General features: G+C 70.2%; 48 protein-coding genes and 1 pseudogene (2 of these 49 running past the window's edge). 22 read left to right on the top strand and 27 right to left on the bottom strand.

Features of this window, described 5'->3' with window-relative positions:
• A protein-coding gene (locus tag PBV52_RS30975) for a chitinase (protein ID WP_274242802.1) crosses the window boundary here: on the top strand, nt 1-1,073 show its 3' portion. It extends 607 nt beyond the left edge of the window; only the last 1,073 of its 1,680 coding nucleotides appear in the window; the start codon falls outside the window, past its left edge; it ends in the stop codon at nt 1,071-1,073.
• A gap of 6 nt (nt 1,074-1,079) precedes the next feature.
• On the opposite strand, the gene PBV52_RS30970 is transcribed toward PBV52_RS30975, so the two are convergent.
• Nucleotides 1,080-1,514 carry a hypothetical protein gene (locus PBV52_RS30970; protein WP_274242801.1) on the bottom strand — a complete coding sequence of 145 codons (435 nt, stop codon included), beginning with the start codon at nt 1,512-1,514 and terminating at the stop codon, nt 1,080-1,082.
• A gap of 129 nt (nt 1,515-1,643) precedes the next feature.
• Here PBV52_RS30970 and PBV52_RS30965 point away from each other — a divergent pair, with 129 nt between their 5' ends.
• Nucleotides 1,644-2,159, top strand: coding sequence for a SigE family RNA polymerase sigma factor (locus tag PBV52_RS30965; RefSeq protein ID WP_274242800.1), 516 nt, complete (start codon nt 1,644-1,646; stop codon nt 2,157-2,159).
• 51 nt (nt 2,160-2,210) lie between these two features.
• Nucleotides 2,211-3,467 carry a hypothetical protein gene (locus tag PBV52_RS30960; RefSeq protein ID WP_274242799.1) on the top strand — a complete coding sequence of 419 codons (1,257 nt, stop codon included), beginning with the start codon at nt 2,211-2,213 and terminating at the stop codon, nt 3,465-3,467.
• Between the two features lie 3 nt (nt 3,468-3,470).
• On the opposite strand, the gene PBV52_RS30955 is transcribed toward PBV52_RS30960, so the two are convergent.
• The 4 genes from PBV52_RS30955 to PBV52_RS30940 all read right to left on the bottom strand — a co-directional run bounded on the left by PBV52_RS30955 (nt 3,471) and on the right by PBV52_RS30940 (nt 8,858).
• A complete protein-coding gene (locus PBV52_RS30955) occupies nt 3,471-4,790 on the bottom strand; it encodes an Nramp family divalent metal transporter (RefSeq protein ID WP_274242798.1) in 1,320 nt (439 codons plus the stop codon).
• An 88-nt stretch (nt 4,791-4,878) separates the two neighbouring features.
• Nucleotides 4,879-5,361, bottom strand: coding sequence for an ATP-binding protein (locus PBV52_RS30950; protein ID WP_274242797.1), 483 nt, complete (start codon nt 5,359-5,361; stop codon nt 4,879-4,881).
• Nucleotides 5,362-5,436: 75 nt separating this feature from the next.
• Nucleotides 5,437-6,351, bottom strand: a complete 915-nt coding sequence (locus tag PBV52_RS30945; protein ID WP_274242796.1) for an MEDS domain-containing protein — start codon at nt 6,349-6,351, stop codon at nt 5,437-5,439.
• A 110-nt stretch (nt 6,352-6,461) separates the two neighbouring features.
• Complete coding sequence (locus PBV52_RS30940; RefSeq protein ID WP_274242795.1) at nt 6,462-8,858, bottom strand: LuxR C-terminal-related transcriptional regulator; 2,397 nt, start codon at nt 8,856-8,858, stop codon at nt 6,462-6,464.
• Between the two features lie 433 nt (nt 8,859-9,291).
• Between PBV52_RS30940 and PBV52_RS30935 the strand changes: the two genes are divergently transcribed.
• Complete coding sequence (locus tag PBV52_RS30935) at nt 9,292-10,644, top strand: M14 family metallopeptidase (protein ID WP_274242794.1); 1,353 nt, start codon at nt 9,292-9,294, stop codon at nt 10,642-10,644.
• A 48-nt stretch (nt 10,645-10,692) separates the two neighbouring features.
• Here PBV52_RS30935 and PBV52_RS30930 read toward each other — a convergent pair whose 3' ends face one another.
• From PBV52_RS30930 to PBV52_RS30910, 6 genes are all read right to left on the bottom strand, one after another.
• Complete coding sequence (locus PBV52_RS30930) at nt 10,693-11,334, bottom strand: hypothetical protein (protein WP_274242793.1); 642 nt, start codon at nt 11,332-11,334, stop codon at nt 10,693-10,695.
• 54 nt (nt 11,335-11,388) lie between these two features.
• Nucleotides 11,389-11,583, bottom strand: a complete 195-nt coding sequence (locus tag PBV52_RS51855; protein ID WP_275947423.1) for a hypothetical protein — start codon at nt 11,581-11,583, stop codon at nt 11,389-11,391.
• 72 nt (nt 11,584-11,655) lie between these two features.
• Nucleotides 11,656-13,143, bottom strand: coding sequence for a GntP family permease (locus PBV52_RS30925; RefSeq protein WP_274242792.1), 1,488 nt, complete (start codon nt 13,141-13,143; stop codon nt 11,656-11,658).
• 129 nt (nt 13,144-13,272) lie between these two features.
• The gene (locus PBV52_RS30920) at nt 13,273-13,683 is read right to left on the bottom strand and encodes a RidA family protein (protein ID WP_274242791.1); all 411 of its coding nucleotides are present in this window, start codon (nt 13,681-13,683) and stop codon (nt 13,273-13,275) included.
• A complete protein-coding gene (locus tag PBV52_RS30915) occupies nt 13,680-14,441 on the bottom strand; it encodes an IclR family transcriptional regulator (protein ID WP_274242790.1) in 762 nt (253 codons plus the stop codon). Before PBV52_RS30915 ends, PBV52_RS30920 begins: the two co-directional genes overlap by 4 nt.
• Nucleotides 14,438-15,649, bottom strand: coding sequence for a PfkB family carbohydrate kinase (locus PBV52_RS30910; RefSeq protein WP_373922034.1), 1,212 nt, complete (start codon nt 15,647-15,649; stop codon nt 14,438-14,440). The genes PBV52_RS30915 and PBV52_RS30910 overlap by 4 nt, the downstream gene beginning before the upstream one ends.
• A gap of 198 nt (nt 15,650-15,847) precedes the next feature.
• On the opposite strand from PBV52_RS30910, the gene PBV52_RS30905 reads away from it, so the two are divergent.
• Nucleotides 15,848-17,128, top strand: coding sequence for an amino acid deaminase (locus PBV52_RS30905; protein WP_274242788.1), 1,281 nt, complete (start codon nt 15,848-15,850; stop codon nt 17,126-17,128).
• Nucleotides 17,129-17,149: 21 nt separating this feature from the next.
• Complete coding sequence (locus tag PBV52_RS30900) at nt 17,150-18,775, top strand: amidohydrolase family protein (RefSeq protein WP_274242787.1); 1,626 nt, start codon at nt 17,150-17,152, stop codon at nt 18,773-18,775.
• Nucleotides 18,776-18,818: 43 nt separating this feature from the next.
• On the opposite strand, the gene PBV52_RS30895 is transcribed toward PBV52_RS30900, so the two are convergent.
• Nucleotides 18,819-19,754, bottom strand: coding sequence for a serine protease (locus tag PBV52_RS30895; RefSeq protein ID WP_274242786.1), 936 nt, complete (start codon nt 19,752-19,754; stop codon nt 18,819-18,821).
• 342 nt (nt 19,755-20,096) lie between these two features.
• Entirely contained in the window at nt 20,097-20,819 is a 723-nt protein-coding gene (locus PBV52_RS30890) for a hypothetical protein (protein WP_274242785.1), read from the bottom strand.
• A 126-nt stretch (nt 20,820-20,945) separates the two neighbouring features.
• Here PBV52_RS30890 and PBV52_RS30885 point away from each other — a divergent pair, with 126 nt between their 5' ends.
• The 6 genes from PBV52_RS30885 (at nt 20,946) to PBV52_RS30860 (ending at nt 27,396) form a co-directional block, all read left to right on the top strand.
• A complete protein-coding gene (locus tag PBV52_RS30885) occupies nt 20,946-22,157 on the top strand; it encodes a pyridoxal phosphate-dependent aminotransferase (protein ID WP_274242784.1) in 1,212 nt (403 codons plus the stop codon).
• Nucleotides 22,158-22,260: 103 nt separating this feature from the next.
• Nucleotides 22,261-22,683 (top strand): hypothetical protein, encoded by a 423-nt coding sequence (locus PBV52_RS30880; RefSeq protein ID WP_274242783.1) that lies wholly within the window; start codon nt 22,261-22,263, stop codon nt 22,681-22,683.
• A 292-nt stretch (nt 22,684-22,975) separates the two neighbouring features.
• Complete coding sequence (locus PBV52_RS30875) at nt 22,976-24,040, top strand: substrate-binding domain-containing protein (protein WP_274242781.1); 1,065 nt, start codon at nt 22,976-22,978, stop codon at nt 24,038-24,040.
• Entirely contained in the window at nt 24,037-25,227 is a 1,191-nt protein-coding gene (locus PBV52_RS30870) for a toxic anion resistance protein (protein ID WP_274242780.1), read from the top strand. Before PBV52_RS30875 ends, PBV52_RS30870 begins: the two co-directional genes overlap by 4 nt.
• Nucleotides 25,224-26,771: a VWA domain-containing protein gene (locus PBV52_RS30865; RefSeq protein ID WP_274242779.1), complete on the top strand. Its 1,548-nt coding sequence runs from the start codon at nt 25,224-25,226 to the stop codon at nt 26,769-26,771. Before PBV52_RS30870 ends, PBV52_RS30865 begins: the two co-directional genes overlap by 4 nt.
• Nucleotides 26,758-27,396 carry a hypothetical protein gene (locus tag PBV52_RS30860; RefSeq protein WP_274242778.1) on the top strand — a complete coding sequence of 213 codons (639 nt, stop codon included), beginning with the start codon at nt 26,758-26,760 and terminating at the stop codon, nt 27,394-27,396. The genes PBV52_RS30865 and PBV52_RS30860 overlap by 14 nt, the downstream gene beginning before the upstream one ends.
• Here the strand turns inward: PBV52_RS30860 and PBV52_RS30855 are convergent.
• Both PBV52_RS30855 and PBV52_RS30850 read right to left on the bottom strand, forming a co-directional pair.
• Nucleotides 27,386-27,712: a hypothetical protein gene (locus PBV52_RS30855; protein ID WP_274242777.1), complete on the bottom strand. Its 327-nt coding sequence runs from the start codon at nt 27,710-27,712 to the stop codon at nt 27,386-27,388. The two genes, PBV52_RS30860 and PBV52_RS30855, sit on opposite strands and share 11 nt — an antisense overlap.
• A gap of 251 nt (nt 27,713-27,963) precedes the next feature.
• Nucleotides 27,964-29,787: a phosphoenolpyruvate carboxykinase (GTP) gene (locus PBV52_RS30850; protein WP_274242775.1), complete on the bottom strand. Its 1,824-nt coding sequence runs from the start codon at nt 29,785-29,787 to the stop codon at nt 27,964-27,966.
• A gap of 342 nt (nt 29,788-30,129) precedes the next feature.
• On the opposite strand from PBV52_RS30850, the gene PBV52_RS30845 reads away from it, so the two are divergent.
• The 4 genes from PBV52_RS30845 (at nt 30,130) to PBV52_RS30830 (ending at nt 33,930) form a co-directional block, all read left to right on the top strand.
• Nucleotides 30,130-30,876 carry a hemolysin III family protein gene (locus tag PBV52_RS30845; protein ID WP_274242774.1) on the top strand — a complete coding sequence of 249 codons (747 nt, stop codon included), beginning with the start codon at nt 30,130-30,132 and terminating at the stop codon, nt 30,874-30,876.
• A 115-nt stretch (nt 30,877-30,991) separates the two neighbouring features.
• A complete protein-coding gene (locus tag PBV52_RS30840; RefSeq protein ID WP_274242772.1) occupies nt 30,992-32,533 on the top strand; it encodes a DHA2 family efflux MFS transporter permease subunit in 1,542 nt (513 codons plus the stop codon).
• Nucleotides 32,530-33,168: a TetR/AcrR family transcriptional regulator gene (locus PBV52_RS30835; RefSeq protein WP_274242770.1), complete on the top strand. Its 639-nt coding sequence runs from the start codon at nt 32,530-32,532 to the stop codon at nt 33,166-33,168. The genes PBV52_RS30840 and PBV52_RS30835 overlap by 4 nt, the downstream gene beginning before the upstream one ends.
• A gap of 33 nt (nt 33,169-33,201) precedes the next feature.
• The gene (locus tag PBV52_RS30830) at nt 33,202-33,930 is read left to right on the top strand and encodes a Mut7-C RNAse domain-containing protein (RefSeq protein ID WP_274242769.1); all 729 of its coding nucleotides are present in this window, start codon (nt 33,202-33,204) and stop codon (nt 33,928-33,930) included.
• A 2-nt stretch (nt 33,931-33,932) separates the two neighbouring features.
• Here the strand turns inward: PBV52_RS30830 and PBV52_RS30825 are convergent, their stop codons facing one another.
• From PBV52_RS30825 to PBV52_RS30805, 5 genes are all read right to left on the bottom strand, one after another.
• Complete coding sequence (locus PBV52_RS30825) at nt 33,933-36,335, bottom strand: galactose oxidase early set domain-containing protein (protein ID WP_274242767.1); 2,403 nt, start codon at nt 36,333-36,335, stop codon at nt 33,933-33,935.
• A complete protein-coding gene (locus PBV52_RS30820) occupies nt 36,332-37,522 on the bottom strand; it encodes a glycosyltransferase family 2 protein (protein ID WP_274242766.1) in 1,191 nt (396 codons plus the stop codon). The genes PBV52_RS30825 and PBV52_RS30820 overlap by 4 nt, the downstream gene beginning before the upstream one ends.
• Nucleotides 37,519-39,168: a glycosyltransferase family 39 protein gene (locus PBV52_RS30815; RefSeq protein WP_274242765.1), complete on the bottom strand. Its 1,650-nt coding sequence runs from the start codon at nt 39,166-39,168 to the stop codon at nt 37,519-37,521. The genes PBV52_RS30820 and PBV52_RS30815 overlap by 4 nt, the downstream gene beginning before the upstream one ends.
• On the bottom strand, nt 39,165-40,442 hold the full coding sequence (locus tag PBV52_RS30810) for a glycosyltransferase (protein ID WP_274242764.1): 1,278 nt from the start codon (nt 40,440-40,442) through the stop codon (nt 39,165-39,167). Before PBV52_RS30810 ends, PBV52_RS30815 begins: the two co-directional genes overlap by 4 nt.
• Nucleotides 40,443-40,633: 191 nt before the next feature.
• A complete protein-coding gene (locus tag PBV52_RS30805) occupies nt 40,634-42,667 on the bottom strand; it encodes a thioredoxin domain-containing protein (RefSeq protein WP_274242763.1) in 2,034 nt (677 codons plus the stop codon).
• 193 nt (nt 42,668-42,860) lie between these two features.
• On the opposite strand from PBV52_RS30805, the pseudogene PBV52_RS30800 reads away from it, so the two are divergent.
• The 3 genes and pseudogenes from PBV52_RS30800 to PBV52_RS30790 all read left to right on the top strand — a co-directional run.
• Nucleotides 42,861-42,932, top strand: a pseudogene (locus PBV52_RS30800) (helix-turn-helix domain-containing protein); the annotation flags it as partial.
• A 362-nt stretch (nt 42,933-43,294) separates the two neighbouring features.
• Nucleotides 43,295-44,017, top strand: coding sequence for a transposase (locus PBV52_RS30795; protein WP_306801495.1), 723 nt, complete (start codon nt 43,295-43,297; stop codon nt 44,015-44,017).
• A 116-nt stretch (nt 44,018-44,133) separates the two neighbouring features.
• Nucleotides 44,134-47,334 (top strand): tetratricopeptide repeat protein, encoded by a 3,201-nt coding sequence (locus PBV52_RS30790; RefSeq protein WP_274242762.1) that lies wholly within the window; start codon nt 44,134-44,136, stop codon nt 47,332-47,334.
• Between the two features lie 396 nt (nt 47,335-47,730).
• On the opposite strand, the gene PBV52_RS30785 is transcribed toward PBV52_RS30790, so the two are convergent.
• Both PBV52_RS30785 and mca read right to left on the bottom strand, forming a co-directional pair.
• Nucleotides 47,731-48,003: a hypothetical protein gene (locus tag PBV52_RS30785; protein ID WP_274242760.1), complete on the bottom strand. Its 273-nt coding sequence runs from the start codon at nt 48,001-48,003 to the stop codon at nt 47,731-47,733.
• A complete protein-coding gene (gene mca / locus PBV52_RS30780) occupies nt 47,996-48,856 on the bottom strand; it encodes a mycothiol conjugate amidase Mca (protein ID WP_274249710.1) in 861 nt (286 codons plus the stop codon). Before mca ends, PBV52_RS30785 begins: the two co-directional genes overlap by 8 nt.
• 167 nt (nt 48,857-49,023) lie before the next feature.
• Here mca and PBV52_RS30775 point away from each other — a divergent pair, with 167 nt between their 5' ends.
• Both PBV52_RS30775 and greA read left to right on the top strand, forming a co-directional pair.
• Complete coding sequence (locus PBV52_RS30775; RefSeq protein ID WP_274242759.1) at nt 49,024-49,422, top strand: DUF4307 domain-containing protein; 399 nt, start codon at nt 49,024-49,026, stop codon at nt 49,420-49,422.
• 243 nt (nt 49,423-49,665) lie between these two features.
• Nucleotides 49,666-50,166 carry a transcription elongation factor GreA gene (greA, locus tag PBV52_RS30770; protein WP_274242757.1) on the top strand — a complete coding sequence of 167 codons (501 nt, stop codon included), beginning with the start codon at nt 49,666-49,668 and terminating at the stop codon, nt 50,164-50,166.
• A gap of 237 nt (nt 50,167-50,403) precedes the next feature.
• Here greA and PBV52_RS30765 read toward each other — a convergent pair whose 3' ends face one another.
• Nucleotides 50,404-51,219: an alpha/beta hydrolase gene (locus tag PBV52_RS30765; RefSeq protein ID WP_373921928.1), complete on the bottom strand. Its 816-nt coding sequence runs from the start codon at nt 51,217-51,219 to the stop codon at nt 50,404-50,406.
• A gap of 354 nt (nt 51,220-51,573) precedes the next feature.
• On the opposite strand from PBV52_RS30765, the gene PBV52_RS30760 reads away from it, so the two are divergent.
• Complete coding sequence (locus PBV52_RS30760; RefSeq protein ID WP_274242753.1) at nt 51,574-53,670, top strand: NACHT domain-containing NTPase; 2,097 nt, start codon at nt 51,574-51,576, stop codon at nt 53,668-53,670.
• 22 nt (nt 53,671-53,692) lie between these two features.
• Here PBV52_RS30760 and PBV52_RS30755 read toward each other — a convergent pair whose 3' ends face one another.
• The 4 genes from PBV52_RS30755 to PBV52_RS30740 form a co-directional block, all read right to left on the bottom strand.
• Entirely contained in the window at nt 53,693-54,775 is a 1,083-nt protein-coding gene (locus PBV52_RS30755; RefSeq protein ID WP_274242751.1) for a hypothetical protein, read from the bottom strand.
• A gap of 298 nt (nt 54,776-55,073) precedes the next feature.
• Nucleotides 55,074-55,367: a hypothetical protein gene (locus PBV52_RS30750; RefSeq protein WP_274242750.1), complete on the bottom strand. Its 294-nt coding sequence runs from the start codon at nt 55,365-55,367 to the stop codon at nt 55,074-55,076.
• A 208-nt stretch (nt 55,368-55,575) separates the two neighbouring features.
• Nucleotides 55,576-56,382 carry an ABC transporter permease gene (locus PBV52_RS30745; RefSeq protein WP_274242749.1) on the bottom strand — a complete coding sequence of 269 codons (807 nt, stop codon included), beginning with the start codon at nt 56,380-56,382 and terminating at the stop codon, nt 55,576-55,578.
• Between the two features lie 19 nt (nt 56,383-56,401).
• Nucleotides 56,402-57,308: the 3' portion of an ATP-binding cassette domain-containing protein gene (locus PBV52_RS30740; RefSeq protein ID WP_274242748.1), read on the bottom strand. 71 nt of this gene lie beyond the right edge of the window; the window shows 907 of its 978 coding nt (coding positions 72-978); its start codon lies off the right edge, out of view — the gene reads right to left on this strand; the stop codon is at nt 56,402-56,404.

The following is a 57,308-nucleotide window of genomic DNA, read 5'->3' as shown; positions in this document are numbered from 1 at the left end:
CCGGCTACCACGTCTACCGCGACGGCACGAAGGTGACCGCGGTGACCGGCACCTCGGCGACCGTGACCGGGCTCGCGGCCTCGACGTCGTACTCCTTCCAGGTCACGGCGGCCAACGCGGCCGGTGAGTCGCCCAAGTCGGCGGCGGTGACGGGCACGACGAACACGCCGACCGGCCCCGGCCCCGCCCTCCCGAAGCACGCGGTGACCGGGTACTGGCAGAACTTCAACAACGGGGCGACGGTGCAGAAGCTCGCCGACGTCCAGTCCCCGTACGACATCATCGCCGTCGCCTTCGCGGACGCGACCTCGACGCCGGGCGCGGTGACCTTCAACCTGGACTCGGCCGGGCTCGGCGGCTACACCGTCGACCAGTTCAAGGCCGACATCCGGGCGAAGCAGTCCGCCGGGAAGAAGGTCATCGTCTCGGTCGGCGGTGAGCGCGGCACGGTGGCGGTGAACGACGCGGCGTCGGCCACGAACTTCGCGGACTCGGTGTACTCGCTCATGCAGACGTACGGCTTCGACGGCGTCGACATCGACCTGGAGAACGGCCTCAACGCCACCTACATGACGCAGGCACTGCGCTCGCTCTCGGCGAAGGCCGGCTCGTCGCTGATCATCACGATGGCGCCGCAGACCATCGACATGCAGTCGACGTCGAACTCCTACTTCCAGACCGCGCTGAACATCAAGGACATCCTCACGGTCGTCAACATGCAGTACTACAACAGCGGTTCGATGCTGGGCTGCGACGGCAAGGCCTACAGCCAGGGCTCGGTGGACTTCCTGACCGCCCTGGCCTGCGTCCAGCTGGAGGGCGGCCTGGCCCCGTCCCAGGTGGGCCTCGGTCTGCCGGCCTCGACGCGGGCGGCGGGCAGTGGGTACGTGTCGCCGTCGACCGTGAACAACGCCCTGGACTGCCTGACGAAGGGCACGAACTGCGGCTCGTTCAAGCCGTCGCGGACGTACCCCGACCTGCGGGGCGCGATGACCTGGTCGACGAACTGGGACGCGACCGCGGGCAACGCGTGGTCGGGCGCCGTCGGCCCGCATGTGCACGGGCTGCCGTAGCGGCCCTCACCCCGTGGGCCGGTAATGGCCGAGCACCCAGGCCAGCTGCGGGAACCACTCCTGCAGCCGCGTCCGGGGCTTGGCCTCCACCACGCACTCGTAGAACCTGCCGTCCACGTGGACCACGGCGACCATCAGGGCCTTGCCGTCCGGGCTCGCCTTGTAGTGGACGCTGCGGACCTCCGGCCAGTGGAACTCGATGGTGAGGCCGTACATCTCGAAGGCGACGCCGGACGCGTCGACGACGACCGCGTTGCGTTTGTCGATCGCCAGGAACTCCGGGCCGGCCGGAGCGGGAGCCGGCTGCGGCGGGGCCGGGGCGTAGGGAGGCTGTGCGGGGCCGTACGGAGGCTGCACAGGCGGGTACGAGGGCTGCGCGGGCGCGAACTGCGGTGGGGGCGGGCCGAAGCCGGGGCCGGGTGGTGGGGGCTGCTCGGTCATCCGTCGGGTCCTCGGTCCTCGTACTCGCTGGAACTGATTCGGGCTTGCGGTGAAACATTCTCCCTGCCCCGCCGCATCAGTGAAGTGAGGACCTCACCGGCAGCCGGCGCACAGCAACAGGGGGAACGCATGAGACAGGCCCGCGCGGACGAGTACGCGGAGTTCGCGGTGGCCAGGGCCGGGCATCTGTACCGGTCGGCCTGTCTGCTGACCGCCGGGGACACCCACCTCGCCGAGGACCTCGTCCAGGAGGCCCTGGGCCGGATCTACGTCAGCTGGGGGCGGGTGTCCCGGGCGGACAACCCGGCCGGGTACGCGCAGACCGTCCTCACTCGCACCTTCCTCGCCCATCAGAGGCGGCGCAGCAGCACCGAGCGGGCCACGGACGCGATTCCCGACCGGGCGGCGGCCGACGGCGGACACGGGGACCTGTCGCTGCGGCTGACCCTGCTCCAGGCGCTCGCCCGGCTGCCCGCCAAGGACCGGGCGGTGGTGGTCCTGCGGTACTGGGAGGACCGGTCCGTCGAGGAGACCGCCGACGCGCTGAACGCGACTTCCGCGGCGGTACGGACGCGGTGCACCCGGGCGCTCGGGCGGTTGCGCGAGCTGCTGGGCGAGGACCTCGGCGAGTACGCGGCTCACTGACCCCCCGGCCTCATCTCCTACGACCTCAATCCTGAGAAACGGTGGTTTGTCATGCCCGTTGAGCACGACGAGGAACGATTCGAAGGGCAGCTCAGTCATGCCCTGCACGACATCGGCGGCGGATTCGACGCCGACCGGGCCGCGCTCGCCGCCGCCGGTCAGGTCCGGGGGCGGCGGCTGCGGCTCAGGCGGCGGGCCGCCGTGGTGGGCGGCGCGGCCGGGATCACGCTGGTCGCAGTGGGCGCGACGCTGCTGGTGCCCTGGGGCGGCGCGCCCGCCCCGCTGCCGTCCACTTCCAGCGTGGCCGGGCAGCCGTCCGGCACGCCGTCCCCCCTTCCCCTGACGAGCCGCGAACTCATCGCGACACTCGAAGAGCTGCTCCCCGAAGGAAAGGTCAGCGAGCAGCGGGCACGGGGCACCGAGGACTCGGTGCTGTCGCCGTACGTCCACCTCGTCTACGACGACGGCAAGGGCCCCGGGGCCATCGGCGTCAGCCTCGACCGGGTCGAGCCGGGCAGCGACCAGGCCCGCGAGACGACCGACTGCCCGGACAAGGCGCTGGTCCCGCACGACAGTTGCGTCTCCACCAGGCTGGCCGACGGCTCGCTGCTCAAGCTGTTCCAGGGCTACGAGTATCCCGACCGGCGCGTCGACACCAAGATGTGGTCGGCCGACCTGATCACGCCCAGCGGACAGCACGTCTCCGTCAACGAGTGGAACGCCGCCGCCGAGAAGGACGCGCCCATCAGCAGAGGCGAACCACCCCTGTCCACCGCCCAGTTGAAGGAGCTGGTGACGGCCCAGGTGTGGCGCAAGTACGTCGAATTCATTCCCGAAGACACCGAGAAGCCCACAGCGTCGGCCACGTCGAGTGCCCCCGCCGAGCCGACGGTCGACTCGATCCTGGACACCCTCGGGCCGCTGCTCCCCGAGGACGTCGAGGTCGTCGAGAAGGGCAGCGACTACTCCTACCTCGTCCTCGACGACGGCAAGGGCAGGAGCTACGTCCAGATCGACGTCCAGCACGGCATGGACGACGTCGCCGACCAGCTCTTCGGAGAGGGCTCCGAGACCCTGCCCGACGGCACGAAGGTCGTCTCCCGTGAGAGTGGCGGCGACAAGGGCGTCGAAGGCGCCGTGATGTGGACCGTCGACACCCTCCGTGCGGGTACGGACGGCTTCCGTGTCGTCGTCAGTGCCTTCAACGCCGGCACCCAGCACGACGCCCCGACCCGCGAGACCCCCGCCCTGACCATGAAGCAGCTCCGGGAGATCGCCCTCAGCCCGAAGTGGGACCAGTACCGCTAGCCGTCAGAAGAACTCCGACCACGGCTGGTCCCAGATCTGCTTCACGCACAGCACCAGGAACAGCAGGCCCGCGATCGCCAGCATGGCGTTGCTCAGCAGACCGTTGCGCCACTGGCGCGGTGTGCGGGAGGAGTTGAGGAGCCAGATCAGGGTGCCGGCGAGGAACGGCAGGAAAGCCGCGCCCAGGACGCCGTAGATGATGATCAGGCGGAAGGGCTGGCCCTGGAAGAGCAGGACGATGGGCGGGAAGGTCAGCCAGAGCAGGTAGGCGCGGAAGGGCCAGGAGCGCTCCCGCGCGCCCGAGGCGACCTCCTCGCCCTTCAGCTCCTCGCGGGTGCGGTAGCGGGCCACGAAGTCCGCGAACATCAGGCTCACGCCGTGCCAGACGCCGATGAGGGAGGTGAAGGAGGTGGCGAAGAAGCCGATCAGGAAGAACTTCGCCGTCGCCGTGCCGTACTTGTCCTCCAGAATGTCGCTCAGCTGGATCAGTCCCTTGTCGCCGCTCGCGATGGCGACGTTCGCGGAGTGCAGCAGCTCGGCGCCGACGAAGAGCATCGCGATCACGAAGATGCCGGTGGTGGCGTAGGCGACGCGGTTGTCCAGCCGCATGACCTTCATCCAGCCGGTGTCGGTCCAGCCCTTGGCGTTGACCCAATAGCCGTACGCGGCAAGGGTGATGGTGCCGCCCACGCCGCCGATCAGACCGAGGGTGTTGAGGATCGAGTCCTTCTCGTCGGGCAGGACGGGCAGCAGGCCCGCGAAGGCGTCCGGGAGGTTGGGCGTGACGCGGATCGCCAGGTACACCGTCACCACGAACATGACGCCGACCAGGACCGTCATGACCTTCTCGAAGACGGCGTACTTGTTGAACCAGACGAAGACCAGGCCGACCAGCCCGCAGGCGATGGCCCACCATTCGAGGTCCATGACGTCCGGGAACAGTGCCTGCAGCGGGAGCGCGCTCGACGACATCGCCGCCGCGCCGTAGACGAAGCCCCAGACCACGACGTAGATCGCGAAGAAGTAGGTGGTCCAACGGCCCAGGCTCGCCCAGCCGTCGAAGAGGGTGCGGCCGGTGGACAGGTGCCAGCGGCCCGCCGCCTCGGCGAGGGAGATCTTGACCAGGCAGCCGATGACGGCGGCCCAGAGCAGGGTGTAGCCGAAGTTGCTGCCCGCGATGAGGGTGGCGACGAGGTCGCCGGCGCCGACACCGGTCGCGGCGACGACGATGCCGGGACCGATGTACCGCCAACTGGACTTGCGGGGCCGGGAGTCCGCCTCGCCGGCCTGTGATGCCGCTGTGTTTCCCGTGGTGTCCGCCATGAGGGTCAAGAAAGCTCAAAGGCGGCGGTCGGACAAGAGGGCGTGCGCGATCTCCACCCGATGTGCTCACGGGTGTTTGGGGCGGGCACTACGGCTGTCGCCGACCACAGCCGTCGCACCCGCACGTCGCGAGCTCGAACCACACCGTCTTGCCCGACCCGTCCTGGTGGCAGCCCCAGCGCCGGGCCAGCGCATCCACCAGGAACATCCCCCGGCCGCTTTCCGAGGCGCCCGCGTCCAGCACCGTCGGAACGCGCCGGCCGCCGTCCCGGACCTCGCAGCGCAGGATGCCGTGCGCGGCGAAGAGGGTGAGCCGGAAGCGGCTCGCGGAGTGCAGCAGGGCGTTGGTGGCCAGCTCGCTCACCAGCAGCTCGGCCACGTCCGCCAGGTCCTCCAGGTCCGCGAGCCCCCATCCCTCCAGCTCTCGGCGGACCTCCGCGCGGGCCTCACGGACCGCGGAGGGACGGGGGTCGTACTCGACGCTCAGATGACCGGCTCCTATGGGCGGTTGGGGATACGAAGCGTACTGAGGTCCGGGATCCGGGAAGCGCGCCCCGTCGAGGTGCAGCATGGGTCCAGGGTGGCGGGCACGGGGGTGCGGCGCACGGGGAGGAATACCTGATTCCATACCTGCGCCGGGGCCCCGCTACCCGTACTGCAGCCGTACGCTCGCCCCCTCCCGGTCGTCCCGCACGTCGACGTACGCGCACACCTGCCGGGCGAACCACAGCCCCTGTCCCGGTTCCAGTTCGGCGCTCGGTGGCGGTACGAAGCCCGCCAGCGGGTCGTCGACGCGGCGAGCGGTACGCAGTTCGCAGACGCAGTCCGGAGCCTCACCCCACAGCACGGCGCCGTCGAGCGGGCCGAGGACGGCGGCCGCCTCGGTGACGGCCGTGGCGAACAACTCCGCGTCCGCGGCGGCCAGTCCCCTCGCGCTCGCCCAGCCGCGTACGGCGTCGGAGGTGAGGGCCGGGCCGGTCAGGCGCTCGGCGTCGGCGTCGGGCGGCGGCAGCGGTACGGCGTCGAGTTCGGCGGCGAGCCGGACCGGGTCCTCGTACACGCCGGTGCCGGGGTGCGCGCGGCGGGCGGCGGCGACGATCGCGGGGCCCGTGACACGGGAGTCGTAGGCGCACAGGGCCGTCGTCGCGAGCGGGGCGAAGAGGAGGTTGGCGAGAGCCTCGTAGCGGATCCACTCGGCGGTCTCACGCGGCGAGCGGCCCGCGCGGCCGCCCCAGACGGGTTCCATGAGCAGATGGATACGGCCGCCGGGGCCGGCGTGCGCGGCGAGGTATCCGGCGCCCTGGGCGACCGCGTTGGCGGCCGAGCCGGTGTACCACTCGGTGTGCGGGACGAGGCCGATGCTCTTGGCGTCGGGGCCGAGGGCGTCGCGCAGGAGGTCCAGGTTGCCGGGGGCGGCGATGGCCACGGGCGGGGGTTCGCCGGGGGCGGCGAGGGCTTCGGTGAGGAAGGGGAGGGCGGCGGCGAGGAACTCGTCGTCGGCCTCGAAGACGGTCATGCGGTGGTCGAATCCGGGCTGGGCCGGGGCGGGTTGAGTGGTCACGGGTCCGGGCTCCCTCTTGAGTGCAGTGGGTGGGGTCGGGTGGATTGGGTGGTTTGGGTCGATGCGGTGGGTGCGAGTCGACGGTGGGGACGGCTCGGTGACCGGACGGCTCAGGGCTGCGCCGCCATCCAGGCCGCGATCTGGCTGCGGTTGCTGAAGCCGAGCTTGCCGAGGATGCGTTCGACATGGCCTTCGGCGGTGCGGCGGGCGATGACCAGGCGGTCGGCGATCTGCTGGTTGGCGAGTCCCTGGGCGACGAGTTCGGCGACCTCGGTCTCGCGGCGGGTGAGGCGGGCGCCGGCGGCCGGGTGGGGGGACCGGGTCCGGCCGTTCGGTCTCCGTCCGGCCGCGGGCCGTGGGGACGGTCTGCCGTCGTGGAGGGCGTACTCGACGGTCTCCGCCAGGTCGAGTCCGGCGCCGCGTTCGTACGCCCGCTGGAAGTCGGGGCGGCCCAGGGCCTCGCTCGCCCGGGTCTCGCTGTCGTGGCGGGCCGAGTTCAGGGCCGCCGATCCCCAGCGGTCGCGGTCGATGCCGGCCCAGGTGCGGTCGGCGCCCCCGAGCAGGACGGCCGCCCGCTCGGGGGCGCCCGCCCGGGTGCCGATGTGGGCCAGGAGGTCGAGGGTGAGGGCGATGCCGATGACGTCGTGGACGGCGAGTTTGAGGCGCAGGGCGTGACGGGCGTGCTCCTCGGCCCGGCGCCAGTCGCACTGCACGGCGTGGGCGAGGGCGAGCATCCGCAGGACGTACGAGTGCACCCACTCCTCACCGTGCCGTTCGCACATCCGGCGCACCCCCTCGCAGACCTCGACCGCGCGCTCGGCCTCGCCCAGGAACCCCAGGGCGCAGGCGAGTTCGACCTGGTCGAGGCCGTGCAGGGAGCGGTGCTGGCCGGGGACGGGGCCGCGGGCGACGCTGGCCTCGAAGTGCTTCAGCGCGGTCGGCAGGTCGTCCATGAAGAGGGTGATGACGCCGATGACGTACTCGGCGTGGGCGGCCTCCGCCTCGTCGTCCAGGTCACGGGCCAGGGCGTGCGCGTCCCGGGCGCCGGCGAGGCCTGCGGCGAGGTCATGGGTGGCGGCGGCGAGGAGGCCGGCGATCCACAGGCCGCGGGCTCGTTCCCGGGTCGGCTCCGGGTTGGCGGCCAGGGCGCGGTCGAGCCAGTAGCGGCCCTCGCGGGGGGCTCCGCAGGCGTGCCAGTAGAACCACAGGGTGCCGGCGAGGCGCAGTCCGGCGAGGCGTTCGCCCGGGGTGGCGAGGCTGAAGTCGAGTGCGGTGCGGAGGTTGTCCTGGTCGGCGCGCAGGCGGGCGACGATGTCGCGCTGGCCCGGTCCGAACCAGGCGCTCTCGCAGGCGGCGGCGCGCCGCAGCATCCAGTCGCGCTGGCGGCGCCGGGCCGCGGACTCCTCACCGGGCAGCCGGCGCAGGCGGTCCAGGCCGTAGTGGCGGAGGGTGTCGAGGAGGCGGTAGCGGATGCCGTCGGGGCCGGACTCCCGGGACAGTACGGACTTGTCGACGAGGCCGGTGACGGCGTCGAGGACGTCGTAGGGATGGCTGCGGGGGGAAGTGGCCGCCGCGGGTTCCTCGCCCGCGCCCACCGCTCCCGGCTCCCCCGCACACACCGCCTCCGCCGTCTCCAGGTCAAAACTCCCCGCCAGCACCGACAGCCGTGCCCACACCAACTGCTCGTGCTCGGTGCACAGTTCGTGGCTCCAGCCGACCGCCGCCCGCAGGGTCTGGTGGCGCGGCAGGGCGGCGGGGCTGCCGCCGGTGAGGAGGCGGTAGCGGTCGTCGAGGCGGTCGAGGAGCTGGTCGACGTCGAGGACGCGCATGCGGACGGCGGCGAGTTCGATGGCCAGGGGGAGGCCGTCGAGACGGCGGCACAGGCGGGCGACGGCTGCCCGGTTCGCGGCGGTCAGGCGGAAGCCGGGGACCACCGCGGCGGCTCGGTCGGCGAAGAGGGCCAGGGCCGGGTAGCCCTCGGGGCCGGAGAGGTCGCCGTCGGGGTCGGGGACCGGCAGGGGCCGTAGGTCCAGGAGGTGTTCCTCGGTGAGACCCAGGCGGTGGCGGCTGGTGGCGAGGATGCGTACGCCAGTCGTGCCGTGCAGCAGGGCCGCGGCGAGTTCGGCGCAGGCCGGCAGCAGATGTTCGCAGTTGTCGACGAGCAGCAGCAGCCGGCGGTCCCGCACCTGCTCCACCAGCGCCTGAAGCGGCGGCTGCGCGGAGTGGTCGTGCAGGTCGAGCGCGTCGGCGGCGGCGAGCGGGACGAGCGCGGGGTCATGGAGCCCGGAGAGGTGCACGATGCGCACACCGTCCGGGAAGGTGCGCCGGACACTGGCCGCGATGCGTGTGGCGAGGCGGGTCTTGCCGACGCCGCCGGGCCCGGTCAGGGTGACCAGCCGGGCCCTGGCCAACAGCTCGCGACCTGCGGCGAGTTCGCCGCGCCGGTCGACGAAGCTGGTCGTCTCGACCGGCAGATGGTGATCCCGTCGTGGCGCTGATCCGCCCATGATCAGCCGTTCCTCCGGGTGGTGTCGAAGGGAACCGAGGAGCCCGGGTGGTGTCGAAGGGAGCCGAGGAGCAGGGAGTCGAGGAGCGGAGGTGTCGAGGACCGAAGGAGCCGAGCGGCAAGGGAGCCGGAGGGTGCGCCGGTCCCCGCCATTGCCGCCGCTCCCACCGCTCCCCCCTTGCGCGGTTCCTCACCCTCCCCCGCCTCCAGGCCGGTACGCACGCCCGGCTCACACCCCCGGGTGGACTTCGTCCGGGACCGCTCGCCACGCACTACGCGCGCGTACACTGCGCGGCTGATTTTCGAATGGTTCACGCCATCCATCACCGTGTCGCTCTTGACCTGTCCATGCCACCGGCCCACGATGAGCGCCACACCCGCATCACGCAGTACGTCGCAGTGAACCCCACCCCCCACTCCCACAAGGAGAATTCATGCGACTTCGCACACGCGGCTCAGGCGCCCGCAGCGGCAGACGTACCGCCGCGCTCGCCACGCTGCTCGCCCTCGCCCTCGCGGCGCCCCTGTCCAGCAACGTGTCCGCGAACGCCGACAGCGCCGCCAAGGCGGCCTCTTCGACCGATGACGCCCGGCAGTACGAGGTTCACATGCACTCGACCGCCAAGGACCGCACCGCACTTCAGCGCACGGGTGTGACCGTGGACGAGGTCCACGGCCACGGCGTCGTCGTCTCCGGCCGCGCGGACCAGATCAAGAAGCTGCGCGACCTCGGTTACGACGTCACCCCGCTCGGCGCGGTCCCGGACCGCTCCTCCGGCGAGGACGACGTCCGCCTCTACGACTTCCCCTCCGGCGACTCGCGCTATCACAACTACGCGGAGATGACGAGCGAGATCAACTCGATCGTCTCGGCCAACTCCTCCATCGCGAGCCAGCGCGTGATCGGGCAGTCGTACCAGGGCCGGAACATCGTCGCCATCAAGATCAGCGACAACGTGGGGACCGACGAGTCCGAGCCGGAGGTCCTCTTCACCCACCACCAGCACGCCCGTGAGCACCTCACCGTCGAGATGGCGCTCTATCTGCTGCGCGAGCTGACCTCCGACTACGGCAGCGACTCGCGGGTCACCAGCATGGTGAACAACCGCGAGATCTGGATCGTGCCCGACCTCAACCCGGACGGCGGCGAGTACGACATCGCCACCGGCTCGTACCGGTCGTGGCGCAAGAACCGGCAGCCCAACTCCGGTTCGTCGTACGTCGGGACGGACATGAACCGGAACTGGAACTACCGCTGGGGCTGCTGTGGCGGTTCGTCCGGGTCGCCGTCCTCCGACACGTACCGGGGCGCGTCAGCCGAGTCGGCGCCGGAGGTCAAGGTGGTCGCCAACTTCGTGCGCAGCCGCGTGGTCGGCGGGGTTCAGCAGATCAAGGCCGGCGTCGACTTCCACACCTACAGCGAGCTGGTGTTGTGGCCCTTCGGGTACACGTCCGCCGACACGACGACCGGCATGACCGCGGACGACCGGAACGCGTTCGCCACGGTCGGGCAGAAGATGGCGGCGAGCAACGGCTATACGCCGGAGCAGTCCAGTGACCTGTACATCACCGACGGGTCGATCGACGACTGGCTGTGGGGCAACCAGAAGATCTTCGCGTACACCTTCGAGATGTACCCGTCCTCCAGCGGCGGGGGTGGGTTCTACCCGCCCGACGAGGTGATCGAGCGGGAGACGTCCCGGAACCGGGATGCGGTGCTGCAGCTGCTGGAGAACTCGGACTGCATGTACCGGTCCATCGGCAAGGAAGCCCAGTACTGCAGCTAGCCGCTCGGCGGCAGCCGGCTGCTGGGCAACCGGCTACTGGGCAACCGGCTACTTGGCGTCCGCTTCCACTGCGGCCTCTTCCTCGGCGTCGCCTTCTTCGAAGTAGGCGTCGAGGACCGCGTCCAACTGCTCGTCCCACTCTTTGAAGCGGCTCCTGGCCGCCGCCTCGATCTCGATCGGGTACCAGCGGCGGTCAGGAGTGTGCACCGTGACGGTGAAACGCTTCCCGAAGCGCGGGGCCTCCGTCTCGATCGCGCCGATCTCGTCCCAACGGAACTCGCACTCCTGGTCGTCCAGGGAGAGACGGACGCCCTTGTGATCGGCGACGATACGGGCCCGGCGGTCGGCGGCCTCGAAGACGGGACCGTCGACCGGAGCCTCTTCCTCGGCCTCGTCCGCCTCGTCATCGGCCTCCACCTCGGCCTCGGGCTCGTCGGCGGCTTCGAGATCCGTATCCCCGGAGTCCGACTCCTCTGATTCCGAGTCCTCTGATTCCGACTTCGCGGATCCCGACTTCGCGGAATCCGTCCCCTCGGAACCGGTCTTCTCGGAGGCGGACTCCTCGGCCACGTCCTCGTCCTTCACGTCCACCGGCTCGGCGGACACGGGCGAGGTGAGCCCGGGGATGAAGGCCGGGTCGAACCCGGCGCCTTCCAGGGGCTGGCTGCCTGAACCTATGCGCTGCTCCACAGCGGAGCAGTATGGTCGACAACCCTGTGTCCCGCGCAACCAGCCCCCGCATCGTTACACGAACAAGCTCAACACCACCGCCACCACGAACCCGGCCACCGACAACACACTCTCCAGCACGGTCCACGTCTTCAACGTGTCCCGCTCGCTGATACCGAAGTACTCGGCGACGACCCAACTGCATCCATCAGCGCGCTCCGCGCGCGGGCACCGTCGTCGACGTGCGAGGCGAAGATCGAGCGGTCCCACCACCAAGGCAGGACCGCCACCACCTCCGCGCCACCAGACAAAAGCAGCCGATACACAAAGCCGCAATCGCCCCTAAACGAACACGCTCAACACCACCGCCACCACAAACCCGGCCACCGACAACACACTCTCCAGCACGGTCCACGTCTTCAACGTGTCCCGCTCGCTGATACCGAAGTACTTGGCGACGATCCAGAAGCCGCCGTCGTTGACGTGTGAGGCGAAGATCGAGCCCGCCGAGATGGCCATGATGACGAGGGCGATGAAGGGCTGGGAGTGGTCGCCCTCGGTGAGGAGTGGGGCGACGATGCCGGCCGTCGTGACGATGGCGACCGTCGCCGAGCCCTGGGCCACCCGCAGGACCAGCGAGATCAGGTACGACAGGACGATGACCGGGAGGCCGACGTCGTTGAAGGTGTCGGAGAGGGCCTGGGCGACGCCGCTGGCCTTGAGGATGGCACCGAAGACACCGCCCGCGCCGACGACCAGGAGGATGTTGCCGACCGGCTTGAGCGAGGAAGTCGACACCGTTTCCAGGGACTTGCGCGACCAGCCGCGGCGGATGCCCAGCAGGTAGTACGCGAGCAGCAGGGCGATCGTCAGGGCCACGAACGGGTGGCCGAAGAACTCGATCACCGAGCGGGTGGTGGAGGGGTCCAGGGCGATCGAGGAGAAGGTGGCCGCCAGGATCAGCACCAGCGGCGTACCGATGATGCCGAGGACCGTGCCGAGGGGGACGGGCTTCTCCTGCGGTTCGACCCCTGCCGCGCGCTGCTCGTCGATCACGGCCTGCTTGGCCTCGTCGGCCGCCTCGACCATGTCCTGCGGTACGGCGACGAAGACGCGCCGCCCGATCCAGCCGGAGAACGCCCACGCGGCCAGCACCGCCGGGATGCCGCAGACGACGCCCATCAGGATGACCCAGCCCAGCTGGACGTGGAGCAGGCCGGCTGCCGCGACCGGACCGGGGTGCGGGGGCAGGAAGGCGTGGGTCATCGACAGGCCGGCCAGCAGCGGCAGGCAGTACAGCAGGATCGACTTGCCCGAGCGCTTGGCCGCCGCGTACACGATCGGCGCGAGGACGAAGATGCCGACGTCGAAGAAGACCGGGATGCCGAAGATCAGGCCGGTGAGGCCCATGGCGAGGGGGGCGCGCTTCTCGCCGAAGAGGTTGAGCAGGCGCGACGCCAACACCTCCGCGCCGCCGCTGACTTCGAGGATCGCGCCGAGCATGGTGCCCAGGCCGATGATGATCGCGACGTGGCCGAGGATGCCGCCCATGCCGGACTCGATGGTCGACACCGCGTCCGAGCGCTGGACGGTGCCGAAGAGTTCGGTGACCGACAGGCCCGCCATCAGGCCGACGGCTATGGAGACGGCCAGGAGGGCCACGAAGGGCTGCAGGCGCGTCTTGATGATCAGGAACAGGAGCAGGGCGATGCCGATGGCGGCGACCGTCAGCAGTCCGGCCGTACCGTCGATGAGGAGGAGCAGTCCGCCGGTGTGGGGTGGTGTCTCGGCTGGGGCGGATGCGGCGAGCGGGAGGGACAGAGGGGACATTCGGGGGTCCTCGCGGTAAGTACATAAAGCTTTCGGGCAGGGGGGATCGCGGCATGGCGTCCCAGGGGTGACGGAGTGACGGAGTGACGGACACCATGCCGTGTACGGCGTGCGGGGGGTGAGGGGGCGTCAGCCGAGTACGGCCAGCGCGTCGATCTCGATGAGGAGCCCCGCCGGCAGGCCGACGTACACCGTCGTGCGCGCGGCGGGCGGCTGGGTCAGCCCCTGCTCCTCGAAGTAGGCGTTGTAGATGTCGTTCATCTCGGCGAAGTGGGCGACGTCCGTCAGATAGACGCGGATCATCATGACGTCGTCCCAGGAGGAACCGCCCTCCTCCAGGATCGCCTTGACGTTGGCGAGGGTCTGGAGGGTCTGCTCGCGCAGGGTGGGGCCGGCGGGCGTCGGGGGCTGCCCCTCGACCGCGGGGAGGAAGCCGACCTGCCCCGCCACTTGGAGAATGTTCCCCTTCTTCACACCATGGGAGAACTTCGCGGGCGGGGTGGTGTGGGTCTTCGGGGTGAGCGCGATCTTCTCGGTCATGCGGTGCCTTTCACTGAGGTCCTGCCGGAGTACTCGCCGCTGATGTCGTCCGCCGTACGGCGTACCAGCGGGAGCAGGGTGAGGAGTTCGTCGGCGGTGACGACGACGTTCGGCGCGGAGACCGACATCGCGGCGACGACCCGGCCGTCGGCACCGCGGATCGGCGCGGCGACGCAGTTGATGGACTCCTCGTGGCCACCGAGGTCGGTGGCCCAGCCCTGTTCGCGTACCTTGTCCAACTCCCGCAGGAAAGCAGGGGCGTTGGGGGTGGAACGGGCCGTGTACATGGGGTAGTCGAGCTTCTCGGCGAGGGCACGGCGCTCCTGCTCGGCCAGATCGGCGAGGAGAAGCTTCGCGACGGCGGCGACGGTGATGGCGACGGGCTTGCCGATCCGCGAGTACATCCGTACGGGGTACCGGCTCTCGACCTTGTCGATGTACAGCACCTCGTCCTCCTCGTACACGGCGAGGTGCACGGTGTGCCCGCAGCTCTCGTTCAGCCGGACCAGGTGGGGGTGGGCGATCTCGCGGATGTCAAGGTTCTCCATCGCCTCCTGGGCGAGGGCGATCAGGCGGGCGCCGAGGCGGTAGCGCTGATCGGACTGGCGGTAGACGAGGCCGTGCTCGTGCAGGGTGCGCAGGAGGCGCAGGGCCGTGGATTTGTGGACGCCGAGGCGGTCGGCGACCTGGCCGAGGTCGGCGGGGCCCTCCGCGAGCAGCGGCAGGATGCTGAGCGCACGGTCGACGGTCTGGCTCATGGCGTACGTACCTCCTCGTCGGCCCGCTCAGTGGCTTGCGTCCAGCCGGGGCCGAGTCGAAGTTTCTCCCACGCGGGGTCGTCGAGGGCGACCAGGCGGTCGGCGTGGTCGCGGGAGGGGGGTGCGGCTAGGTCGCCGGGGGCGGTGAGGGCGGCGGCAGCCCAGAGGTGACCGTGCCGGAGGCGGTCGCGGAGGGGGAGGGCGCGGAGGGTGGCGGAGAGGAAGCCGGCGGCGAAGGCGTCGCCTGCGCCGGTGGCCGCCGCGACCTCGACGTGGAGGGCGGGGACGAAGGTGGTCGGCGTCGTGCCGGCGTCCGGCGTCATGTCCGCGTCCGGCGTCATGTCCGCGTCCGGCGTCATGTCCGCGTCCGGCGTCATGTCCGCGTCTGACGCCGGGGCAGCTCCGGCGGGGTGGCTTCGTGAGGCGCCCGGCGCGAGCGGAGGCCGGGGGCGGGTCGCACCGCCCGGCGCCGACGGGCTGCCGTCCCTCTGCGGGCCGGGAGCCGCCCTGGCGGCACGATCGCCCGCGGCCGAGGCGAACACGGTCGCTCCACGCCCCCCGTCCTTCACGACCAACACCCGCGGCTCCGGCAGCGCCTCCCGGATCGACTCCGGACCTCCCGTCACCCCCCAGGCCTCCTCCGCCTCGTCAACGCCCACGAACACGATGTCCGCCCCGCGTGCCAGCTCCAGCAGCACCAGCGGACCGTCGGCGTCCTGCCACAGGCCGGCCCGGTGGTTCACGTCGAAGGAGACCAGCGGGCGGCCCTCGTCCGGAGCGGTCAGCTGCCGCAGCAGCCCCAGGCACCCCTCCGACAACGCCGCCGTGATCCCCGACAGATGCAGCACCCGCGCGGCCCGCACCGCCTCCGGATCCACGTTCTCCACGGACATCGCCGACGCCGCCGACCCCGCCCGGTAGTACGCCACCTCGTGCGCGTCCGTCGCCCGGTCCCCGGCCGTGCGGAAGTACACCCCCGTCGGCCGCACCGGATCCCGGCGTACGGCCGAGACGTCGACGCCGTACCCGCCGATCGCCTCCACCAAGTGGTCGCCGAACCCGTCCGCCCCCACCCGGCTCACCCACCGCACGGCGTGCCCGGCGGCAGCGAGCCCGCACGCGACATTGGACTCCGCACCCCCGATCCCCCGCTCGAACGAGGGCACATCGGCGAGGCGCCCCGGCCGCGTGGGCAGGAACGTGACCATGGACTCGCCGAGCGCGACAACGTCGACGACGCCGAGGCCATTGCACGGTCCGGTGGCAGTCACGATGGTCGTAGCTCCTCGGCGGCTCAGCGGGACGCGGCTTTCGTTGACCCCGCGTGGCCGAGATGTTAGACAGCGGTAAGCGATATACGCAATGGGTGTTGCATAGACTGCAACACCCCAGATCAGGGAGGTTCCATGAGCAACGAGGCGCTCGTCCGACTGGCCGAGGAACGCGTCGATCACCGCTTCAAGGGCCTCCCCCCGGACGCCGACGGCCTGACCGTCGCCGAGCTGGCCGCCCAGCGCCGCAACCTCTTCACCGGCGGCTTCGCCACCCCCGTCCTCGCGCTCTCCGCCGAGCGCCTGGAGCACAACCTCGACCTCATGGAGGCGTACGCCGTCCGCCACGGCCTCGCCTTCGCCCCGCACGGCAAGACCTCCATGGCCCCCCAGCTGTTCCAGCGCCAGATCGAGCACGGCGCGTGGGGCATCACGCTCGCGGTGCCGCACCAGGTGCGGGTGGCGCGGGCGTACGGAACCCAGCGGATCTTCCTCGCCAACGAGCTCGTGGACCCGGCGGCCCTGCGCTGGATCGCCGGCGAACTGGCGGCCGACCCCGACTTCCACCTCATCTGCTACGTCGACTCCGTGCGTGGCGTGGAGCAGATGGACGCCGCGCTGCGCGAGGCCGGGGCCACCCGCCCGCTGGACGTGGTGGTCGAGCTGGCGGCCGGCGAAGGTGCCCGTACCGGCGTCCGTACGGAGGCGGAGTGCGCGACGGTCGCGGACGCGGTGGCGGCGGCGCCGACGCTGCGGCTGGTCGGCGTCGCCGGGTACGAGGGCGAGGTCCCGCAGGCGAACCCGGAGCGGGTGCAGGCGTGGCTGCGCCGGCTGGTCTCGCTGGCCGCCGACTTCGACAAGGCGGGCCGTTTCGCGGGGCTCAAGGAGATCGTCGTCAGCGCGGGCGGCAGCGCGTGGTTCGACGCGGTGGCGGACGTGTTCGCGGAGATCCCCGAACTCTCCCTTCCGGTGCTGAAGTTGCTGCGCTCGGGCGCGTACGTCTCGCACGACGACGGTCACTACCGCAAGCTGACCCCGTTCAACCGGGTCCCGCAGGAGGGCGCCCTCGAACCCGCCTTCCGCCTGTGGGCCCAGGTCGTCTCCCGCCCCTCCCCCGACCAGGCCTTCGTCAACGCGGGCAAGCGGGACGCGGCGTACGACCTCGACCTGCCCGTCGCCCAGGTGGTCCGCCGAGCCACGGTGGACGGTGCCGAGCGCCCAGCCACCGGCATCTCGGTGACCGCCCTGTCCGACCAGCACGCGTGGCTGCGGACGACCGAGGAGGCGGACCTGGAGGTCGGGGACTGGCTCGGCATGGGGCTGTCCCACCCGTGCACGTCGTTCGACAAGTGGCAGCTGATTCCGGTCGCGGAGGCGGACGGGACGGTCGTCGACTACATCCGCACGTTCTTCTAGGAGACAGGGGAGGCATCGGCCATGGAAGAGCTGGTGATCCGGGACGCGGAGGTCGTCGACGGCAGCGGCGGCCCCTCCTACCGCGCCGATGTGGTCGTGAACGACGGCAGGATCGTGTCGATCGTCCAGGAGGCCGCCGCGGCAGGCTGCCAACGCCCCAAGGCGCAACGGGAACTGGACGCGGAGGGCCTCGCCCTCTCCCCCGGCTTCATCGACATGCACGCCCACAGCGACCTGGCGCTGCTCCGGGACCCCGACCACAGCGCCAAGGCCGCGCAGGGGGTCACCCTTGAGGTCATCGGCCAGGACGGCCTGTCGTACGCCCCCGTCGACGACCGCACCCTCGCCGAGGTCCGCCGCGCGATCACCGGCTGGAACGGCTCCGGGGACGACATCGACTTCGGCTGGCGGACAGTCGGCGAGTACCTGGACCGCCTCGACTCCGGTTTCGAAGGCCGGGGCATCGCGGTGAACGCGGCGTACCTGATCCCCCAGGGCACGGTCCGCGCGCTCGCCGTCGGCTGGGAGGACAGGCAGGCGACGCCGGACGAGCTCGACCGGATGCGGCAGTTGGTCGCGGAGGCCATGGAGCAGGGCGCGGTCGGCATGTCGTCCGGGCTGACGTACACGCCCGGCATGTACGCCAAGGACGCCGAGCTGACGGAGCTGTGCCGGGTGGTGGCGTCGTACGGCGGCTACTACTGCCCGCACCACCGCTCCTACGGGGCGGGGGCCCTGGAGGCGTACGAGGAGATGGTGGCCCTGACGAGGGAGGCGGACTGCTCCCTCCACCTGGCCCACGCCACGATGAACTTCGGCGTGAACAAGGGCCGGGCGCCGGAGCTGCTGTCCCTGCTGGACAAGGCACTGGAGTCCGGGGCCGACATCACCCTCGACACCTACCCCTACACCCCCGGCTGCACGACCCTCGTGGCCATGCTGCCGAGTTGGGCGAGCGAGGGCGGCCCCGAGGCGATCCTGGCCCGGCTGTCGGACGACGGGACGGCCGAGCGGATCCGCCACCACATGGAGGTCATCGGCGCGGACGGCTGCCACGGCGTGCCCATCGAGTGGGACACGATCGAGATCTCGGGCGTGAGCGACCCGGCGCTCGGGGACTTCGTCGGCCGTACGGTCCAGCAGTCGGCGGACGCGCGGGGCGAGGCCCCTTGGGTGACCGCTCGCCGCCTCCTCCTCGACGACCGGCTGGGCTCGACGATCCTCCAGCACGTGGGCCACGAGGAGAACGTACGGACGATCATGCGGCACCGCGTCCACACCGGCGGTTCGGACGGCATCCTGCAGGGCACGAAGCCGCATCCGAGGGCGTACGGCACGTTCCCGCACTACCTCGGCCGGTACGTACGGGAGTTGGGCGTCCTGTCCCTGGAGGAGTGCGTGGCCCATCTGACCGCGCGCCCGGCGGCGCGGCTGCGGCTGCCGGACCGGGGGCTGGTCCGCGAGGGCTACCGGGCGGACCTGGTGCTGTTCGACCCGGGGACGGTGGCGGCGGGTTCGACGTTCGAGGACCCGCGGAGGCTGCCGACGGGCATCCCCCACGTCCTCGTGAACGGCCGTTTCGTGATCGAGGACGGCCGCAGGACGGACGTACTCGCGGGGCGGGCGGTCCGCAGGACACCAAGGTGATCCACCGCGGTGACCTGCGGACCCCCCGCCGCACGAGGTGTGGCTACGGCTTGGGCAGCACGCACCCGCTCGCACTCAGGTCGAGCTTGTTGTCGACGCCGAAGCAGGCGGGGATCTGGTAGATCTCCTGGGCGTAATTGATGCCCTGACGGACCGTGACGTTGCCGCTCTCGTCGACCTCGCACGGGTTGTTGAGCGTGCAGCGCTCGCCGTCCTCGTTGCCGGTGTTGTTGACGGCGACGACCTTGTTGGTGGCCTGGTCGATGACGGGAGAGCCGGACGTCCCGCCGATGGTGTTGCAGGCGGAGGTGTAGCGGACCGAGTCCTTGAAGGTCCAGTCGCCTTCCTTGAGGCGGTACGCGAACCCGTCGATGTTGCAGTTGTACAGCCGCTTCCAGTAGCCGGAGGCGACGGTGATGGCGGTGCCCGCGACCGGGTGGGTGTCGGCCACGGTGAGCGCGTTGATGCTGTACGAGCTCTTGATCTGCGCGTACGTGGTGGTGAGTTGATAGAAGGCGACGTCCGTGTCGGTCATCGTCCCGTAGGCGATCTTGCTGGCACGCAGGGTGCCGACCCGACTGCCCGAGGAATTGAGCAGACCGAACGTACGGCTGGAGGCCCGGTCGACCACGACCTGACCGGGGCCCGGCATGCCGGTCTCCAGACAGTGGCCGTTGGTCATCACCAGCGCCGGGTCGTTGTCCTCCGAGTCCGAGAAGCGGACGACGGAGCCGGAACAGCCGCTGAGCGAGACGGTGCCCGCGAAGTTGACGGCCTGGACCTTTGAGTCCCGGTTCAGGACCTGGCCCAGGGTGTCCGCGGTGGAGGCGACGGTGTCATTGACCACCGACGTGACCGAGCCCGTGTCCACGCTCTTGCCGAACGACCCGGCTGTCTCCACGGGAGCTGCTACCGCGGGTGCGGCGCCGGCCCCGGCTATCGCCAGGGCGAGGAGGGCGGCGCCGAGAGGTTTTCTCATGTGGGGGTCCCCTCATACGAAGAGGGGTGACCGAAGAACTTCCGGTCACCCGCATTTTTGTCATGCGCATTGTCACGCACGAGGGGGGTGTGGACAAGGACTTACTTACCGGCGAGTTCAGGCCGTAGGGGTTTCCCTATCACGGCGGGCCGGGGGTGCCGGGCGAGCGGCGCAGGACGTTCACGGGAGGGTGATGAGATCACCACAGTCATGGCCTCGTCAGGGCGGTAGCCGAGCGCCGCATGCCCTGAGCCGCATCCCCTCGGCCGCATGAGCTGCATGAGCTGCATGAACCGGATCAGTCGGATCAGCCGGATCAGCCGAACTGGCGGCCACTGCGGGCTACTTGGGCCTTTTGGTGCCGCCCTGTCCGTGTCCCGGATTGCCGTTGGCGTTGCCCGGGTCGGTCGGGGTCGGGGAGGCCGTGGGCGTGGTGGGGGCCGTGCTGCTCGTGGGCGGGGTGGGTGAGGGCTCGTCGGCCTTGTCCGTGGGGTCATCGGAGGCCGAGGGGCTCGCCGAGGCGGTGGCGGGCTGAGAGCGGGACGACTCTGTGTCGTCGGACGGACGCCCACCGGCCGACGTGTCATCGGACGGGTCCGTCGGGTCCGCCGAGTCGTCCACCGTCGGGCTCGTGCGGTCCTGCTTTCCCTGCGAGTCGCCCGGCGACGACGAGTCGGACAGGGAGAACCCGGCTATCACCGCCGCCGACACCGCCCCCACCGCGCCGGCCACGATCACCGCGCGCCGCGAGCGCCGGGCGCCGGCCTTACGGCGCGCCCGGCGGCCCGAGCCGCCCGCCCGACGGCCATGCCTCGCGCCCGCACCCACACCCGCAGCCACGCCGGCGCCGGCGCCGGCACCTGAGCTCTCGCCCTGGCCGTGGTCGGCGGCCGTCTCGTCGCTCACCCGAGGCAGCTGCGCCGTCTCGTCGTACTCGTTCCGCCAGCCGTGCGCGGCCGCCGGGTCTGTGTACTCCTCGTACGCGGGGGGTGCCGTCGGCCGCGGGTGGTACACGTTCGGCGGCGCCTGAGGTGTCTCGTTTTCGCGCTCGGGTGGCCTGGACATGACCGCGCATTCTAGAGACGGGAGCGGCGCGTGGCACAGCTACCGGCGATAACAGCCCAAACCCCCGCGTCTCACGTGTCGGAAAACACGGCCCAGGGGGCGTTACCGGGCCGTAAGCTCCTTGACATGCAGGTGATCCAGTCGACCAAGCTCGCCAACGTCTGTTACGAGATCCGGGGCCCCGTGCTCGAGGAGGCGATGCGGCTCGAGTCGGCAGGGCATCGGATCCTCAAGCTGAACACCGGAAACCCGGCCGCGTTCGGCTTCGAGTGTCCGCCCGAGATCCTGGAGGACATCCTCCGCAACGTGTCGTCGTCGCACGGCTACGGCGACGCGAAAGGCCTGCTGGCCGCACGCCGGGCCGTCGTCATGCACAACCAGACCCTCGGCATCGAGACCGACGTCGAGCACGTCTTCATCGGCAACGGCGCCTCCGAGCTGATCGTCATGGCGATGCAGGGGCTGCTCGACGACGGGGACGAAGTACTCGTCCCGGCTCCCGACTATCCCCTGTGGACCGCCGCCGTGTCCCTGTCCGGCGGCACCGCCGTCCACTACCGGTGCGACGAGCAGTCCGACTGGATGCCCGACCTCGCCGACGTCGAGCGCAAGGTCACCGACCGCACCAAGGCCATCGTCATCATCAACCCCAACAACCCGACGGGGGCCGTGTACGACGAGGCCATGATCCGCGGGCTGACGGACATCGCCCGGCGGCACAACCTCCTCGTCTGCTCCGACGAGATCTACGACAAGATCCTGTACGACGGCGCCACGCACACCCCGACCGCCGCCGTCGCGCCCGACCTGCTCACCCTCACCTTCAACGGCATGTCGAAGGCGTACCGGGTCGCCGGCTACCGGGTGGGATGGATGTCGATCTCGGGCCCCCGCGCCCACGCCGACTCCTACATCGAGGGCCTCACCATCCTCGCGAACATGCGGCTGTGCGCGAACATGCCCGGTCAGCACGGGGTCGTGGCCGCCCTCAGCGGACGGCAGACCATCAATGACCTGGTGCTGCCCGGGGGGCGGCTGAAGGAGCAGGTGGATGTCGCGTACGAGCTGCTGACGCAGATCCCCGGGGTGACGTGCGTGCGGCCGAAGGGCGCGCTGTATCTGTTCCCGCGCCTCGACCCCAAGGTCTTCAAGATCAAGGACGACCGGCAGATGGTCCTTGACCTGCTGCGACGCGAGAAGATCATGGTCGTCCAGGGCAGCGGCTTCAACTGGCCCGAGTCGGACCACTTCCGGATCGTGACCCTGCCGACGGTCGCGGATCTGCGGGACGCGGTGGGGCGGATCGCTCGGTTCCTCGACGGGTACAGCCAGCCCTGACGCTCACGCTGCGTGTGCGGGCGGCCCTTTTTTGCGAGGTGCTCAACTTTAGACAGAATCTAAGCTAGGATGGCTTCCTGTCAGCGCACAGGAGGCCATCCCCATGTACGAACCGATCCGAACCAAGTCGGTCCACAGCACGATGGCCGGCAACACCGCCGACTTCCCCCACCGCTCGCGCGAGGAGGAGCTGGACATCCAGCTCGCGGGGCACCTGGCCGCGCTGCTCGCCGTCACGGACGAGCTGCGCGCGACGGCGCCGTCCGGCGACCTCGACGCGGCGGCGACTCGGCTCGCCGAGCAGGTGAGCCGACTGCGGGGCGGCACTTCGCCGGCCCGCGCGGGTGCCTCCGGCGGTGAGGCGAGGCTTGCCGCGCTGCATCGGCGGGCGCATGCGCTTGCCGGGCGGGCGTTGGTGGTTGCTGCGTCTCGTGCGGACACCGCTGCCGCGATCCTCGCCGCCGAGCGAATGGACGCGCATGCTGCCGCGCAGGCCGAGTCGCAGGAATTGACCGGCGTCGGCTGACACCCCCTGAACGGCCCCGGTCCGCGTGCACCCGCAGCGACGCGCGGACCGGGTGCCACAGCACTGCGTTGGCTTTGGCCGCGTTCGCCGTTTCGCCGTAGGGCTTCTGTCGTGCGGCGGCTGCGGGTTGTCTGTGGCTGGTCGCGCCCACGCGGCGGAGCCGCACATCGATGCAGCCCCGCGCCCCTGAAGACGGCGTTGCAGTTGCCCGTGTTGTACCGGGACCGGTATGACACCTCCCGTTCACCCCTATCAGCGGGGAACGTTGGATTCCGGGAGCACTCTCCCCTGCGTGAGACGTATCGCAGGGATCGTCCTCGCGGTTCTGCTGATCGGTGGCGTGGTGGCCGCCGTCGTCGCGGGTCGCAGTGATGAGGACAACGGCACGGCAACGAAGACCGTGCGGGGAGTGATCGGATCGGAGAAGGCGGAGTTCTTCGCCGATCCCGACGTGGTGCAGGCCCTCGCCGCCAAGGGCTACACCGTGAAGGCCGAGGCCTCCGGGTCCTGGGCCATGGAGGGGCTGGACCTCAAGGGCTACGACTTCGCCTTCCCGTCCAGTCAGGCGCCCGCCGACGAACTGGCCAAGAAGTACGGCGCACGGCAGCCCCTGCCGCGCCCCTTCTACTCGCCGCTCGTCGTCGTGGCCCACCGCAATGCCGCCGAGGTACTCGCGGGCAACGGGCTCGCCACCCTCGATCAGCGCGGCCGCGGCACGCTCGACATGGCCGCCTACCTGGACGCCGCCGAGCGCGACCGCACCTGGCAGCAGCTCAAGGGTGCCGAGAAGTACGGGGAGTTGAGCGGAACGCTCTTCATCTCCAGCACCGACCCGGAGTCCTCCAACTCCGGCGCCCTCTACCTCGCCGCCGCCTCCTACGTGGCGAACGGCGGCCGGGTCGTCGCGAGCGAGGCCGACCTCGACCGCACCGCGCCCCTGCTGAAGAAGCTGGTCACCGTCCAGGGCGCCCAGCAGGCCGGCTCGGACGCGGTTTTCCGGGACTTCGTCAGCGGAGCGGGCAACCCGCTGGTCCTGGTCTACGAGTCGCAGGTCGCCTCACTGCTGGCGGACGGACAGAAGCCCGGCGACCTGGTCGTGCTCTACCCGGACACCACGGTCAACAGCGACCACACCGTCGTACCGCTCACCGACGACGGCAAGGCCCTCGCCGAGCTCCTCTCCACCGACCCCACGTTGCGCAAGCTGGCCCTTCGGCACGGGTTCCGGCCGCAGGGCGCCGCCGCCGAGTTCGCCTCGGCCACCACCTACCTCAAGCAGGAACTGACCGGCGTCCGGCAGGCGCCCGTGCCCACCTCCGCGGTGCTGCACGAGATGGCGCGCCGGGCCCGCGGATGACGGGGGAAACATCTGTGAACAACGACGACACCTTCACGCTCACCCCGCCCGAGGCCGTAGCGCCCGTACCGCGGGAGAAGGCGGGCGGGCTCGTCCCGGTCGACGACGCCGTCCGTACCGACATGGCCAAGAAGGCCTCCGCCTATGTCGAGGGGCTCGCGGCGCTCGACGCCCGCTCCCCCGAGTTCGCCGGCAAGGTCGGCGAGATCACCGCCCTCGGCGCCGGTGAGATGCGCACCGCCGCCGCCCAGTCCAACCGCATGCTGGAGCGGACCGTCAGAAGCCTGCCGGACCGGGGAGGGGACGCCCAGTCGCAGGTCGCGGGCTCGCTCGTGGAGCTGCGCAGGGTGGTGGAGGACCTGGATCCACGGGATCTGCCCGCCGCCAAGGGCCGCAAGTTCCTCTCCCGGCTCCCTGGCGGCAACAAGCTGCGCGACCACGTCGCCAAGTACGCCTCCGCGCAGGGGACCCTGGACAAGATCGTGGGGTCTCTGCGGGGCGGTCAGGACGAGCTGCGGCGGGACAACGCCGCGCTGCAGACGGAGCGGGTGCGCCTGTGGGAGACCATGGGCAAGCTCCAGGAGTACGTCGTCCTGACTCAGGCCCTGGACAGCGCCGTCGAGCAGCACATCGCCGGGGTCGACGCGAGCGACCCGCAGCAGGCGGACTCCCTCCGGGCCGACGTGCTCTTCCCGGTCCGGCAGAAGCACCAGGACCTGCTCACCCAGCTCGCGGTGTGCGCGCAGGGCTACCTCGCCATGGACGTCGTACGGCGCAACAACGAGGAGCTGATCAAGGGCGTCGACCGGGCGGCCACGACCACCGTCTCGGCGCTGCGGATCTCCGTGATGCTGGCGTCCGCGCTCGACAACCAGAAGAAGGTCATCGAGCAGGTCAACGCCCTGCGCGGGACGACCGAGGACCTGATCCGGGGGAACGCCGAGATGCTGGCGAGCCAGAGCGGGGAGATCCAGCGCATCGCCGCCGACCCGGCCGTCGGCGCCGAGACCCTGCGCTCGGCCTTCCAGCAGATCTACCGCACGCTCGACGCCATCGACACCTACAAGGTCCAGGCGACCGAGGTGATGGCGACGACGGTGGAGAACCTCACCGCGGAACTGCAGCACGCGAGCACCTACCTGGAGCGCAGCCGCACGCAGGGCGCGCTGGAGGGTGGGCTCGGATGAGAGCACGACTCCTCGCTCCCGCGCTCGCCGCACTGGCCCTGCTGTCGGCCTGCACCTCGCAGAAGGCCGCCGACGACCCGGACCCGAACGCCCCGCAGCCCGGCACCCTCCGCGTCCTCGCCTCCAGCGAGCTCAGCGACATGGCCCCGGTGCTCGATCGGATCGCCGACGACACCGGCATCAAGGTGCGGCCCACCTACATGGGCACCCTCGACGCCGTGGAACTGCTGGCGGAGGGCAAGGCGGACGGGCAGTACGACGCCCTGTGGCTGTCCTCCAACGACTACCTGCGCCTGCGGCCCGACGCGTCGAAGAAGGTCATGTCGGAGACGCCGGTCATGTCGAGCCCGGTGGCCATCGGGGTCAGGAACACGGCACTCGGCAGGCTCGGCTGGAAGCCGGAGAGTGTCACCTGGGCGCGGATCGAGCAGGCCGTCCAGGACGGGGATCTGACGTACGGCATGACCGACCCGGCCCGCTCCAATTCCGGCTTCGCCACCCTCGTCTCCGTCGCCTCGGCCCTCTCGGGCGCCCAGTCCGCGCTCACCGACGCGGACGTCGGCAAGGCCACGCCCCGGCTGAAGGAGTTCTTCCGGGGTCAGAAGCTGACGTCGGGGTCGTCGGGCTGGCTGGCGACGGCGTACCAGCGGCGTGGGAACGTCGACGCCCTGCTCAACTACGAGTCCGTCCTCAAGGGCATCCCCGGCCTGACGGTGATCCGCCCCACCGACGGTGTCGTCACCGCCGACTACCCGCTCTCCTCCCTCGCGTCGACGAGCGCCGCGACCCGCGAGGACGTCCGCCGGCTCACCGAGGCCCTGCGCACCGAGGACGTCCAGCGGCTGATCACCGAGCGCACCCATCGCCGCCCGGTCGTCGCCTCCGTCCCGCCCGCGTCCGGCCTCGACACCAGCAGGCGGCGCGAACTGCCCTTCCCGGGCAGCCGTTCCGTCGCCGACGGCCTCCTCGACTCGTACGAGAACGAGCTGCGCCGCCCGTCCAGGACGGTCTACGTCCTGGACACCTCGGGCTCGATGGAGGGCGACCGCCTGGCACAGCTGAAGCGGGCGCTCGCCGACCTCACCGGCGACTTCCGCGAGCGCGAGGAGGTCACGCTGATGCCCTTCGGGTCGGACGTGAAGAGCGTGCGCACGCATGTCGTGGAGCCGGCCCGCCCGAAGAGCGGGCTCGACGCCATCCGCGAGGACACCGCCGCGCTCACCGCCGAGGGTGACACCGCGATCTACACCTCCCTGGAGAAGGCGTACGAGCATCTGGGCGCCGGAGGGTCCCAGGACACGTTCACATCGGTCGTGCTGATGACCGACGGCGAGAACACCACCGGCGTCGAGGCGGCGGACTTCGACGCCTTCTACGCCGCGCTGGACCGCGACCGGCGGGAGACGCCCGTCTTCCCCATCCTCTTCGGCGACTCCGACCGGTCCGAGCTGGAGCACATCGCCGAGCTGACCGGCGGCCGCCTCTTCGACGCCCAGGAGGGCTCGCTGGACGGCGCCTTCGAGGAGATCCGTGGCTACCAATAGGGCGGTTACCGGTAGGGCGGTGGCGTACCTGGAGTCCCGCAAGAACATCGCCGGGAGCGCGTGCGGGCTGGTCGGGCTGGTACTGACCTTCACGGGGGTGGCGGGACCGTACTGGCCCGTCGTGGTCGCCGGCCTGTACGGCGCGGGCGCGCTGATCGCCCCGCCGGAGCGGCCCGCACCGCCCGACTTTCCGGATCCGTCGGCCCAACTGGACGAACTGCGGGGCGACTTCGAGAGGCTGCGCGGCTATCTGACGGATGTCGAGCTGTCGGTCACTGCGGCCGCGCGGCTGCGTGAACTCACCGAGCTGCTGGCCGCGTTGCTGGACCGGGGCTGGGTGGCCGAGCTGCTCGCGCGGGACCCGGAGGGCGTGCACGTGCTCTCCCGGATCGTGCGGCGCGATCTTCCCGAGGCCGTCGACAGCTTCGTACGGACGCGGTGGTGGACGCGGATGTCGCCCGGCACTCAGTCGCCCGAGCTGCATCTGGAGCGCCAGCTCGGCCTGCTGAAGAAGGACGCCGAGCGCCTGGCGGCGAGCCTGCGCGAGGTGGAGGCCCGCCGCCAGGAGTCCCACACCCGATATCTGGAGGACCGGGGCGGGAGCGCGGGCGGATTTACCGCCTGACGTAGACCGTCGCCGAGGCGGACGACGGGCTGTGCAGGTCGTCGCCCGGCCAGCTGACCGTGTAGTCCGCGTCGCCCCGGATGCGCGGCAGGTCGTTGATCCTGAAGGTGCCGTCGGCGGCGACCGCCACAGACGACAGCGTGCCGGTGCCGAGCCGGTCGGTCCGGGTGACCTTGAGGACCGCCCGGTCCGCCAGCGGCCGAGCCCGGAGACATGGGGCCTGGTTGGTGGTGATCGTCGTGAGGCGCTCGCCCGCGAAGTTGTAGACGGCGATGGTGCCGGAATCGAGGTAGTAGCCGACATTGCTGTCCGCCACGAAGACACGCTGGTGGACGTTGTCGACGGCGAGCGCCGAGATACAGCCCCGCGCCCCTGAGGGCGTTGCACCGAACCCCTGAACCAGGCGAAGGCCTGCCGTCGCCTTCCCGTCGGGGCGGACGGGGTGCGACGGCAGGCCCAGGGCTCCGCACGCCGTTGTACGGAACCTCGCCGGTATGCACCGCGGCCGGCCGTGACGATCACTGGTCAGGGCATCCGTGCCGGCCGCGGAGTCTTTGGGGGCGGGCTTCAGCCCAGGCGCTGCACCAGCGCGTGGTACTCGTCCCACAGCTCCTTCGGCGTGTGGTCGCCGAAGGTGTTGAGGTGGTCGGGGACGAGCGCGGCCTCCTCGCGCCAGACCTCCTTGTCGACGGTGAGCAGGAAGTCCAGGTCGGAGTCGGCCAGTTCGAGGCCGCCCGTGTCCAGGGCGCTCTTGGCCGGCAGGATGCCGATCGGGGTCTCGACGCCCTCGGCCTTGCCGTCGAGGCGTTCCACGATCCACTTCAGGACGCGGCTGTTCTCACCGAAGCCGGGCCAGACGAACTTGCCCTCGTCGTTCTTGCGGAACCAGTTGACGTAGTAGATCTTCGGCAGCTTGGACTGGTCCTTGTCCTTGGCCACGTCGACCCAGTGGGCCATGTAGTCGCCCATGTTGTAGCCGCAGAACGGCAGCATGGCGAAGGGGTCGCGGCGCAGCTCGCCGACCTTGCCCTCGGCGGCGGCCGTCTTCTCGCTCGCCACGTTGGCGCCTAGGAACACGCCGTGGTTCCAGTCGAAGGACTCCGTCACCAGCGGTACGGCGGTGGCGCGGCGCCCGCCGAAGAGGATCGCGGAGATCGGCACGCCCTTGGGGTCCTCCCACTCGGGCGCGATGATCGGGCACTGGGAGGCGGGGACGGTGAAGCGGGCGTTGGGGTGGGCGGCCGGGGTGTCGCTGTCCGGCGTCCAGTCGTTGCCCTTCCAGTCCGTCAGGTGGGCCGGAGTCTCCTCCGTCATGCCCTCCCACCAGATGTCGTTGTCGTCGGTGAGCGCGACGTTGGTGAAGACCGAGTTGCCCCACAGCGTCTTCATCGCGTTGGCGTTGGTGTGCTCGCCGGTGCCGGGCGCGACGCCGAAGAAGCCGGCCTCGGGGTTGATGGCGTACAGGCGGCCGTCCTCGCCGAAGCGCATCCAGGCGATGTCGTCGCCGATCGTCTCGACCGTCCAGCCGGAGATCGTGGGCTCCAGCATGGCGAGGTTGGTCTTGCCGCAGGCGCTCGGGAAGGCGGCGGCGACGTACTTGGACTCGCCCTGCGGCGGGGTGAGTTTCAGGATCAGCATGTGCTCGGCGAGCCAGCCCTCGTCGCGGGCCATGACGGAGGCGATGCGCAGGGCGTAGCACTTCTTGCCGAGCAGGGCGTTGCCGCCGTAGCCGGAGCCGTAGGACCAGATCTCGCGGCTCTCCGGGAAGTGGGAGATGTACTTGGTCTGGTTGCAGGGCCAGGGGACGTCCTCCTGGCCTTCCTCCAGCGGGGCGCCGACGGAGTGCACGGCCTTCACGAAGAAGCCGTCCTCACCGAGCTCGTCGAGGACGGCCTGACCCATGCGGGTCATGGTGCGCATGGAGACGGCGACGTAGGCGGAGTCGGTGATCTCGACGCCGATCGCGGAGAGCTTCGAGCCGAGCGGGCCCATGCAGAACGGGACGACGTACATGGTCCGGCCGCGCATCGAGCCGCGGAAGACGCCCTTCTCGCCGGAGAAGACCTCGCGCATCTCGGCGGGGTCCATCCAGTGGTTCGTCGGCCCCGCGTCCTGCTCCTTCTCGGAGCAGATGAAGGTCCGGTCCTCGACGCGCGCGACGTCGGTCGGGTCGGAGGCCGCGTAGTAGGAGTTGGGGCGCTTGATCGGGTCGAGCCTCTTGAAGGTGCCCTTCGCGACGAGCTCCTCGCTCAGCCGGTCGTACTCGGCCTCGGATCCGTCACACCAGACCACGCTGTCCGGCTGCGTCAGTTCGGCGATCTCGTTGACCCACGAGATCAGCTCCTGGTGGTTTGTGGGAACGACGGGGGGAGCCGCGATGTCGCGCGCCACGGTTGCTCCTAAGTGAGGGATTTTGTCCTGAATATGCCCTTGTATGCCCCGTGGGGGCCGCGACCCGGATGCTTCGCGGACTCGACCTGCTTCTCGATCTTCCGCGCTCATCCGGTGCCGACCGCACTCATTTGATCATCCGACGCGTCCGCCCATATGTCCAGAGGGCGTCACAGGTGAGCGGCGTGAGCATCGCCACTCATCCAGATGTTTTCGTTGCGCCACTACGGCTTCACCCCAGGTGCGCCCGTTTCGGGTACTCCATGAGACGATGGCCACTTCCGGGTGCCCATCTCGCCGCCCTGATACGTAACTTACGGTTCCGTAGGTACGATGCCCCCCATGACTGCGCCCGTCCCCGACGCGCAACCGGACACGGCGGCCGCCGGCCGCGGTTCCGCCGCGTCTTCCCTGCCTCACCAGATCGCGCACCACGCCCAGCAGCTGACGGACGAGATCAAGCCCAAGCTCCGCGGCTGGCTGCACCTCGGCATGTTCCCGGCCGCACTGGTCGCGGGCCTGGCGCTCACCGCCCTCGCGGACTCCCCCAGAGGCCGGCTCGCCTGCGGGATCTTCGCCCTCACCGCCTGCCTGCTGTTCGGCGTGAGCGCGCTGTACCACCGGGGCAACTGGAGCCCGCGCATGGACGGCTTCCTGCGCCGACTGGATCACGCCAACATCTTCCTGATCATCGCGGGCACCTACACACCGCTGACCATGCTGCTCCTGCCGGGGGCCAAGGGTCAGTGGCTGCTGTGGGGCATCTGGGCCGCCGCCGCGGCGGGCATCGTCTTCCGCGTCTTCTGGGTCGGCGCCCCGCGCTGGCTCTACACCCCCTGCTACATCGCGATGGGCTGGGCGGCCGTCTTCTTCCTGCCGGACTTCATGCGCACCGGCGGCATCGCGGTACTGGTCCTGGTGATCGTCGGCGGCGTCCTCTACAGCGCGGGCGGCGTGATCTACGGCATCAAGCGCCCGAACCCGTCACCGCGCTGGTTCGGCTTCCACGAGGTCTTCCACTCCTTCACGCTGGCGGCGTTCATCACGCACTACGTGGGGATCTCGCTGGTGGCGTACCAGCACGGGTAGCACCGCGCAGCACCCTTTCCCCATCAGGGCCACGGCTTGCGAGCCGTGGCCCTTTTGCGTGCCGACAGCAGATCTCTATTGACAGTCGCTCGATTTTGAGAGTTACTCTCATTTCATGGACACTGTCACTCCAGACCCCCGCCGTTGGTGGGCCCTGGCCGCCCTGGTCGCCAGCATGCTCACGCTCGGCTTCGACATGACGATCCTCAACGTGGCGCTGCCGACGATGGCCGCCGATCTCGGCGCCACCACCGGCCAGCAGCAGTGGATGGCGGATGCGTACGTCGTCGTCTTCGCCGCGCTGATGCTGCCCGCGGGCCTGCTCGGCGACCGGTTCGGGCGGCGGCGGGTGCTGATCACCGGGCTCGGCATCTTCCTCGCCGGATCGCTGGTCGGCGCACTGGCCGACGACGTGAACGCGGTGATCGCCGCACGAGCGGTGATGGGCGTCGGCGGCGCCCTGGTCACCCCGCTCGCGCTCTCCGTGCTGCCCACGCTCTTCGGCCCCGAGGAGCGTGCCAAGGCCGTCGGCATCACCTCCGCCGCCTCCGCGCTCGGCCTGCCGCTCGGCCCGATCATCGGCGGCTGGCTGCTCAACCACTTCTGGTGGGGCTCGGTCTTCCTGATCAACGTCCCGATGGCCGCGATCGGCATCGCCGCCTGCGTCTTCCTGCTCCCGGAGACGAAGGACCCCGCCTCCCCCAAGGTCGACGCCCTCTCCACCGCGCTCGCCGTGACCGGGCTCGGCGTCCTCGTCTACGCGATCATCGAGGCGCCCACCCGGGGCTGGGGCGACCCGCTGGTCCTGGCCATGCTCGGGGCCTCAGTGGCCTTGATCACCGCGCTCGTGCTGCGCGAACGCCGGGTCCAGCGCCCCATGCTCGACATGACCCTGCTCGCCCACCGCGGCTTCCTGTTCAACACCGTCGCCGCGACCCTGGTGACCTTCATCCTGTCCGGCCTGCTGTTCGTGCTGCCGCCCTACCTCCAGGCCGTCCTCGGCCACGACGCCCTGGGCACCGGCGTGCGGCTGCTGCCGATGATGGGCGGACTGCTGGTCGCCTCCCGCCTCGCCCCGCAGGTCGTCGCCCGCTTCGGTGCGCGTGCCGCGGTGAGCGCGGGCCTGGTGGTGCTGGCCTTCGCCGGGATCCTCGGCAGCCGTACGACAGCGGACTCCGGCTACGGATTCGTCGCGCTGTGGCTCACCGTCACCGGTCTCGGCTTCGGCCTCTCGCTCATCCCCGCCATGAACGGCGGCCTGAGCGCCCTGCCCCGCGACCGCGCCGGAAGCGGCTCGGGGCTGCTGATGACCCTGCGTCAGGTCGGCGGTGCGATCGGCATCGCGCTGCTCGGCAGCCTGCTCGCCGCCGGCTTCCGGGACCGGCTCGACGTCACCGGGCTGCCCGCGAAGGCCGCCGACACCGCTGGGGAGTCCGTGGTCGCGGCCCACCTCGTCGCCGAGCGGGCGGGCTCGGCTGAGCTCGCGGCCTCCGCGAACAGCGCCTACGTCCACGGCATGGGCGTCGTCCTGCTGGTGTGCGGGATCGCGGCCCTCGTCTCCGCGCTGCTGGCGGCCGCGTTCCTGCCGGGCACGCCCGATGCACGTGAGCCCGAGAGCCCGGACATGGCTGCCGAGCGGGCCGATGCCCGACAATGAGCCCCATGACCTCCGCACACTCCTCTCCCCTGACCGACCGCCCCCAGCTGGGGCTTCGTGAGCGGAAGAAGATCAAGACCCGGACGGCGATCCGCGACGCGACGTACGCGCTGATCAAGGAGCAGGGCTACGACGCCACCACGATCGAGCAGATCGCCGAGCGCGCCGAGGTGTCGCCGTCCACGGTCTTCCGGTACTTCCCGACGAAGGAGGACATCGTCCTCACGGACGAGTACGACCCGATCCTGCTGGAGGAGCTGCGCAAGCGGCCGGCGGACGAGCCGTGGATGGAGTCCCTGCGGTACGTCATGCGGCTGGCGATCAGCGCCGGGCTGGCGGAGGGGCCGGAGGTCGTCCGGCTGAGGTCGCATCTGCTGGTCCAGGTCCCGGCGGTGCGGTCCCGGATGCTGGAGAGCATGTCGGTCACCGGCCGGATGCTCGCCGAGGCCGTCGCCGAGCGCAACGGCCTCGACCGGGACAGCCTGGAGGCGCGGGTCTACACGATGTCCCTGATCGGCGGCCTCGCGGAGATCTCCCTGTACTGGGCCGAGAACGACTTCAAGGACGACCTCCACGACCTCCTCGACCGCACCCTGGACGTCATCGAGCACGGGCTCCCCGGGAAAAACACCTGAGGCGCGAGCCCTGTGCCGTGACATCCTGACCAGGTGAACGGTCCCGAGATCCGCGTCGAATTCGCCCCCGAGCTGCGCCTGTTCCTGCCGAACGGACGGCGTGCGGGCGACGCCGCCCGGGTGACCACCGACGGTGTCTCGACCCTCGGCCATGTCGTCGAGTCCCTCGGCGTCCCGCTCACCGAGGTCGGCACCCTGGTCGTCGACGGCCGCGAGGTGCCGGTGGCGCACGTCCCGGCCGCGGGCGAGTCCGTGACGGTACGGCCCGTCGAGCGCCCCCAGCGGGTGCCCGGCGCTCCCCTGCGCTTCCTGCTCGACGTCCACCTCGGCACCCTCGCCCGCCGTCTGCGCCTGCTCGGCGTGGACACGGCGTACGAGTCGACGGACATCGGCGACCCGGCGCTCGCCGCCCGCTCGGCCGCCGAACAGCGGGTCATGCTCAGCCGTGACCGGGGACTGCTGCGCCGCCGCGAACTGTGGGCCGGCGCTTTCGTCTACAGCACCCGCCCCGACGACCAACTCCGCGACATCCTGGAGCGCTTCCGCCCCGAGCTGCGCCCCTGGACGCGGTGCACCGCCTGCAACGGCCTGCTCAAGGACGCCACCAAGGACGAGGTGGCGGACCAGCTGGAGGGCGGGACGCAGCGGTCGTACGACGTCTTCGCGCAGTGCACCCAGTGCAAGCGCGCGTACTGGAAGGGCGCGCACCACGAACAGCTGGTGGCCATCGTGGAGCGCGCCCTCGCCGATTACGCGAGCTGAAACTAACGCTTGCTCACCTCGCCCTTTCCGCAGGCGACTCCGTCCCTGTTCGGGTCCAGCCGCAGCGGGTCGTCCTTGCCGTTGACCTTCAGGCGGCCGTAGTCGTTCTTCTTCAGCCAGTCGCAGCGGGACTTCGTCGTCGCCTTCACGGTCGGCGGGAAGTCCGTCGGCACGCAGACGTTGGCGGAGCCGTAGTGCCGGTCGCAGCCGGAGACGGTCGGGGCGACCTTCTGGGACGTGCGTTTCTTGCCGGGGCCCGTGGCCTTGCCCTTGAGGTCGTCGGCGAAGTCGTGGACGTGTGCCGAGGCGTCCGTCGCGCTCAGGGCCTGCGGGCCCTGGAGGTGCACCCACTTGGCGACCGACGGGACGCCGTTCGCGTCGACCGCGAAGAGCATGTACCAGCCGGGCGGGGCCAGGTTGGGGTTGCTCGTCACGTTCAGGTCGACGTTGTTGCCGTCCACCGACAGCGGCAGGTCGACGAAGCGCTGGTTCGGGTCGGAGGAGTGGGTGACGGCGGCCGGGCGGATCAGCTCGGCCTTGGCGATGGGCCGGTCGACGGTGATCCGCTGGGTGTCGCCGTACGTCCACTCGGTGTCGATGACCGAAGTGATCGTCGGCCGCTCGCCCTTGAGGAGATAGGGCGGGGTGTAGATCGACACGTCGTGGTTCCAGGAGCCGTTGCCCGGGTTGTCGCCGGTGGTCATCACACGGCCGTCGGGGAGGAGGAAGGCGGAGGAGTGGTAGCCGCGCTCCTCCGGGTCGGCCGCCACCGGGTCGAAGGTGTTGGTCGCCGGGTCGTAGAGCGACGACTCGTACACCGGGTCGGCCCGGTTGTGCAGGGCGCCGCCCGTCTCCAGGACCTTGCCGTCGGGCAGGAGTACGGCGGAGACGTACATCTTGCCCTGGTTGCCGGTCTGGGCGACCTTGCCGTTGCCGAGGTCGACGGTGCCCTGCGGGAGCGGCGGGCCTGCCACGTAGGACGGGTTGGCCTGCTTGAGGTCGATGACGTCGGTGAGGCGGTTCGCGTCCGGGTTGGAGTCGATGTTGCCGCCGCCGAGGGTGAGGACCTTCTGGTCCTGGGCCGGGGGCAGCAGCACGCTCGCGGACTGGTCGCGCTCGTCCTTGTTCTGCAGACCCGGGATCTGCGTGACCGTGTTGGCGTCGTAGTCGTAGATCGCCGAGCCGGTGCCCGGGATGTTGTTGCCGAAGACATGGCTGCCCGAGTAGAAGAGGCGGCCGTCCTGCATCAGGATCATCGACGGGTACAGGCCCCAGTAGGACCAGGTCTGGTTGACCTTCCACAGCGGCTGCCACTGCTGCTCGGCGTCCGACCACAGCTCGGCCGTCACCGAGCCGGACGAGTCCTCCTTCAGGCCGCCGAAGGAGATCACGTCACCGTTGCCGAGGACCGTCGCCGACGGGTACCAGTGGCCGTCGTTCATGTCGTTGGTCCTGCTGTAGGTCTCGGTGACCGGGTCGAAGAGGTACGAGTCCTTGTAGCCCTGGTAGCCGATGGTGCCGTCGGCCGACGGATAGCCCTTGTTGCCGCTCATCACGAGCACACGCCCGTCGTCGAGCTGGACATGGCCCGCGCAGAACATGTCCTTGGGCGTGGGGATCTGCTTGTACGTGCCGTTCTCGGGGTCGTAGACCGCGCTGGTGAAGGTGCCCGCCTTGAACATCTCCTCGCTGTTGCCGGAGCCGGCGATCAGCAGCACCTTGCCGTTGTTGAGGACGACGGAGTGCATGGAGCGGACCGGGTTCCGGGTGGGCAGGACGTCCCAGCGGCCGTTCGCGCACTCCTCGGCCGTACCCGTGCACACAGGGTCCGGGACGGGGTCGGTGACCTGGTCCATCGTGTAGTCGTCGGTGGTGACGGCGCCGGTGCCGTAGACGGAGACGCCCCAGGCGATCCGGTCGGTGCCGGCGGGCACCTCCGGCGTGCGGACCGTGGCCTGCGTCCAACCCGCCGCCATCTCCAGCGTCTTGAGGTCGGTCCAGTACTGCCAGCCCGCCGTGGCGTCGTGCCGGAAGAGGGTGATCGAGGTGTCGGGGGTGGTCGACTTGTACCAGAGCCCCAGGTCGTACTGCTTGCCCACGGTGACGACGGGCGCGCACTCGGCGGACTCGGTGATGAGCGCCTTGCGGTCGCCCTCGACGCGGCGGGTCATCGTGACCTTCATGGCCTTGCCGCCCGAGTGGGCGTCGGCCACCGTCTCGAAGGTGAAGTCGTTGTCGCCCCAGCCGGACTTCTTCCAGCAGTAGGGCATGTCGTCGCTGCCGGCGGTCTCGAAGCCGGGGTTCTTGATGAGGTTGGCGGCGGAGGCGGACTCGAGTGAGGTGAGGAGGAGGCCCCCCGTGAGGCCCATGAGGGCCAACAGGGCCGTTCTCCGTCCGGATCTCATGCGGTGCTCCTTGCTGTGCGGCTCCTGCGGGGCAGGTAGACCAGCGCTTCGGTACCGGCGAAGCGCAGGACGAAGGTGATGACCAGGGCCAGTGCGGTGGCCGGCAGCACGGCCAGCCCGAACTGCCCCACCAGCAGCGCGATCAGCGGGATGCGCAGCACCAGGTCGGCGTTGGCGAGCAGCGCGAACCGCGCGGTGCGGTCGGCCCAGTGGCGGTGCCGGCGCCGGTCGCGGAACAGCAGCTTCTCGATGAGCAGGAAGTTCCAGGCCACGCCCAACTGGTTGGCGACGATCTCCGCGGGGAGGTAGTGCAGCCCCGCCCGGGTCATCGCCCACAGCGCGAGAAGGTTCGGCACGAAGCCGGTCAGCCCGATCAGCCCGAACACCACCATCCGGGCCAGCGGGTCCGCCGTACGCAGCCCGGCGAGGTGCCGCAGGAAGCGCCGCCCCTCCGCCGCCGTGGACTTGGACTCCCCCGCGAACCGCTCCTGGAAGACGAACGGCACCTCGGTGACCGCGCGCGGACGGCTCCGCACGGCCAGCTCCAGCAGGATCTTGTAGCCGAGCGGCTTCAGCGCCTCAGCCGTGATGTCGCCGCGTCGGATGGCGAAGAAGCCGCTCATCGGGTCGCTGATGCCGTGCAGCCTGCGTGGGAAGAGGGACTTGGTCAGCCAGGTCGCCGCCCGCGACACGGCCACCCGGTAGCTGCCCGCGAGTCCGGCCCGGCTGCCGCCCTTGACGTACCGGGAGGCGACGACGAGCCCGGCGTTCGCCCGCTCGCCGGTGGCGACCAGGTCCGGTACCAGGGACGGCGGATGCTGGCAGTCGCCGTCCATGACGACGATCCAGTCCGACCCGGCCGCCTTCATCCCCTCGACGACCGCGCCGCCGAGCCCGCCGACCGGTTCGTCCCGGTGGATGACGGTCACGGGGAACGGGCAGTCCTGGGCCGCCTCCTCGATGACCTGCGGGGTGTCGTCGGTGGAGTCGTCCACGAAGACGACCTCGCAGGGCAGCCGGGACGGCACCGACTCGGTGATCTGGTGCAGCAACTGCCGTACGTTCGCCGACTCGTTGAAGGTCGGTACGACGATGGTGACGGCACCCGGCTCGGGCACCTCGACACCCTCTACGGTCGGATCGCCCAGCTCTCCGGGAGCGCCGGGGGCGGTGTATTCCTGGCTCATCGCACGCCTCCGGCGGCTGTCTGGATCTGGCGGATCTCGATGCGGTCCTCACCGCGGCCGAAGACGGCGACCGGCGCCGAGTGCTCCATGGCCGCCTTGACGTTGGGCAGGTCGACCGCGTCGCGCCGTACCGTCGGCGAGGCGACGACGTAGTCGAGGTCCTTCCAGCCGCGCGGCATCGTTTTCGTCACGGCCGGGTCGAGGTCGGCCTTGTAGAACCAGATGGCGCCGCGCCCGGGCTCGTACCCCGCGTGCACCAGGTCGAGCCAGAGCGCGTCGTCGACGAGGACCCGGGTGTCCTCGGGGTCCGCCACCTCGGTGGCCAGCCACTTCGAGGCGGCCTGGTAGGGCCCGTTGGCGTCGGCGGTGACGGCGGTGCGGTCGCCGTCGTACCAGCGCGGGACGACATAGGCGCCGGCGGCGATGGCGAGGACGGCCGCGAGGGCGTACCGCCCGCCGGTGACGTACCGCGTCTCGGCCTCGGACCGCCGGCGCCGCAGGACGGCGTGGGCGACGGAGGCCGTTCCTCCGGCGAGGACGAGGGCGAGGAAGGGCAGCGCCTGGATGACGTACATGGCGGGCAGGTAGCCGCTGGGACGCATGGCCACCAGGGCGAGGATCACCACCGCGCACGACGGTCCGGCGAGCGCCCGGGCGGTGACCGACCAGCGCCAGGTGACCAGGAGCAGCAGGCCGCCCGCGAGGCCGCCGAGGATGAGGACGCGGTCGTAATAGAGCCAGGACTGCAGGACGCCGTGGGAGCCGGAGCCCTGGTCGAGGACGAAGCCCGAACCGGGTCTGGTCATCTGGTACTTGATGCCGTCCCACAGCGAGACGTGCCCGCTGCCCGGGAACAGCTCGCCCTTCAGCAGGGCGAAGAGCGGATACGACAGGCCGATCAGCGTGCAGGCGGTGACGGCGCCGGTCAGGGCGAACTTGCGGGTGTCGCGGTGGCTGTGCCGCCACATGGTGACGAAGACGGCCGGGAGGACGAAGAGCATCGTCTCCTTGGTCAGCACGGCCGTGGCGGCCGCGATGCCGGCGCCGAAGTGGTGCCAGAGGTGGCGGCTCGGGGAGGCGGCGAGGGCGAAGGCGAGGAGCGTCCACATCACCGCGAGGTTGTCGAGGAAGATCTCCCGCTGCAGGACGACCGACAGGGGTGAGAGGCCGAACAAGACCATGCCGAGCCCGGCCGCCCAGCGCGGCAGGGACAGCCGCCGCCCGATCACGTAGACGAGGACCGCGCTGACGGCGCTGATGACGAGCATCGCGGCGCGCATGGTGCCGACGGTCATCGACTCGGGGCTGAGCGCGGCGGGGATCCAGGTCAGCAGGGCTATCTGGATCCAGCCGAGGGGTGGGTGGTCGTACCAGTAGGTGTAGTGGGCGAGTCCCCGGCCCTCCTGGACGGCCCAGGCCTGGGCGAGGTAGGTGCCCTCGTCGTCGCTGAGGGTGGGGTAGTCGGCGATGTTCCAGCCCTGCACGACGAGGATCGCGACCAGGAGGGCACCGCAGAGGAGCAGGTCGGGGCGGGAGGAGCGGAGACGGTTCGGCGGGGCCGTTCGGCCGGTCGAACGTGTTTCAGGGACAGGTTGTCTCTGCGCGGGGACCTTCGGAGTGGTCACCGCGGGAAGGGTGGAGGTCACGCAGGGACGTCCTCTCGGAGGTCTCGGGTCACTTCGGCGGAGGTGAGATGTGCGCCCACATGACTGGTCAGCTCCCAGTCGTTCCGACCGCGCTGCTCACGCCATACGGCGCGGACGGCGGCCCCGGCGAGGAGCACCTGGTAGAAGGGGCCGCCCACGATGAGCTTCAGGTAGTGGACGAAGCGGACGCGCAGCCCGTACTGCTTGCCGAAGTCGTGCAGTCCGACGACCTCGAAGACGAAGGCGACGAGCGCGGTGACGGCCGGCAGGAAGGTGATGAAGGCGATGGTCACGGACACGTCGAGGAACACCGCGATCGCGATGTTGAGCGGGATGATGAGCCCGGTGAAGGCCTGCATGAACGGCGTCATGAGCGTGTACCGGGCGAGCAACCGCTGCCCGAAGGTGGGCAGTTGCTTCCAGTCCTTCTTCCGGTAGACCTGCAGGAAGCCCTGGTTCCAGCGGGTGCGCTGCTTCAGCAGCGACATCAGGCTGCCGGGCGTCTCCTCCTTGGTCACCATGTCGGAGTCGTAGGCGACGACGACCTTCTTGCCGACGCTGGACAGCCGCACGCCCAGATCGCAGTCCTCGGCGAGGCAGTTCGGGTCCCAGCCGTCGGCTTCCCGCAGCACATCGGTCCGTACGAAGACGGTGTTGCCGCCGAGCGGGATGAACCCCTTCTGCGCGTGCAGGTGCAGTCGCGACCGGAACCAGAAGAAGTACTCCAGACAGTTGCGCAGGCTGTACCAGCTGGAGTGGAAGTTGATCAGCTGGACCCCGCCCTGGACCACGTCCGCCTTCGTCGTGCGGAACGCGTAGTCGACGTGCGCGAGGAGCTCCGGGTGGACCTGGTCCTCGGCGTCGAAGACCCCGACGACGTCGCCGCGGCAGTGCGGCAGCGCCGTGTTCATGGCCTTCGGTTTGTTCTTCTTCTCGTGGGTGTCGACGACGACACGGACCCGCGGGTCGCGAGCGGCGGCCCGTTCGGCGACCTCGGCGGTCTCCGGGTCGTCGTGCCCGACGATGACGATGATCTCGAAGTCGGTGTGGGTCGACTCCAGCAGGCGCTGGATGGTGTGGTCCAGCACGGCTTGTTCGTGCCGGGCCGGCAACAGCAGCGAGAACGACACGTGCTCGCCGCCGTCCGGTCTGCTGAACCGGGTGGAGGCGAGCACTTCGGGCGTACGCCACGCGTGCATCTGCCACCACAACGTGAAGGCCGCCATCCAGAACAAGGCCAGCGAGACGACGGCTATGAAGACAGACGTCAGCAACAGATCCCCCCAGATCCCCAATGCCCCCTGCCGCGACAGCACGTCACATCTGTCGCGGAACTGTGTAGACATTAAGGGCGATCTGTGAAGTCCGCAGGCCGTTTCCATGAAGAGCGCGTTTCATCACAACGAGCCCCGAGAGTGAACAATTCGAACGCAGGTCGCGTAACCGCCCCTTGTTCGCGGCCGTTTCAGCTGGTCAGCGCGGTCCGCAACTGGTCCGGATCGGTGGTCGGGGCATCGCAGGTGAAGTTTCGACAGACGTAAGCCGCAGGTTGACCCTGCTGCAGGGGCCGGTCGGCGAGGAGCGGAAACTCGTCACTCTCCGGAGATCCCACGGCCACGACCGCGCCCGGCGCGGTGCCGAGGAGCGCCGTACGGTGCAGTGCTTTTGTGCCCTCGTCGGACAGGGACGGGCCGACGACCGCGATCTCACGCGGCCCGTCGAGGTTCGCTTCCGCCACCGCGAGCCCCCAGCCGATGAAGCGGGGGACGCGCGGGCCGAGGGCCTTCACGACCCCCAACGCCCGCTCGGCGGCGAGGCGATGAGGCTCGGCGCCGGTCTGCGCGGCGTAGCTCAGCAGGGCACCGGCCGCGGCGCTCCAGCCGGAGGGGGCGGCGTTGTCGGTGGGGTCCTGGGGTCGGCGGATCAGCTGCTCGGCGTCGGCGGCGGTGTCGTAGAGGGCGCCGGACTCCTCGTCGGTGAAGCGGGCCAGGACGTGGTCGAGCAGGAACCCGGCGAAGTCCAGCCAGACGCCCTCACCGGTGACGGAGGCGAGCGCGAGGAAGCCCTCGGCGACGTCGCCGTAGTCCTCCAACACGCCCGCGTTCGCGCCGACCTGGCCGTCCTTGCTGGTGCGGGCGATACGGGCGTGGTCGTCGAGGTGCAGCCGTACGAGGAGGTCGGCGGCGCCGAGGGCGGCGTCCACGAGGTCGGGGCGGTCGAAGTAGGCGCCGGTCTCGGCGAGAGCGGCGATCGCGAGGCCGTTCCAGGCGGCGACGATCTTGTCGTCACGGCCGGGCTCGGGACGCGTGCCACGCTGGCGGAGCAGCCGCTCGCGGATCGAGGTGATCTTCTCGGCGTCGAACAGCTCGTCCTGCTGCGGGAGTTGCAGCACGGACGAGCCGTGCTCGAACGTGCCCTCCTCGGTGACACCGAAATACCGGACCGCGAGGTCGGCGTCCTCGTCGCCGAGCACCTCGCGCAGCTGCCGCGGCGTCCAGACGTAGTACGCGCCCTCGACGTGCTTGCCGGTCCCGTCGTCGCTGTCGGCGTCGAGCGCGGAGGCGAACCCGCCCTCGCCGGTGCGCAGTTCGCGCACCATGAAGTCGGCGGTCTCCAGGGCGACCCGGCGGGCGAGCTCGGAGCCGGTGGCGCGCCACAGGTGGGCGTAGACACGGCAGAGCAGGGCGTTGTCGTAGAGCATCTTCTCGAAGTGCGGCACGACCCAGTCGCGGTCGACGGAGTAGCGCGCGAACCCGCCGCCGAGCTGGTCGTAGATCCCGCCGCGGGCCATCCGCTCGCAGGTGTCCTGTGCCATCTGCAAGGCGCCCTCGGACCCGGTCCGGGCATGGTGGCGCAACAGGAACTCGATCACCATGGACGGCGGAAACTTGGGCGCGCCCCCGAACCCGCCGCGCTGCGGGTCGTACTCCCGGGTGAGCCCGAGGAGCGCCTGGGCGAGCTCCTCCTCACCGGGCGCCTCGGTACCGCCGTAGGAGATCTCCCGCCCGGCGAGATCCCGCACGATCTTCCCGGCGACCTCGTCGACCTCCTCCCGCCGGTCGGCCCACGCACTGCTGACGCCCTCCAGCACCTGCCGGAAGGACGGCGCGCCGTGCCGGGGTGCGGGCGGGAAGTAGGTGCCGAAGTAGAAGGGCTCGGCGTCGGGGGTGAGGAAGACGGTCATGGGCCAGCCGCCCTGGCCGGTGGCCGCCTGGACGGCCTCCATGTAGACGGCGTCCACGTCGGGGCGTTCCTCGCGGTCGACCTTGACGCTGACGAAGTGGGCGTTGAGGTAGTCGGCGGTCTCCTGGTCCTCGAAGGACTCGTGGGCCATCACGTGACACCAGTGGCAGCTCGAATAGCCGACGCTGAGCAGCACGGGCACGTTACGCTTCCGGGCCTCCTCGAAGGCCTCCGCGGACCAGGGCCACCAGTCGACTGGGTTGTCGGCGTGCTGAAGGAGGTACGGGGACGTCTCGTGCGCCAGTCGGTTCGGCATGGTGTCCATCCTGCCGCAGTATCCCGCCATCACGCGTCCGCACCCTCGCCTCCAGGTGCCCTTCCCGGCCCACTTGGCCCCATCCATGAAGGGCCCTGACCCGCAGCTGAACCCGCAGTCACAGACTCGACAATTGTCAACTTGGATCGGCACGATCGCGAACGTTCCTTCGATCATGTCGGGGAGGTGAGCGGTGAAGCTGCGCTACAACTACAGGATCCATCCGTCCCGCGATCAGCAGCAGACTCTGGCCCGCTTCTTCGGCTGCGCCCGCGTCGTCTACAACGACGGTCTGCGGATGCGGAACGAGGCGTACAAGTGCGGCGAACCGTTCATCACCGACGCCCAGCTGCAAAAGCTGGTCATCACTGCGGGGAAGAAGACCGAAGAGCGTCAGTGGCTGAAGGAAGCCCCCTCAGTCGCACTTGTGCAGTTCCTCGGGGACCTGCACGCCGCGTACCGGAACTTCTTCTCCTGGCGGCGCGGGGACCGCAAGGGCCCGAAGATGAACCCGCCGAAGCCGAAGAAAAAGACCGGGCGTCAGTCGCTGCGCTTCACCCGCAACGGCTTCGTCCTGCGGGAGAGCGGACGACTGTTCATCGCCAAGCTGGGTGACGTCGCGGTCCGCTGGTCCCGGCCGCTGCCAGCCGAGCCGTCCTCGGTCACCGTCATCAAGGATCCAACCGGCCGTTACTTCGCTCATTCGTCGTCGAGACAGAGGACAAGCCGCTGCCCGAGCTGGACCTGGAGGAAACCGACACCGGCATCGACCTGGGCCTGTCCTCTTACGCGGTGCTGCGTGGGCGGAAGATCGCCTCACCGAAGTTTTTCCGCCGCCAGGAGAAGAAGCTCCGCCGGGCCCAGCGGCACCTGTCCCGCTGCCAGAAGGGATCGAACAACCGACGCAAGGCCCAGCTGGCCGTCGCCAAGATCCATGCGCGCATCGCCGACAAGCGACGCGACTTCATCGAACAGGAAACCACCCGCATCGTCCGTGAGAGCCAAGCGGTCTATGTAGAGGACCTGAACGTGAAGGGCATGGGTACCCGGCGTGGCAGGCTCGGCAAGTCCGTCAACGACCAGTCCCTCGGCGTCTTCACTCGCACTCTGGAAGCGAAGTGCCACCGTTACGGACGTGGCCTTGTCAAGGTCGACCGTTGGTTCCCCAGCACACAACTGTGCTCGGCGCCCGGGTGCGGAGTTCTGCGCGGCCCGAAGGGGCGCGATCAGCTCCGCATCCGTCAGTGGGTCTGCGACTGCGGGGCCGTGCACGACCGGGATCAGAACGCCGAGTACAACCTTCGCGCCGAAGGGCGCAGACTCCTCGCCGCAGGGCTTGCGGAGAGGTAAAACGCCTGTGGAGCCCGCGTAAGTCCCCGCAAGCCGGGGCAGTGGGTGATGAAGCAGGAACCACCGAGCGGCAAAGCCGCCTGGAATCCTGGCCTTGAAGGCCGGGGGGAGGCCAAATGCGAGACAGCCATCGGACCGATGCCGAGCGGCTGTTGGCCCGGGCTGTGGAGGAGGAAGTGCGGCGCTCGGGCGGGCGCACCGACGGACAGGTGCTGATGTCACGGGCGCGCGGCGCGTTGGACGCCATGGCGCAGTCGGCGGCCGAGGAGTACGAGGCGTATACGCGCGCGCTGGACGAGACGGAGGCCGGCCGGCTGACGTTCGGACAGCGGTTCGCGCGGGAGGGCGGCCGTACGCCGCTGATGGTGGCGGGCGTCGCGGCGGTCGCGGCCGTCGTCACCGACCTGGCGCTCGGCACGAGCACGGGCACCGCGGTGGGCGCGGGCGTGACCGTCGGTGTCGTGGGCGCGGCGGCGACGGTCGTGAAGGTGGCCGGCACGCATCTGCCGGCCGCGCACCATCGCGCGGGTGCCGTGGGCCAGCCCGGCGGACCGGAACAGCTGCGGCTGCAGTGGCTGACGGCGCTGGAGGTACGGGGCATCCGTCCCTTCCTCGACCAGCAGCGGGTGCTGAGCGCGTCCACCGGCCCGAAGCAGACGGGGCCGCGGCTGAAGGGCGCGGACAAGAGCGCGGCGGCCCGTGGGCGGAACCTGCTGGAGCAGTCGTTCGGCCAACTCCCCGAGCCGACGGGCCCGTTCGCGGGCCGTAGGCAGGAGATGGCACGCATCCGGCAGTGGGTGCAGGCGGCGCGGGCGAGTACGGAGACGAAGCCGACGGTCGTCGTGCTGCACGGGGCGCCCGGCAGTGGTCGTACGGCATTGGCGATCCGCGCGGCCCACGACCTGAAGGACCAGTTCCGCGGCGCGTGCGTGGTGGACCTGCGCGGCGACACCGCGGACGAGCCGCCCCTGCCCACCAGGGATGCGCTGCTGCATCTGCTGAACCGTCTGGGCGCCCCGCGCGAGCAGCTCCTGTTCCGCGAGCGCTCCTCGGCGGACCAGCAGGTCAAGCGGCTGAGCGAGCTCTACCACCAGCACCTCACCGGCCTCCCGGTCACCGTCGTACTGGACGACGCCTCGGACCCGGAGCAGGTCCGTACCCTCGTCCCCGAGCGCTCCGACAGCCTGGTCCTGGTCACCGCCCGCGAGCCCCTCGACCTGCCCGCGGAGCTCGCCGCCTGGGTGCACCAGCTGCCGGTGGAGTCGCTGGACGCGGCCGGCGCGGAGGAGCTGCTGGCCGCGGCGGCGCAGGATTCCTCGGGCCCCTACGACGCCGAATCGGCCGACCGGATACGGGAGTTGTGCGGGGGGCTGCCGCTGGCGCTGCACATCGCGGGCTCGTCGCTGGGCCCGCGTTCACCGCGCACGCTGGCGACGGACCTGGGTGCGTACGGCCCGGTGGAGCCGATCGAGCGGGTGCTGTGGCTGCGCTACACCGACCAGTCGGAGGCGGCGAGGCGTCTGCTGCGCAGGCTCGCGCTGGCGGGCCGGGCGTCACTGGGCGCCGCGGCGGCGGCATCGCTGCTGGCCACGGACCAGGCGGAGGCGACCCGCCACCTGGTGGCCCTGTCGCAGTCGGGCTTGATCGACCACGTCCGCGGCGACCGCTACCGCCTGCACGACCTGGTCCGCGTCTTCGCCCACGCCCGCCTCCTCGACGAGGAGGAGCCGTCGGAGCGTACGGCGGCGCAGGAGCGGCTGATCGTGAACTACGCCGACCTCGCCGACTCGGTCCTTCGCCTGGTCGACGGCAACATGTCGACCCGCTCGGACCGCTTCAGCCCGCACGGCTTCACCTCGCTGGACGACGCGCTGCGCTGGCTGGACGACGAGTCGAGCTTCATCACGGCGGCGCTGCGGCACGCGGAGGACGTGAACCAGGCGGCGGTCCTGAACCTGCTGGGCGCGCTGTGCGACTACTGCCTCCTGCGTGGCGACCTCTACCGCCTGGGCGAGATCAACGAGCTGGCGCAGGCCGTGGACCAGGGCCTGTTGGTCCGCTCGGTGCAGTGGCGTACGGGCATCGCGGCCCGCCAGCTCGGCGAACTCGACAAGGCCCGCACGACCCTGACCTCGGTGGTCGACCTCTACCTGGAGGCCCAGCACGACGCGGGCGCGGCCCGCGCCCTGTGCTCCCTCGGCATCACGCTGCACCACCAGGGCAACCTCACCGAGGCGGCGGCCAAGCTCCGCGAGGCCCTGGACCTGCAGTCGGCCCCCGCCCTGGCGACGGACCGCGCCTGGACGATGCACGCGCTGGCGGCGGTGGAACGGGACCGCGGCCGCATCTCCGAGTCGCTGGACCTGCTGACCGACTCCCTCGCCCTGCACCGCGCGGGCGAGTCGATCCACGGCGAGGCCTGGGCCCACTTCCAGCTGGGCCAACTGGGCTTGCGCATGGGCGACGTACCGCGCGCGGAGTCGGAGTTGCGCACGGCCCTGGACCTGTACGGCCGTACCCGCGACGCCCGGGGCGAGGCCTGGGCGATGACCCAGCTCGCCCGCGCCCGCCTGGTCGCCGGCGACCCGTCCCCGGCGGTGGACGGCCTGCGCCAGGCGGCCTCCCACCACCGCGACAACGAGGACGCGCGCGGCGAGGCGTGGTCCGTCTACTACCTGGGCCAGGCCCTGGAGGAGACGGGCGCCCTGGACCTCGCGGTACGGGAGCTGGAACGTTCGCGCACGATGTTCTCGCGCATGCGGGACGTGTACGGCCTGGCGTGCGCCCGGCACCACTCGGCGCGGGTGACGCGGGACCAGCGGGCCGCCCAGACGGGCTCCCTGCGCAACTCCGGTTTCGCGCGCCAGCTCCTGGTCGACGCCCGCGCCGACTTCCAGCGCATCGGCGTGGCGCACGGCGAGGCATGGACATGCCTGGAGCTGGCGGTGGTGGACGCCGGGAACGCCCGTACGCAGCAGGCGCTGGCCCTGTGCGACGACGCGGTCGGACTGTTCGCGTCCTACGGCGACCGCAGGGGCGAGGACTGGGCCCGCTTCCTGCGCTGCACGCTGCTGCCCTATGCGGCGCCGGGGGGTGTCGAGGTCGGGACGGCCGTGGCGCAGGAGGAGCTGGCCCGGTTGGGGCGCGCCGGGCACGCACTGCGGGACGGGAAGCTGAGCGACTACGCCGAGGCGTATCTGCTCCTGCTGGAGCGCGGGGTGCAGCTGGAGGAGGGCTGGCAGGCCTGGCGGCTCGGCATGGTGCCCAACCGGCATGCGCGGGAGGTCATGGGCGTGGGCGTCGCGGCCGGTGCGTAGGCCTGCGGCCGTCGGCGGTGTAGGCGCGCGGGGCGTAGGCAGGCGTGGGCGCGCGGGCCTGAGGCGGGCGTGGCGCACGGGCCCGTAGGCAGGCGTGGGCGCGCGGGCCTGAGGCGGGCGTGGCGCACGGGCCCGTAGGCAGGCGCGGCGCACGGGCCGTAGGCAGGCGCGGCGCACGGGCCGTAGGCAGGCGCGGCGCACGGGCCGTAGGGCTGTGCGGTCCGTCATACCCGTCCGTGACGGACCGTGCCCGCGGAGACGCCGCCCGTGCTCACCGACGGGTACGGCGTACATGCGCCTGGTCGGGCAGCCCTGCGGCTATCGGTTCCTGCGCGGCGACGGGATGCCAGGCGATGCGGTGGGCGCGGCGGCCGACGCCGGCGCCCACCCGTCCGGTCAGCCCTGCTGCGGCTTCGCCGGGCCGGCGGCCGTGGCGTCCTGGGCCTCCTGGGCGTCCCCGGCGCCCGCCTTCGGGTCCGGGGCCTCTTTGAAGTCGACCCTGCCCATGTGGCGGTTCATCGACTTCATCAGGCCCCACACGGCCAGTGCCATCACCGCGAAGACGATGAAGCCGAGGACGCCGGGGGTGACCTTGTCCTCGTCCACCTCCTTGGCGAGGGTGGCGAGGTGCGTCATTGCCAGGCTTGCGCTTGCGCTCATGTCAGGCATTGTCGCGGATGCCCGCAAAGAGGTCGTCCTCGGGGAGGGAGGTATCGACGAGCGACTTCGCCAGCTCGTACTCCTCCGTCGGCCAGACCTCCCGCTGGAGCTCCAGCGGGACGCGGAACCAGCCGCCGTCGGGGTCGATCTGGGTGGCGTGCGCGATCAGGGCCTTGTCGCGGATCTCGTAGAAGTCGCCGCACGGGACGTGCGTGGTGAGCGTGCGCTGCTTCATGCCGAACTCGTCCCAGCGCTTGAGCCAGTCGCCGTAGGGGGACTCCAGGCCTCGGTCGAGCATGGCCTGGTGCAGCGCCTCGGTGCGGGGACGGTTGAAGCCCTGGTTGTAGTAGAGCTTCCGCGGCTGGTACGCGGGGCCGTACTCCGCCTCCGGGTACTTCTCGGTGTCCGCCGCGCCCTCGAACGCCACCATCGAGATCTTGTGGGTCATGATGTGGTCGGGGTGCGGGTAGCCGCCGTTCTCGTCGTAGGTGGTGATCACCTGGGGACGGAAGGAACGGATCTGCTTCACCAGCTCGCCGGCCGCCTTGTCGACGTCCTCCAGGGCGAAGCAGCCCTCGGGCAGCGGCGGCAGCGGGTCGCCCTCGGGCAGCCCGGAGTCGACGAAGCCGAGCCACTCCTGCTTGACCCCGAGAATCTCGCGGGCCTCGTCCATCTCCTTCTTGCGTACCTCGTGGATGTGCTCCTCGATGTACTTGTCGCCCTGCAGCTTGGGATTGAGGATGGACCCGCGCTCCCCGCCCGTACAGGTCACGACCAGCACGTCCACCCCCTCGGACACGTACTTCGCCATGGTGGCCGCGCCCTTGCTCGACTCGTCGTCGGGGTGGGCGTGGACGGCCATCAGTCGCAACTGGTCAGTCAAGACTCAATCCTCATAAGTCGGCGCCCGGTGTGAACCGGTGCGATCGGCGGCTTCTATAGTGACCGAATCGGGGGGCGGATAATTCCGGGGTACGGCCCGCAGACCCCTTTTGGGAGATCCGTCCCGCCCCTGCCGAGAGGACGATCATGAGTACGGCGAGCACGCGGCTGCCCGAGGGCCGCTACGGCCGCTCCTCGGACGCGCGCTCCGACCGCACGCTCAAGGTCGTCGGCACTGCCCTCGGGGTGGCACTGCTGGCGCTGGTCGGCTACTTCGGCTACCACTACGTCGGCCAGAACAAGATCAGCGCCGAGGTGATCGAGTTCGACGCCGGCAAGGACGCGGTGAAGGTCCACCTGGAGGTCCGCAAGGACGCCGGTGCCTCCGGCTACTGCACGCTGCGCTCCCAGGCGGAGAGCGGCGCCGAGGTCGGCCGGGCCGACTTCCGCTTCGACGGCGACGCCACCCGGATCGACAAGGTCGTCACGCTCCGTACGACGTCCCAGGGGACGACGGCCGAGCTGCTCGGCTGCCACGCCGACTGACCCCGTCGACCGGTACCGACCGGAACCGACAGAACCGCCGACCGGAACCGACCGGCCCCGCTCGACACTGACCGCCTTCGTCCGGAATCCATAGGCGCTGACCTGCGTTGACGTGATTCTGATGGCTTATGTCCTCCCCCTTCGGGCGTTGAATTGTTAGGCTCGTGGTTTCGCCCATCCGTGAAGGAACATTCTTCTGGGTAGGGCGATGCTTTGTATTCCCAGTACCTACGAGGAGCACCTGTGACCCAGACCAGCGAGAACGTCACCTGGCTGACCCAGGAGGCGTACAACCAGCTCAGGGCCGAGCTGGAGTACCTGTCTGGTCCTGCGCGCACGGAGATCGCCGCCAAGATCGCGGCCGCGCGCGAGGAGGGCGACCTGCGCGAGAACGGCGGGTACCACGCGGCCAAGGAGGAGCAGGGCAAGCAGGAGCTCCGTGTGCGCCAGCTGACCCAGCTCCTGGAGAACGCCAAGGTCGGCGAGGCCCCGGCGTCGGCGGACGGCGCCGTGGCGCCCGGCATGGTCGTGACGATCGCCTTCGACGGTGACGAGGACGACACGATGACCTTCCTGCTCGCCTCGCGCGAGTACGCCAGCGCCGACATCGAGACGTACTCTCCGCAGTCCCCGCTCGGTTCCGGCGTGATCGGCAACAAGGTCGGCGAGTACGCGGAGTACGAGCTGCCGAACGGCAAGAAGGCCTCGGTGAAGATCCTGAAGGCCGAGCCCTACAGCGGCTGACCCGGACCGTGCGGCGGTCGACCCCGCCCGGCATATCCACGACGAGCCCCCGGCACCCACGCGGCGCCGGGGGTTTCGTCACACCGGGGGTTCCGTCACGCCAGAGCGGATCCGCGATGCGGAACCTGCGTGCTGCCGTCGCTGACCATGGAAGAGGGTCTCGCCGAAATCGAAGCGCAGACGCCGATCTTCTGACCCACCCACTCAGGAACCGGACCTGCAAGGCCGTTCAGCAGCTCAAGCAGGAGTCGGGTTCCGGGCCTCCTGGGCCCGAGCGGCAAGGCACTCCTGCGCGAACGCCAATACTTTGAGGTGGTACGCCTGGGCTGCCCAGCCGAGGCTGATGTTGTGGCCGGCATGCGGGAGATGATCGACGACGACCCGTGGGGCCGCGGACAGCCGTCCGACCAGATCGGCGAGGTCATCATCGTCCCGGCTCCACCAAGCCTCGTGCTGCGCGAAGGTGAGCCGGGCGGGGACGCGGACTCGTGGCAGGATCCAGGCCGACAGCCGCATCCAGCCAGCCACTGTGCTGAACTCCTGAGCCGGCATGGTCGCCACGACCGTCTGGCACATCCGGAACGTGTCGGGCGGATACAAGCTCAGCGGACCCCAGTTCCGGTGCCGCAGCCCCTCGCCGCGGTCGGGGCTGAGCTGGCCGGCGGGCACGGCCAGTCGGCGGCCGCACCCGGAGACTTCCACACCCAGCAGGGCCGAGCCCTGCCAGTCGGCGGCCACAGCGAAGGCGACCTTGGCGCCGAAAGAGTGGCCCAGCAGCAGTGTGCCGACGCCCGGAGCGTGGGCAGCTGTGAAGGCGGCGATCGCCGCGCGCACGGTGGTGGCCTGCCGGCTGAGTTTCTGCCCGGCCGGAAGCCGGGCGGCGGACGTTCCGTAACCCGGGCGGTCCAGGGCCAGCACCGTGTAACCCAGGCGCGCTCCCAGAGCCAGCAGGGACACATCGGGGTGCGCCTGGCCGTCGAAGTACCCGGCATTCATGCCGCCGCCGTGCAAGGCGACGATCACAGCGCGCGGATCCTGTGCCGGCTCGCTCACCAAGCCCGAGAGTGTGATGCCATCGGCATCGATGGTGAGCGGGCGTACCCCGGGAGAGAGCGGCCGGTGATGCCGTGCCGACGCAGCCGATGACGTCCGCGCGGCAGGCTGCACGTTCGACGCGATCTCAGTCACGGCATGCCCCTTGACCGGATATCCATGATCCCCAGCATCCAGCCCTGAACCAGTCGCTGCCGCCTCGACGCGGCCATTTGCCGTACCCCGTCGAGACGGCGTCAGATCCGTCGGCGGCTGCGCCCAAGATTCTTTCGGCGGGCCGCGACGGGGCTGCTCGGTCGTCAACTACCTTTGCTGCAGCGGGAGATTGTCGTGCCCTGGGCCGGGGGGAAGCACATGACGAGGGCCTTGAGGTGGCTGATCACCGGTCTGCTCATCGCGTGCGCGGCAGGCTGGGCAGTCGTACAGCTGTTGCGGGGCGGACAGGACGCGAGCAGCACGTCCTCCATCGTGTCGATGGTGCTCGCGGCTGTGGGGCTCGCTGTCGCGCTGGCCGGTTGGGAGGCGGCCCGCAAGGCTCTTCCGCAGTCGGAGGACGCGCTGAGTTTCGCTCAGAGCGCTGCCGAAACCCTGGCGAAGAAAATCCTGGCCGCCGAAAACAAACAGTTTCGTGCCCTGGTGGGCAAGGACGAGGAGCAGCTCACTCTCACCTTCACGCGGCGCCCTCGTGACGCGAACCCCGGCAGAGGCCCGGAGCGCGGGCAGGTCGAGGGAGGCGGCCCTGCGGCGGACGCCGGCCTTCCGGGCATCGCCGCGTATTACCGGGCCTGTTCGAAGCCTCGCCTGGTCGTCACAGGCGCCCCCGGCGCGGGGAAGACGGTGCTGTCAGTGGAGTTGGTGCGCGACCTCATCAAGCAGCGCACGCCGGACGACCCCGTGCCCGTACGGGTGTCGCTGGCCGAATGGGACATGAAGGTTCCCTTCGAGAAGCTCCTGATCGGGCATGTGACCAGGGCCGGTACGTCCGAGGAGCGGGCGAAATGGATCGTGGGGAACGGGCTCGTGCTGCCCGTCCTCGACGGCTTGGACGAGATGGACCCCGGCCGCACCGACGCGAACGGCGATCCTGTGTACGGGCCGGACGGGCAGCAGCTGCCGGACCCTCAAGCCCCGCGCGCCCTGGCGGCGTTGAAGGTGCTCAGCAACCACGGCGGCAAGGTGTCGGAGTTTCCGCTGGTCCTGCTGTGCCGCACGGCCCACTACGACGCCCTGCCACGACTGGAGCGTCTGGAACACGCGGTCGGCGTCGACATCGACCCGCTGAGCCACGAGCATGTCGCGGCGCATCTGACCACGGTGTTCGAGGACGAGGAGCGCTGGCAGAGGTTCGCCCACGGCCTGCCCGCGTCCGACGTGCTGCGCGAGACCCTGGCGACGCCGTGGTGGCTCTTCCTCGTCAAGGCCGTCTACCACCGGCGCGGCGACCCCTCGGAACTCTTCGCCCACTCCACGGCGCGAGCGCTCAAGGACCACCTGCTCTCCCTGTTCATCCCAGCCGTCGTGGACCTCCGCCCGTCGCGGTACGACGCCGAGCGGGTCCGGGGCTGGCTCTCAGTGATCGCCCGCCACCTGCACAGCGGATCCGCTGCCGGGGAACGCGTCGACATCCACCGTCCCTGGCTGTGGCCGATCGCGGGCGTCGACCGCGTGCGCCACGCGGACGCGGTGGCGGCCGTGCTCGTCTTCCTCGGGCTTGTGCTGCCCTTGGTGCTCGTCAGGGAGAGTCCGGGGTCCTGGCTGTTCGCCGTTGCCGGGCTCGGTGCCGCGCTGTTGGCGAGGGACGTCTCCGGGCAGGGGGGCGACTTGCCGATGTGTGTGCCTTGGGGGCGGGTGTTCTCGGGGGCGACGCTGAGCCTGGCCATCGACACGGTGCCGGTGGGGCTCGTACTCGGCGGGCTGGGCGGGCTGGCAGCCCTCCCCCTCGCGTGGCTCGCCGACGCGCTCGGCTTCGGCTCGCTCGTCTCGTTCCTTCCCGCTCTCGCCGTGTTCTGGTCGGTCCTCCTGGGCGTGCGGATCGTGCACGGAACGGGCCTCACCCACACCTTCACCGGTACGTACCCGCCTGATGTCAACGCGGCCGTGAGGTGGCGCTACGTACTGAGGGGCGACCTCCTCTTCGGGTGCGCCGTGTTCGTCGTTGCCGGGCTCTCCATGGCGGTGGCCTGGTGGGTGATGTCCTTCTCGGACGTGCTGGTGCTCTCCTCGGTGCCGATCCTCGACGTGCTGACCTTCGGCCTGATGGCCGCGGCTCTGCGGTGGGTGTCGGACTTCGGCGGCGGCCGGAGGTACCTGGTGTTCCTCCTGTGCCTGCGCGGCCGGCTCCCGTATCGGCTCGGACGGTTCCTGCGGTGGTCGTACGAGGGCGGCCTGCTGCGTACCTCCGGTGGCGCGTACCAGTTCCGGCACCGCGAGTTCCAGCGATGGGTGTCGTGACCGGAAAGATCGCGATGCCTTGCTACCAGCGAAGCGGCACGTCAAACGGACCACCGAGGGGGCCTGGGTGCGCTCCCTCCTCGTAGGACATGAACGCGGTACCGGTCAGCGGCACGGACTTGAACCCGTCGAAATAGTCCAGTGGCACATGTGTGATCAGCAAGAGTCCCAGCCCGAGTGCGACCACCGCACGCTTCATGTTCTCGTGACCGTCGCACCACACCCACGCGACGACGGCGAGGTTCACGCAGAGCAAGAACGCCCACCGGTGCCGATCCCACCCGCCGAACGACAGCAAGAACGGCGCGCCACTCGCGCCCAGGGCCAGGAAGCGTGTCACCCAGCCGCGCGCGTCGTGGCCGGGCCCGACGACGACAGCCGTCACCGTGATGACGGCAAGGACGAGCGGAGCCAGATACAGCGCGATGTTCCACGGGTCGTAGGCACTCCAGCTCTCGGCCTGCGTACGGAAGAAGAGCGCGAACGCGTCTTCGCGCCAGTTCCAGTCACCCTCGCTGATCCGCGTGATCAGATGTTCTCGCGCTCCCGGAACCGCGGGCGGCACGGCGAACAGCAGTGCGTTCACCGCCACCGGCAGGATGCTTGCTGCGAACGCGGTGCGCGTCGGCAGCGACGAGTGCCACACGGCCAGCAGCCACACCGGGATCACGGTCAGCGCACTGATCTCATGGGCCGTCGGCGCCAGCATCATCACCAGCGTCCCCGTCCACCACCAGCCGCGGCGGCCGAGCCACAGAGCGACGAACAGCAGAAGGAACAGGACCTGGTCGAGGTAGCCGACCTCATGGAACAGGTAGGCGCCCGCCGGGTGAAGGAAGAACGCCACCGGCAGCCATCGCCGGACCGGCGTCGTGGCCCGCACCACAGTGGTGACGATGAGGGCGAGCAGCAGCGCCAGGATGCCGAACGAGAAGGCCGCATAGAACGAGTAGGCATTCCCTGCCCACTCGGCGATCGGTTGGAGCACGGTGGCGACGAGGAAGCGGCGGTGGAACCCGTCGGCCAGCGATGTCGTCTGAAGCGTCATGGTCCAGAGCGACGGCAGCCGAAACCCCGTATAGGCAGCCAGCGAGAAGGCCGCCACACACAGCCCACCGGCCCACCAGGAACGCGCACTTGGCGCCTGAGGATTGCTGGATGCCGCAGTGCGGGGAAACGCCTGCGGGGGAAGCGAGGTACCGACCACGCACGCAACCTATGGGCACTTCACGGTGCTTCGTCACGGCCACACCGCGCACTGGCCTCTTTCCCGCTGATCAGGTGCCCGGGATCACCCGGCTGAGTGATCACACCGGGGCAGCGTGCACGGCCATCGTCTGGCTGGCCGCCCGCGTCTGTCCCGAACGGCCAACCCGACACAACAGCATTGCTCGAATCTCGCCCTAGAAGGCCTTGTTGTCGCAGCCCATGGTTGAGCCCAGGTGCTTGTCCTGCCCGCCCGCGTTGCCTTCGCCGTTGAGCGCGTTGCCCAGCAGGCCGTTGAGAATGCCGACCTGGCCGAGAATGTCGAGGTTGAGGTCGTGCGACTTGCAGCTGCTGCTCTGCAGGACGCTGTACTGGCCCCCGCCCTTGCCGCCGTGACCGTCGTCGCCCTGGGCGGTGGCGGTGCCGGAGCTCAGGAGCCCGACGCTGCCGAGGGCAACGACCATGACGGCCGCCTTGCGAAGCTTGCGCATGTTTCATCTCCGGTGGAGTGAGGTGGTTGCGATCCGCGAGAGATCGACTTCGTACAGTTACCGGAGATTAGCGGCAAATACTCCAATATGCGCCGATGGCGCGCCAGGACAGCGGCTGTCCGAGGTCGCTGATGCGAGGCAGCCGCCACCAACCGAAAAGCCCCGTCCGGCGTATGCCGAGCGGGGCCTTTCCGGCAGGGGCGGAGCATCAACCGTCTGCCCGGCGGTACTTGCGGACCGCGAGTGTGCGGAAAATGACGACGATCAGGATCGAGTAGATCACCGACGCCCACACCGGATGCTGCATCGGCCAGGCGTCGGACTGGGAGAGGCCGGGGTCGCCGAAGAGTTCGCGGCATGCCTGCACGGTCGCGCTGAACGGGTTCCATTCGGCGATGTGTCGCAGCCAGGGCGTCATCTGACCGGAGTCCACGAAGGCGGTCGAGATGAACGTCACCGGGAAGAGCCAGATCAGACCCCCCGAGGTCGCCGCCTCCGGGGTGCGCACGGTCAGACCGATCAGCGCACCGATCCAGGTGAAGGCGTATCCCAGGAGAAGCAGCAGGCCGAAGCCGCCCAAGATCTTTCCGAAGTTGGTCGGTTCCATGGAGCCGGGGCGCCAGCCCACGAGCAGCGCCACAATCGCCAGGACCAACAGGGTCAGGGCCGTCTGCACGAGGTCGGCGACGGTGCGACCGGTCAGCACCGCACCGCGCGCCATCGGCAACGAGCGGAACCGGTCGATGAGCCCCTTGTGCATGTCGTCGGCGATTCCAGCGCCCGCACCCGCTGTGGCGAAGGTGACGGTCTGGGCGAAGATGCCGGCCATCAGGAAGTTCTTGTAGACGTCCGGGTCGGTGGTGTTGCCGATCTTCATCGAGCCGCCGAAGACGTACGTGAAGAGGACGACGAACATGATGGGCTGGATCAGCCCGAAAAGAATCATCTCGGGAATCCGGGTCATGCGAATCAGATTCCGTCGGGCGATGACCAGGGAATCGTTCACGGTGCTCACTTGACCAGCTCCTTGCGACTCACTTGACGGCCTCCTTGCCGTTCTCCTCGTCCTTCACCTCGGCCACGTGTCCCGTCAGGGACAGGAACACGTCGTCGAGGGTCGGGCGGCGCAGCCCGATGTCGTCGATCTCGATGCCGCGGGTGTCGAGCTCGCGGATGACCTCGGCGAGCAGCTTGGCGCCTCCGGTCACGGGCACGGTGAGCTTGCGCATGTGGTCCTCGACCGCGGTGTCGCCCTTGCCGAAGCCGCGCAACACCTCGGAGGCGGTCTGGATGTCCTCGCGCTCGTGCACCACGACCTCGACGCGCTCACCGCCGGTGCGGGCCTTGAGCTGGTCGGAGGTGCCCGTGGCGATGACATGGCCGTGGTCGACCACCGCGATCTCGTGCGCGAGGTGATCGGCCTCTTCGAGGTACTGGGTGGTCAGCAGCAGCGTCGTGCCGCCCGAGACCAGCCGCTTTATGACCTCCCACAGCAACTGACGGTTGCGCGGGTCGAGTCCGGTCGTCGGCTCGTCCATGAACATCACGGGCGGTGAGACGACCAGGGCGGCCGCGAGGTCGAGGCGGCGGCGCATGCCGCCGGAGTAGGTCTTCGTGGGCCGGTCGGCGGCGTCGGCGAGGTCGAACTGTTCCAGCAGTTCGACCGCGCGGGCCTTCGCCGCCTTCGCCTTCATCTGGTAGAGCTGGCCGACCATCTGCAGGTTCTCGCGGCCGGTGAGGTACTCGTCGACCGCCGCGAACTGGCCGGACAGGCCGATGGAGCGGCGCACGGCGTCGGGATGCTTGAGGACGTCGATGCCCGCGACGACCGCCGAGCCGCTGTCGGGGCGCAACAGGGTGGTCAGACAGCGGACGGTCGTCGTCTTGCCCGCGCCGTTCGGCCCGAGCAGGCCGAGGACCGTGCCCTCGGGGACATCGAGG

This window comes from Streptomyces sp. T12, assembly GCF_028736035.1.
Classification (GTDB): domain Bacteria; phylum Actinomycetota; class Actinomycetes; order Streptomycetales; family Streptomycetaceae; genus Streptomyces.
Note: the sequence above shows the minus strand (reverse complement) of the source record. Positions and strands in the feature narration are given on the sequence as shown.

What these genes read in the sequence shown, in the direction of transcription:
- PBV52_RS30915 (WP_274242790.1), bottom strand. Translation starts at nt 14,441, where the DNA reads ATGAGCCAGACCGTCGACCGTGCGCTCAGCATCCTGCCGCTGCTCGCG.
- PBV52_RS30895 (WP_274242786.1), bottom strand. Translation starts at nt 19,754, where the DNA reads ATGAGAAAACCTCTCGGCGCCGCCCTCCTCGCCCTGGCGATAGCCGGG.
- PBV52_RS30960 (WP_274242799.1), top strand. Translation starts at nt 2,211, where the DNA reads ATGCCCGTTGAGCACGACGAGGAACGATTCGAAGGGCAGCTCAGTCAT.
- PBV52_RS30840 (WP_274242772.1), top strand. Translation starts at nt 30,992, where the DNA reads ATGGACACTGTCACTCCAGACCCCCGCCGTTGGTGGGCCCTGGCCGCC.
- PBV52_RS30865 (WP_274242779.1), top strand. Translation starts at nt 25,224, where the DNA reads ATGAGAGCACGACTCCTCGCTCCCGCGCTCGCCGCACTGGCCCTGCTG.
- PBV52_RS30820 (WP_274242766.1), bottom strand. Translation starts at nt 37,522, where the DNA reads ATGAGCCAGGAATACACCGCCCCCGGCGCTCCCGGAGAGCTGGGCGAT.
- PBV52_RS30910 (WP_373922034.1), bottom strand. Translation starts at nt 15,649, where the DNA reads ATGGTCACGTTCCTGCCCACGCGGCCGGGGCGCCTCGCCGATGTGCCC.
- PBV52_RS30935 (WP_274242794.1), top strand. Translation starts at nt 9,292, where the DNA reads ATGCGACTTCGCACACGCGGCTCAGGCGCCCGCAGCGGCAGACGTACC.
- PBV52_RS30790 (WP_274242762.1), top strand. Translation starts at nt 44,134, where the DNA reads ATGCGAGACAGCCATCGGACCGATGCCGAGCGGCTGTTGGCCCGGGCT.
- PBV52_RS30900 (WP_274242787.1), top strand. Translation starts at nt 17,150, where the DNA reads ATGGAAGAGCTGGTGATCCGGGACGCGGAGGTCGTCGACGGCAGCGGC.
- PBV52_RS30750 (WP_274242750.1), bottom strand. Translation starts at nt 55,367, where the DNA reads ATGCGCAAGCTTCGCAAGGCGGCCGTCATGGTCGTTGCCCTCGGCAGC.
- PBV52_RS30760 (WP_274242753.1), top strand. Translation starts at nt 51,574, where the DNA reads ATGACGAGGGCCTTGAGGTGGCTGATCACCGGTCTGCTCATCGCGTGC.
- PBV52_RS30845 (WP_274242774.1), top strand. Translation starts at nt 30,130, where the DNA reads ATGACTGCGCCCGTCCCCGACGCGCAACCGGACACGGCGGCCGCCGGC.
- PBV52_RS30940 (WP_274242795.1), bottom strand. Translation starts at nt 8,858, where the DNA reads ATGGGCGGATCAGCGCCACGACGGGATCACCATCTGCCGGTCGAGACG.
- PBV52_RS30955 (WP_274242798.1), bottom strand. Translation starts at nt 4,790, where the DNA reads ATGGCGGACACCACGGGAAACACAGCGGCATCACAGGCCGGCGAGGCG.
- PBV52_RS30870 (WP_274242780.1), top strand. Translation starts at nt 24,037, where the DNA reads ATGACGGGGGAAACATCTGTGAACAACGACGACACCTTCACGCTCACC.
- PBV52_RS30920 (WP_274242791.1), bottom strand. Translation starts at nt 13,683, where the DNA reads ATGACCGAGAAGATCGCGCTCACCCCGAAGACCCACACCACCCCGCCC.
- mca (WP_274249710.1), bottom strand. Translation starts at nt 48,856, where the DNA reads ATGGCCGTCCACGCCCACCCCGACGACGAGTCGAGCAAGGGCGCGGCC.
- PBV52_RS30970 (WP_274242801.1), bottom strand. Translation starts at nt 1,514, where the DNA reads ATGACCGAGCAGCCCCCACCACCCGGCCCCGGCTTCGGCCCGCCCCCA.
- PBV52_RS30890 (WP_274242785.1), bottom strand. Translation starts at nt 20,819, where the DNA reads ATGTCCAGGCCACCCGAGCGCGAAAACGAGACACCTCAGGCGCCGCCG.
- PBV52_RS30925 (WP_274242792.1), bottom strand. Translation starts at nt 13,143, where the DNA reads ATGTCCCCTCTGTCCCTCCCGCTCGCCGCATCCGCCCCAGCCGAGACA.
- PBV52_RS30950 (WP_274242797.1), bottom strand. Translation starts at nt 5,361, where the DNA reads ATGCTGCACCTCGACGGGGCGCGCTTCCCGGATCCCGGACCTCAGTAC.
- PBV52_RS30965 (WP_274242800.1), top strand. Translation starts at nt 1,644, where the DNA reads ATGAGACAGGCCCGCGCGGACGAGTACGCGGAGTTCGCGGTGGCCAGG.
- PBV52_RS30805 (WP_274242763.1), bottom strand. Translation starts at nt 42,667, where the DNA reads ATGCCGAACCGACTGGCGCACGAGACGTCCCCGTACCTCCTTCAGCAC.
- PBV52_RS30825 (WP_274242767.1), bottom strand. Translation starts at nt 36,335, where the DNA reads ATGAGATCCGGACGGAGAACGGCCCTGTTGGCCCTCATGGGCCTCACG.
- PBV52_RS30785 (WP_274242760.1), bottom strand. Translation starts at nt 48,003, where the DNA reads ATGCCTGACATGAGCGCAAGCGCAAGCCTGGCAATGACGCACCTCGCC.
- PBV52_RS30905 (WP_274242788.1), top strand. Translation starts at nt 15,848, where the DNA reads ATGAGCAACGAGGCGCTCGTCCGACTGGCCGAGGAACGCGTCGATCAC.
- PBV52_RS30775 (WP_274242759.1), top strand. Translation starts at nt 49,024, where the DNA reads ATGAGTACGGCGAGCACGCGGCTGCCCGAGGGCCGCTACGGCCGCTCC.
- PBV52_RS30835 (WP_274242770.1), top strand. Translation starts at nt 32,530, where the DNA reads ATGAGCCCCATGACCTCCGCACACTCCTCTCCCCTGACCGACCGCCCC.
- PBV52_RS30880 (WP_274242783.1), top strand. Translation starts at nt 22,261, where the DNA reads ATGTACGAACCGATCCGAACCAAGTCGGTCCACAGCACGATGGCCGGC.
- PBV52_RS30885 (WP_274242784.1), top strand. Translation starts at nt 20,946, where the DNA reads ATGCAGGTGATCCAGTCGACCAAGCTCGCCAACGTCTGTTACGAGATC.